The organism is Subtercola sp. RTI3 (assembly GCF_035018625.1).
Classification (GTDB): domain Bacteria; phylum Actinomycetota; class Actinomycetes; order Actinomycetales; family Microbacteriaceae; genus Subtercola; species Subtercola vilae.
On sequence record NZ_JASJXO010000025.1, the window covers coordinates 1 to 48939 of the forward strand.

Here is a 48939-nt window from a genome sequence, read left to right on the forward strand (position 1 = left end):
CCCTTCCAGTCTTCAAGCGGAAGTCAGGCGAGAGAGATACCGCGCCAAAAACTCACAATCAAGTGCCTGCGCCCCTATCGTGTCATTTATGTCGAATCGTGGGCTGACCCCAACATCGTCGTGCCCAGCACCGTGATCATCGAAAGGATGGGGTTCGGCAGAGCCCCGGTCGGATCGTTCGCACCGCACACCGACGCGGCCTATGCCTACAGCGAACTCTGGGTACGCATCCAGTCGATGATCAAAGCCCGGCAACGGAAACACAAACACTGAATGGCCAGCCCCGTCTCACGTATCTGAATGGCATACCGAACGACTACCTCCGATCGCGCGATCGACGGTGCCCGGTTCGGTACTCACAGCGCCCGAGACCGCCGAGACCTGAGCTTCTCGGTAACCAGTCACGTCGTGTGGATAGCCAACCCCACACCGCGCGCTGTTCGCGACCGACGGAAGTAACCCTTCCACGACCCCTGGTGGATCCGGGAGATGCGGCTGCGACGAGTACGAGTCAGCGTCACAGTGGACGCACGGCCTGCTTTTCCGTCGACTCCGCGACCGCGTGGCGGACTTGGGGCTTTCGCGCAAGCGAAAAGTCCGCCAAGCTGAGCAGGTCGCAGTCACCTGAGCTGCGAGCCGTCTTGGCGGCCAACTCTACGAGAGAGTTCCCCTCCAATGACCCGACAGATATCCGTGTCCTTCGCGCCTGCGCGCGGTGCGGCACGTGCCCTGCACACCGCCGCAAAGAAGTCCCTCCTCGCACGCGCCGCGCTCGTGGTTCCCACGACGGTGGCGCTCAGCCTTGTCGTGGGCGCGGTTCTGGCACCCGCCGCCTCGGCCGCGCCGGTGGCCACCGCTGCTGCTGCATCCGCCACCACCGTCACCGCCGCCGGCCCGACCGCAACTCTCGGCAGCGACGTGCCCACGCTAGGCGCTCCGGGCAACGGCGTGAAGCTCGAGGTGCGTGTGGCTCCGTCGACCACGGACGCCGACAAGCAGACGTATTTCTCCACGAACGTCGCGGTCTACAGCGACGGCCGGGTGAAGTTCATCAGCAATGGAAAGTGCCTTGACACCTGGGCTGCGAACGGCTTCCAGCCCCTCCGTGAGGTCGGGATCTTTCAGGACTGCATCGAAAATCCGTCGCAGGCTTACTACTTCGTGCCCGCGAGCACGCGGCCGAGCGCCGCCGCCAACATCGGGGCCGACGATCGCTGGTTCTACATCGTCTCGCAGAGCGGAAACAAGTGTTTCAGCAGCAAGAACCATGGCCTCAGCCCGATCGATGACTTCGGTGCACGCCTCGCGCCGTGCGAGGCCGGCAATACCTCCCAACAGTTCCGTATCATCAACGACGCCCCCGATGCTCTCGGAATCAATCGGCAGTGGGAGAACATCCTCGGTCTCGCGCTGCAGTATGCAACCAATCATTGCGCCTCGTACACCGGTCCCGACGAGACCTCTCCCTGCGCCGTGAGCACCGGCACCAGCATCGACACGGCGACGTGGTCTGCCGCCGGCAGCCAGGCGGCGAGGGCCCTCGGCGTCCTCACCACACGCAGCGCCGGCTGCGGCACCATCGACCAGACCTCGTTGCCCACCATGCACAACGCCACCAGCAACCCCATCCCGGTCGCCCTCACCACCTCGGGCTCCTATTCGCACCAGACAACGGTCGGCGACACAGAGACGACGGGTGCGAGTTTCAGTTACCAGCAAGGCCTCAAGGACGTCTGGTCGGCATCCGGCAGCCTCTCCTTTTCGTGGGCGCACCAGGAAGTGACGGTCAACACCTCAACGCAGAACAACTCAACGACGGTCAACCCGACGGTTCAGCCGGGGGACTGGCTAATGGGAACCTGGGAGAGCCAGGTCCTGCAGTTCACCGGCTTTTGGAAGCTCGGAGTAGACGCGCCGTCGACATCGCCCGGCAGCCTCACGTGGTACATCCCGGCGACGAGCATCCTGCCCGCCGCACTCACCAGCACCAAGTCGAACCCCCTCACCTTCACGCCCGTCACCTCGCACTCTCAGAAGGACTGCGACGCCGGCCCGCCCTCGATCAACACCGCGCCGCCGACGCTCGGGAGCACTCCCGACTGCAGCGCACCGGCCGTAGCTCGCGTGCGCACCACGGTCTACGCCTGCCCCGGCACCTGGGCCACCCCGGGCATCAACCCCGAGCTGCGCTACGCGTACCAGTGGTACACGATCCCGCAGGGCAGCAATACGCCCAGCATGATCCCGGGCGCCACCGCGAGTTCGTACACCGTGAGCGAGCAAGTGCTACCCGCATCGCCCGCTGTGGGCTACCTCGGCGCGATCGTGACCGAGCTCGGCCCGATCAACCGCCGGGAATCGGCACCGGCCACCACCCTCGCTACGGTGCAGCTGCAGCCGGCCGCAGTCGGAGCGTCTTCAGCGGCAACGAACTTCGTCGGCCGTGTGCCAGACGCCACTGCCGGCGAGGCCTACAGTACCGCCCTGGTAACCGATGCGGGCAGCGCCATGAAGCTCTCGAGCGACGCCGCCGATCTCAAGGGCCTGAGCATCACGGCCGACGGAGCGGTCTCGGGAACTCCGCCGGAGGCCGGCGACTACCCGTTCAGCATCACCGACACGCCTGGCGACGGGGGTCCGGTGCAGGTGGTGAACTACGTGCTGCACGTCGCGGCTCTGCCCACCGCCTTCGCGAGCTCGACTGACATTTCCGCTACGGTCGGACAGGCTGTTGCGTCAGACCTGGTGAGCTCGGACACTGCCGGACAACCGGTGAACGTCGTGGGCACCCTGCCGCCCGGCCTGAGCTTCGACGGCGAGACCGGCGAGCTCACGGGCATCCCGGTGGCTGCGGGTGTTACGCAGTTCACGGTGGAGTCGAGCTGGGCGTCAGCCGTGTTCACAGTCACCGTCGCCGATGTGGCGACGGTGCTGAGCCCGGATGCCCTTCCTGGCGGAACAGTGGGCGCCGCCTACTCGGCCGAGACGGTGTCGAGCCTCGGCAGCAACGTACAGATCGGACTGCTCGGCACCGGGCCGGCCAACGAGACGGACCCAGCAGCTCCGGCCGGACAGCTGGCCGCGCCAGACCTGAGCGCCTCCGGTCTGTCGCTGAACTCGGAAACCGGGCGGATCAGCGGCACCCCGACCGCCGCCGGCACGATCACCCTTTCGGTCGCCAACCTGAGTGAGCCTTCGACGGCGCCACAGACGAAGACCATCGTCATCGCGGCGGCCGGTGGCGGCTCAAACCCCGCGCCGAACGGGGACGGTAAGACGTCCCTCGCCGCGACCGGCTCTAGGACGGTCGAGCTCGGTCCGATCGCCCTGCTGTTGGCCGCGTTCGGTGCGGTCGCAATGATCGCTCGACGGCGACGCCGCCGGCTCGACTGAACGCAAGCTCGGCGCGTGGGAGTTTGAGGACTACCAACCCGATCGCCGCATGACCCACCTAAAACGGGGGTCGCAGACTGGTGCTTTGGCATCTGCGCTGTAAGGCAATGTTTACGTCGGCGTCACCTGCTCTCAGATCGAGTCAGCGATTCACCTTTCGACGAGGAGCCAACCGCAAAATAGTGAGACGACGCACAGCCCGCCCGGTCTTCCGGGCGGGCTGTTGTTTCCCTTGGGTTAATGCTCGTTCAGGCAGTTAATACAACGATCTGAATGTCGTCGGCGTCGCCTTTCCAAAAGAGGTCGAGAATCGCGGTGCGGATCTTTTCTGCGTCGACCCCGCCCGTACGGTCAGGAAACGACACCGTGACGGTGTGTACGGGTGCGGCGCTGTCGGTGTCTCTGCCGGTCTGGTCTTCTTCGGCGTATTGATACGTCCAGGCGATCGCGACGGCTCCGTCGGGTCCGTCGCCGTCCCTGCCGTACGCGGCGCGGTGTTCGTCCTGTCCGGGGTGCGGTGCGCGAGTGCAACGCCATTTCGTCCCGTCATAGTCGATGGTTTCGGCTCCGCACTCGGACCCGTCGAGGCTTTGGGCGGCAGTAGTGCCCCTTAAGGTGGATGCTCCTATTGTTGTCAAGCGGTGTTCGGGGTCGCGATTTGGTCCAGCGCTGCGGTGACGAGTTGTTCTAGTTGTGGGTCGGCTCGGGTGCCGATCTCGAGTCGTCGGAGGCGTTGGTAGGGGACGCCGAGTGATGCGGCGAGGATCGTGATCGGAGTGCCGGTCTGTTGGCGTCTGGTGCGCAGCTCCTGGCCGATGGATGTTTCGGGGCTGGGGCTTGTGAGTACGGCGAAGATCTCGTTCGCGATGTGTCGTTTCAGGCAGCGTCTGATGTCCCGATCAGTGAGTCCCTGGGCGCGACGTCGTTCGAAGTACGCCATTGTGCGTGGTTCACGGTGGCGCATGCGGAGTAAGACGATTCGATGAAGGGCGCTGTTGGCGTTCCGGTTCCCGCCACGCGAAAGCCGGTGCCGTACTCGCTGACCGGACGAGGCCGGTATAGGAGCGACGCCGGCCATGGCCGCGAATGCTGCTTTAGTCGTCAAGCGTTCCGGATTGTCGCCTGCCGCGATGAGGAGCGTCGCTGCTGTGACGACCCCGACGCCGCCGACGCTGAGGAGAGTTGGATTGACGTCCCGGACCAGAGCGTCGAGCTGCTGGTCGATGATGGCAATTTCTGCTGCGAGTGCGACGTGGCGAGCTGCGAGCCTTTTGAGTGTCTGACGGGCGATGTTCTCGGGGTCGATGCCGCTTCGAGGGCGGGTGCGGGCGAGTATAGGGACGAGTTTGAGGCTCGTGAGGGTGCGATAATCGCTGCGAACCGCCTCGGGCGCCGTGATGAGTAGCGAATGGATCTGGTTCATCGTCTGGGAACGGGCTTTGCCAGCTGAGTGTCGTTCGCTCATCAGGATCCGTAGCGATTCCACTTCCCCGTCGCCGCTCTTCGGGATAGCAGCATCAGTACCGGCTAGAACACTCACGGCCGCCTGGTGGGCGTCGAGCGGGTCTGATTTCCCTTTCAAACGTCGGGCCTGCCGGTTTTGCCGTGCCACCTCGACGACGGTGAAGCTACCGACGCTGAGGACTCGGGCGATGCCGGCACCGTAGGATCCGGTGCCCTCGATACCGACACGTTCGATCGCGCCGTGCGAGTTCAGGAATTCCATTATCTGCTGATAGCCGCGGCTCGTCGTCGGGAACTCGCGATCCTGAACGGATCGCCCGACGTGATCGATGATCGCGACGTGATGGGTATTCTTGTGCGTGTCGATGCCGGCAAAAAGCGCACCCGGCGGTGCGGGTGGATTGGCTCTTGCTGCGGTGGCTGGCATGCTTGTCATAGACGGATTCCCTTCCTCAGTTATGTCGTGAAACGTCACTGCGGGTCGGGTGGGCAGACAGCACAAAGGTGAGACGACTTCCCGGTCAGGCTCCTATCAAGTCATGTTCTGCCCGACCCGCAACAACTCCGGTGTCGGTGGACAGATCCACTTAAAGACAACCCTCACGGGTGTCGGTGTAACAGCGAGTCACACCGGCACAGGAGCCATATCCATCATCTCTGTGTAGCCGTGTTTCCTTCGATGTGATGGGTTAGGCGCTGAGTTCGAGGGCGGGTTGGTCGGTCACCTCGTCTCCGGTGCCAGCGATGAGGGTGAGGCGGGATTTGGCGAGGATGTCGAGGCCGAGGTAGCGGCGCCCTTCAGCCCATTCGTCGGTTTGTTCGGCAAGGACCGCGCCGACGAGGCGGATGATCGCGTCCCGGTTGGGGAAGATTCCCACGGAGTCGGTGCGGCGGCGGATCTCCCGGTTCAGGCGCTCGTTCGGGTTGTTCGACCAGATCTGCTGCCAGAGCCCGTCCGGGAACGTCGTGAACGCGAGGATGTCCGCTCTGGCGGCGTCGAGGTGTTCGTGGGCGTCGGGGAGTTTGCCCTCGACGTAGTCCAACACTCGGTCGAATTGGGCGTGGACCGAGGCTTCGTCGGGTTGGTCGTAAACCGAGTGGAGCATCGCTTTGACGGCCGGCCACATGGTCTTCGGTGTCACTCCCATCAGGTTCGCCGAATAGTGGGTGCGGCAGCGCTGCCAGCTGGCGCCGGGCAGGTTCGCGGCGATCGCTTCGACCAAGCCCCGGTGGGCGTCGGAGGTGACCAGACGAACCCCGGAGAGGCCTCGCGCGACGAGGTCGGCGAAGAACGTGTTCCACGCCGCCCCGGTCTCGCTCGTGGCGACCTTCAGCCCGAGCACTTCCCGGCGCCCGTCGGCGTTGACTCCTGTTGCCACCAGAACAACAGCGTTGATGACGCGGCCGCCCTCACGGACCTTCATCGTGAGTGCATCAGCGGCGACGAATGTGAACGGGCCGGCGTCTCCCAGGGGGCGGTGTCGGAACTGATCAACGTGCCCGTCAAGGTCGGATGCCATCCGGGAGACCTGCGACTTGGACAGCGAATGGATCCCGAGCTGCTTCACCAGTTTGTCCATCCGGCGCGTCGAGACACCAGCGAGGTAGCAGTCCGCGACGACCGTGATCAGGGCAGTCTCGGCGCGCTTTCGCCGTTCAAGGAGCCACTCCGGGAAATACGTTCCCGAGCGCAGCTTCGGAACGGCAACATCGATCGTTCCGACCCGGGTATCGAGCTCGCGGTGGCGGTAACCGTTGCGCTGAGTCACACGGTCGGGGCTGGGTTTGCCCCACTCCGCACCGGCTATAGCGTCCGCGTCGGCGGAGAGGAGGGCGTTGATCATGGTCTGAAGCAAGCTGCGCATCAGATCGGGCGACGCGTCGGTCAGGGCCTCACCAAGGAGGCCAGCAGGGTCGACAATATGGGGTGCGGTCATCGTGATGACTCCGTTTCGAGGATTCGGTAGAAGGTTGACTCGAAGGATCACACGGTGGCCGCGCTCACGTCGTGAGCGACGCGGCACCCACCGGGCTACACCACGCTACGGGGCATGACCTCCCGCTCGGCATCAGTGCTGGTGCAAAGCCAAATCCATGCACCTGGAACATCCGGAAACGCACCCACAGAAGTAACTCTTGTGATCCCGCGCCCTTCCATGCGCATGAGTAATCCGCGCTCCGCCTTCGCAAGCATTGCCCAGCGCTCATCCGGTATGCGTCTCACTGAATTGACAATACTTCCCTGCATGCGTGTGCTGATGCGGAACGGCAACCGCGACAGATCTGCCTCCCCACAGCCGACCATCGAGTGGGCAACCCTTTGTCGCCGGGGAGCCAAGACAGCCTTGTTCGTATACATGCATTCTGCGCGAGGAACACTCTCTGCGCGGCGATGTTGTCCTCCGGTGTCTGTCCTTCGAATCCGGCGAGTTCTGACCGGATCGTGAAGATGTAGCGCGTCGTTGCTTGCAGAGCAGCCGTACCGCAGCCCATACCTCGGAATCGCCCGTCGAGCCTGCCTGCATCCTCGCCACAGGGCCTCAAAGCCGGCGCAACCCGCGCCTCTGGCCGATGAAATCCGCGAGTATCGCGGTGATCTCTCACGGAATAAGTTTGCGCAGGCTCGCCTCAAGTGCTGCGATCCCATCTGCGTGACTGGTGACCGGCTCATAGGCAAGGTCAGCGCGCGCCTTGGAGATGTCGAGCGTGAGGGTTTGACCGAAGAACCAACGGGCTGGGGCCGGGACGGTTGTATCAGCCTCGGCTCCGGTCACGGTGGAGACGGATCCTGTGTACCCGTAAACAGAGAGCTGTTCCTCCATGAACTCACGGAAGGACACCGGGCCGCCGTCCGCGACGAAATAGGGTTCGCCTCCCACGCCGTGCTGCCAGCCGAGAATGAGGCCCTCAACCGCGTTATCGACGTGGGTCACGGTGGCCTCGAACGCACCGCCGTCGATCCAGACGAAGGCTCCACTCGCGGCAGCAGAGGGCAGTCCTCCGATGAAGCTGCCTGGGCCCCAAACGAGCTTTGGTCGTATTGCGACAGTCGTCATCGTTTCTGAATTCGCTGCCAGCACGATCTGCTCGGCGCGCGCTTTGGTCGCGGCGTAGGCGGCCGGGGAATTCGGACGAAGCGGGGCGGTCTCATCGACGTTAAGCAGGGGGGCGCCGTCTAAGAGCACAGCCTCTGAGCTGCAATGAACGAAACGACTAACACCAGCCGTTGCCGCAGCTGCAAGCGCAGCGATTGTCCCGTAAACAGTGACCCGGTCCTGCTGCGCGCGCGGCGCCGTGACATCGGTCTCGGCAGCGAGGTGGAACAGTACGTCACTGCCGCGCACGGCATCCTGCCAGGTTGCCGGGTCAGTGAGCTCGCCATAGACCGGCTCAGCGCCGAGGGCCGCGACAACGTCCGCGGATTGTTTGCTGCGCACCAGCGCTTTCACGCTGTGACCTTCGCTGACCAGCCGCTTGGTGAGCGGGCGGCCTATGAAGCCTGACGCGCCGGTAATGAAGATGTTCGACATGGGTGATTCCTATTCTGTGGACGTGGCGGGCTTCCAGGTGGGGAAGCCATGGGTGGATTTGAGGACGGTGATGGTGGCCACTGCCATGACCGCGACCGCCGACCACAGCAGGCCTTCGGTGCCGACAATTGCGAGAAGAATGCCGCCCGCGGCCCCGCCGATGGCGATGCTGACGTTGAATACGGTGACCACCGCTGATTGGACGTCGTCGGTTCCTGCTGCTCTTGTGGCAGCGGTGATGAACAATGTCGCGCATCCACCAAACCCGAATCCCCAGGCGGCCACTCCGACATAGAGGAGCGCGGGAAGGGAACCGAAAAGACATAGGACAAGCAGGCCGCCTCCGATGGCGACGGCACTGACGATGGTGAGTGTTCGATGATAAGGCTGCAGCAAACGTCCGGTCGCCCAGACGCTCAGCAATGCCGCGACGCCGAATGTCGCCAGGACCCACTGAATCTGATCAGCCATACCCGCATCCACAATCAACGATCCGATGTAGGTGTAGACGAGGTTGTGCGCGACAAGGAATCCCGCGACCACCCACAGAACTGTGGAGACGCCCGGCTGGCGCACCATCTGTCGGAACGGTATGTGCGCGCTTTCGACCACTGGAAGGGAGGGCAAACTTACCAACGTCCAGACCGCAACAAGAACGCTGAGGACCGCCGTGAGCGCGAAGGTTGACTGCCAACCGGTGGCGGCGCCGAGAAACGTTCCGAGCGGCAACCCGATCGCGAGGGCGATTGGCGTCCCCGCCAGGGCAAGTGCCACTGCGCGACCTCGCAGCGCTGGGGGTGACACTCGAGCTGCGTATCCACCGATATTCGACCAGATAAGGCCCGCTCCGACGCCGCCGATAATCCGAGCGGCGAGAATCAGCACGTAATTCGTGGATACCACTGGGACAAGGTTGCAGATCGCAAACGCTACGAGGGAGCCGACCAGTAGGGCCCTTCGCGAATAGCGTCGAAGAAGCGCGTTGAGTGGGATCGCGGTCAGCGCTGTGGCGATCGCATAGACAGTAATGATCTGTCCCGCCGCGGACTCGGATACCCGGAGACTGCGAGCAATCTCGGGAAGGAGCCCGGCGGGCACGGTCTCATTCAAGATCCCCAAGAAGCCGGCTGCAAAGAGAGGCAGCACTGTTGCCACGGGCAACCGATCGATGGTGCTAGTCAGCTTTGGCTCATGAGACATTGCTTCCCTCATCCCTCTTGATCGGCTGAACCGTAATTGGCTCACCGGGTGCAGCAATCGGGTACAGGGAAGCATTCCCCTCACGGGATCGATAGTTTCGTGACCACCCGACCAAGAAATCGATGGATGCCTACCGCCTGCTCGGCAGGTGGCCCGCACCGGCTTGCCGCGTCTCCGACCCGTCGGTCCACGCGACGAAGCCCACGCATGTCGCTCGGCTCTTCGCCGAACAGCCCGTTTGGGCAGCGTGCCGGCCGACGTCATATTCCGCGTCGCCGTGGAACTTTACGGCGACGTCAAGATCGTCTCGGGTCCTGAATCGGCTCGGTGCGCAAGTCCTCTAAGAAACGCTGCGCTAAAGCATCGCCGTCGATGGGAGTGAGAACAACGAGATCCCGGACCCATGGCGGGTCCAGCGAGCGCACGGCGCCCGTGTTGCCGGAATTTAGGGCGCTGAGCGGCACAATGGCAACTCCGAGACCAGCGGCAGCTAGTTGTGCCGCCGCACTAGTGACGGCGGTGCGCGTCACAACGAGCGGCTGCACCCCGTGTTCTGACAGCGCACCATCGACTACAACGCTTAGACCATTCGAGGAGTCAAAATCCACGAATGGTTTTGCGTCAAGATCGTCGAATGTCACCGCGGTCCGATCCACCAACCATGAGTCGGCTGCCGCAACGACAACAAACTCCTCCTGCATCGCAACGACAGATGCGAATCGGTCGGGACTCGGCCCAGGCATGAATACCATGTCGACGTCATCGTCGTCGAGGAACTTGTGCAGCTCAGCGACCGCGATCGACTCGCGAAGGATGACCGATACATCGGGCCACCGCACGTGCCAACGTTGGATGACAGGCGCCAGGACCGAGACGAGGCTTTGCGCGCAGCCGATGCGCAGAACCCCGCCGAAGGAGTGAGCGGCGAGGTTCGCCGCAGCGACCACGCTCTCAGCACTTTGAAGAGCGTTCCGCGCGAATGGCACTGCGGCCCGCCCCGCGGCGGTCAACCGCACACCACGGGCCGTTCGGATCAGCAGCGTCGCACCAACCTCTCGCTCGAGTTGTGCGAGCTGGTGCGAAACAGCGGATTGGGAAGCGTACAACTGTCGCGCGGCGTCGGAGATCGACCCTGTGTCGACAATCGCGACGAAGCACTGGAGAGCTCGCATGGTGACCACATCCGCAGCCTAAGGCGTTCCACCATGCCCTGTTGGGGTGGTCTCGCATAGGTGACCGTTAAGTTTCACCGCCTCCGTCACGCCACCGGCCCTTGGTTGCCGAGGCGAGGTAATCGCATTAGTCACTTCGAGTACATACTGAGCAGATGTCAGACGTTGTTATTCGTTCCGCCACGATCGACGATGACCGCGCTCTCGCCGAACTGGATGCCACAGCGTGGCCGATCGAATTGCAGGTCACGCCGCCCCGACCAGCGACGGAGCCCTTCTTTGAGGGGCGCCGCGACGTGGGTGACGTCATCGTTGCGGAAGCGCCGGCTGGCATCGTCGGCTACGCCCATATCGTTCGACACATGGGAATCGAAGCCAACGCTCACGTGCTGCACTTGAACTCGCTCGCCGTGTCGCCGACAGCGCGCGGGTTGGGGTTGGGCGACCAGCTGGTGGAGGCAACCATTGCTGAAGCGCGCCGTCGGGGAGCACGCAAATTGGGTCTTCGTGCACTCTAACAACCCGCGAGCCATCCACATTTACGAAAAACACGGGTTTGAACTCGAGGGACGCATCCGCGAGGAGATACTGCTTCCGGACGGAAGCTACGCTGACGACGTCTGGTACGCCCTTTTTCTTTGACTCAAGTGGCGAGCCCCAGAACCTGCGGCCGTTCGACGTTCGAAAGCTACAGGGCGTTACGCAGAACGCAACTGCCGCTCGATTGGCACAGTTCCTTCCACCACTACGTCGCCGGTGTGTGCAGTGGTCACCGATTCGATGAGAATGATTCCGACCTCCTCTGCCGCGACCGGGTTGTGACGGACACCCCTCGGAACGACAAAGAACTCGCCTGCCTGAATACGAACTTCGCGGTCCCCCTCGAGTTGGATACGAAGATCTCCATAAACGATCAGGAACATCTCATCTTCGTTTTCGTGGGCATGCCACACCAACTCGCCCAGTAGCTTGGCGACTTTGACGTATTGATCATTCACTCGACCGACTACTCGAGGTGTCCAGTGCTCAGACACGGCGGCAAGTTCTTCACGGACACGATTGGGCTCGAGCAGGTCCATTTCAACATTTCTCAAAGGTAAAGGGCTCGTGTGGCGCGGTGATTTCACGAAATCTAGTCGCGCAGAGGAGAGCTTTCGGATTTGAAATGTTATCTGCCTTGCCTGATTCGCCGGGCGAGACAGCAGCATGTGATGCCCAATGCACGCCGGTGTCCACATAGGATCGATCTTTCTTATGTCGACTAGTCACGGCGGCCTTCACCCGCCGTCAATCCGAATAATGGGTTGTTTTCCGAGACATCAGGAAAGAGACCGGTGGGGGAAAACCAGGCGTCTGTCACCTGTTAGCGAGAAGCGCGTTGTCGTTTGAGTGAAAGTACGCCGGTAGGAGGTCGGCGTGGTGTTGAGCGTGCGTTGGAAGTGCAGCCGCAGATTGGCCGCCGTGCCAAGCCCGGAGTCCCGTGCGACCTGGTCTATCGGAAGTTCGGTGGTCTCCAACAGTTCCCTGGCCCGGCTGACGCGGGCGCTGGCCAGCCATTTCAGAGGGGTAGTACCGGTCTCGGCGGTGAACCGGCGCATGAACGAGCGCTGTGACATTCCGGCGTGACTGGTGAGATCGGCGAGCGAAAGCGGTTGATCAACACGCTCCAGCGCCCAAGCCCGCGTGACGGCGAGAGACATTTCGTCGACGACCGGCACGAGAGCAGGTACGTACTGGGCTTGCCCCCCATCGCGATGCGCCGGGGCCACGAGACGACGTGCGATCTGGTTGGCCGCGGCTGCACCCACATCGCTACGGACAATGTGCAGACACAGGTCAATGCCACAGACCACCCCGCCCCCGGTGAGCACATCTCCCTCATCGACATAGAGCACATTCCGCTTCACGTGAACTGCCGGAAACTCTCGTTCGAGCTCATCGATGTTCTCCCAGTGCGTGGTCGCATGGAGCCCGTCCAGCACACCGGCCGCGGCTAAGGCGAACGCGCCATTACAGATTGACACGACTCGTTTGCCCCGATCGCGCGCTTCGGCCAAAGTGTCGAGCACGGCATGGGGGAGCGGCCGTCCCCCCATATCCAGACCAGGCACAATCACCGTGTCTGCAGCAAGAACCTGCTCGAGACCGCCGTCGACGGCCACGGCGAGACCGCCCGCCGTGGCCACCCGGCTAGTCACTCCGCACACCGACATCTCGTATGGGGTCTCCGGCCGGAGGCTGAAAATTTGCGCCGGGATGGCCAGCGCCATTGGAGTGACGCCGTCGAGCGCGAGCACAGCTACCTGATGAGAAGTCATGGCAACATCGTAACGGAAAGAGGCATTATTGCCACTCGTACGAAAAGTCCAGCGCGCGCACGCTGGAGGCATGTCTAAATTTGTGTCCCAGCAGAGCACCGAGCCCGCCTCCGCAGACCCCGGGAGCGACGCAACTGTTATTCAAGGCGTCCATCGTTGTGGACTCGTCCGGACGGCGCTCCCGGCGTCGATGGTTATGTCCTTCCTCGCAGCCTCGAGCGTGCCGACGCCCCTTTACGCCACATACGCGCGCGCGTTTCACTTTTCGCCCATCACCACCACCGTCGTGTTCGCTGCATATGCGATCGCCGTCTTAGTTGCCCTGCTCATCCTCGGTCGGGTATCCGACCACCTTGGCCATCGGCCCGTGCTGTTGGTCGCACTCGCAGTGCAGATAGGTGCTGCGGTCGTCCTGGCGACCGCAGGCGGAGTGGACGCCCTGCTCGTCGGCCGTGCGCTCCAAGGCATTGCTACCGGTGCTGCTCTCGGCGCGCTGGGCGCGGCGATACTTGACGCGGACCCCGTGCGAGGCGCCCTGGCGAACTCTGCCGTGCCCGGAATAGGCACCGGTCTCGGTTCGCTGGTGTCGGGAATGCTGGTCCAGTACGTCCCGGCACCCACACAGGTCGTGTACCTGGTACTCGTCGTGGTGTTCATCGCGCAGGGCATCGGTGTGGCCGTGTCGGCAGAAACAGGTAGTCGCAAGCCTGGTCTGCGCGCAGCCCTTGTTCCGAAGCTTGCCGTGCCGCGCGGGATCCGCGGGCCGGTTCTAGCGGCCGCACCCATCTTATTCGCAGTGTGGGCGCTCTCTGGGCTATATGGCTCCCTCGGCCCTGCGCTGGCCAGACAGCTGACTGGGTCGGCGTCTGCTCTCCTCGGTGGACTGCCCTTCTCCGTGCTGGCGATCATCTCGTCGCTCACCGCGATCGCGCTCAGCCGAGTCTCACCCCGGGCAGTGATGCTGTGCGGAATCACAGGCACCGTTGTCGCTGCAGCAAGCGCATTGGCCGCTGTCGAATTGTCCTCGCCGGCCGGATTCTTCGCCAGCATCGTCCTAGCAGGTATCGGATTCGGCGCCGGACTCCAAGGTGCCTTTCGCACCGTGATGCCCCAAACAGCACCCCAAGACCGAGCCGGCGTACTATCCATTCTTTACATCGTCTCCTATTGCGGCATGGGGATCCCCGCGATCATCGCCGGAGTCCTTGTTGTCAACGGCGGTGGGCTAATCAGCTCCGCTCGCGACTACGCCCTGTGCCTTATCTCCCTCGCCGTCGTGGCGCTGGTGGGACTACTTCTGACGACCCGTTCCCACTACCAGCGCAAGGACACTCCTCCGGTCGCCTGACGGAAAGCCGCCCTATGCGGGCCAAGAAATCCCGCCGCAAATGCATTCGACGTGTTCACGGCGATTGCACTTCTGGGCATAAGCCCTCAACCAACCGAATGGAGCAAGCATGAATTACATCGATCTCAGTGGCCTTAGGGTGCGCATCGACCAAGGTGTGGCCTACGTCACGATCGACAATCCACCGCTGAATCTGCTCGATGGCATTCTCTTGCCGTCGTTGCGACGATTCGTTTGGGCTGTCCGTGAAGACATAGACGTCCGCGTGATTGTCTTCGAAAGTGCCGACCCCGAGTTCTTCATAGCGCATGGGGACATGCGCTTCATTACCGAGCCGGCATCAGTGATGGCCGCAACCGATGCCGTGCTGGCCGCTGCGCCCGATGTTCCGGTGCCTGCAACCCTCAACATGATGGCGGCCGTGCATGAGGAAATCCGAGCCCTTCCGCAACTGACTATCGGCAAGATCGCCGGATTCGCGCGCGGAGGCGGCAACGAACTCTTGATGGCTCTCGACATGAGATTTGCGGCGATCGGAAAATCCGGTCAAGCACAGCCGGAGGCGCTGATGGGAATCATTCCCGGCGGCGGCGGTACCCAGTACATGACTGCTCTCATAGGCCGCGCCCGCGCTCTGGAACTCATTCTCGGTGCCGAGTTGGTCGATGCTGAGTTGGCAGAGAAGTATGGTCTCGTCAATCGTGCTTTGCCCGCTTCTGACCTGGATTCCTTCGTCGGCGAACTCGCGTTACGAATCGCGAGTCTCCGGCCGGGGATCATTGCGGCCGCCAAAACGGCAGTTGGTGCCTCACGCACACCGATCAGCGTCGAAGGGTTAAGCATCGAGAACAAGGCCTCGATGAGCCTCTTCACCTCCGATTCAGCCAACCTCGCCCAGCAACAGCTTCGTGCCGGGGTTCAAACACGGGAGGGAGAACGCGACCTCGAAGGACTCCTCCTCGGCATGAAGCGCTCCTGAAGTCGATCGAAAGACGGCTCGCTCTCTTACTGCGCTGACGCTAGCCGCGAAGTGATTCCAGGCCAATTGCAAGAACGCTGAGCAGTGCTACAAACGACTCGTCCAGGGGCTGCTCGGGTGCTGATTCCCATCTCACGCCAAAAGCTCGATTGATGAGTTCCGGTCGAAGGCTGACCAAGGTTGGGTACAGTTCGGCGTCGGCGTCGGTGATGGCGAGCCGAGTGGCCGTTTTCCAGCTGGCGAGGTCGTCGGTGGAAGGCCCTGCAACTTCCATGCCGATGAAGCCCAGCACTGCACCAACATATGCGTTGTATGCCAAAGCAGCGCTGGATGGCCGAAATCCGGCCCGTATAAGAGCTGCGAGCACGGGCTCGACCAGATGGAATTCTCCGCTGTTGCTTGAAAGTATCTCGCCCGTGATGAGAGGCGCGGCATGGGGATGTGCGTGCATCACGCCACGGATCCGTTCAGCGAATGCCCGCAGCCAGGCCTGCCATTGCAGCGTCGAGTCGGGTGTCCTAACTTGGGACAAGACGTGGTTGCTTACCTCAGCGAGCAAAGTTTCGCGGCTGTCGATATGCCAGTAGAGCGCGTTCGTCGCGACTCCGAGGCGCCGACCGAGGTTTCGCATGCTGAATGCAGCGAGCCCTTCTTCATCGATATAGACCAGCGCTGCTTCAACTAACGCTTGCCGGGTAAGCGAACCGCGAGCGGCTCTTGGACCAAGTTCAGATTGCACGATATTCCTTCGCGAATTTTATCTTGAGGCGAACAAGCCTCTTGTACGGTGTCCATCAACATACTGTACATCGCTGACCGAACAAGTGGGCATTGATCACCATCATGTTGCCGCGAGCAACCCAAAGCCGCATAAGCGAGGTAACGGCGGCTTCGGCGCACATCTCGGATCAGCGGTTGCGACCGGAATTGATCTGTGCAAGACTTCCTGTACGGCGTTCAGGAACAATCACTCGGGCGTATGACCTGATCGCGACATTTCTTAGCATTCCACGATGGCATGCACCAAGGCAGCCTCCATCCGATACCTGAGGACCTTCACCCTGAGCCAACTCCGGCACCGTGGAAAAGAATGCCGCTCGTGTGCACACCAGCCCTCTACGAAAGGAACCGCCATGTTTGGAACAACAATGAATCGTCACGTCGCACGAAACACCACCTTGGTCGCGATCGCTGCAACCATGCTCACTGCGGGCCTCGCCGGCTGTGCATCCTCCGGCACCGCAGCTGCTGCGGTCGCCGCACATCCGGCCGTGTCTACCACGATCAGTGTTGGGTCCGCGTCCGTCAACGTGGTGTGCGAGGGAACTCAGTCGTCGAAGCCCACGATCATCCTCTTCGCCGGAGAACCCGACCCGCTGACCCGGTTCGCCTCTCTGCAGAAGGCCCTCAGTAAGACCACCAGAGTCTGCTCCTACGACCGCCTCGGCGAAGGCAATTCCAGCAAGCCCACCGGTGCCCAAACACTCGCAGACTCCGCAGTTGTTCTCAACGGCGTGCTCCACGCCGAAAAGATCAAGGGAAAGGTCGTCGTAGTCGGGCACTCCCTCGGAGGCCTGGTTGCCGCCACGTTCGCGCACCGGTACCCCCAGCGCGTCGCGGGCGTCGTCCTGCTGGATGCCACCGCGCCTTCCGTCGTTGGATCAATCGACGCCCTGATCCCGGCGACAGCCACAGGGATTGCGGCCGGCGTCCGCCAGGAAGTTGGCGCGTTTTCCGTAGCGTCCACCAACCCCGAAATGCTCGTCTCCCACGGAGAGCCCGTCGGAACACTTGGCAACATCCCGCTGACTGTCGTTCAGCACGGCAAGCCGATCTACGCGGGAGTCCCGCTCTACGGTGCACAGCTGCAGACCATCTGGACCGCCGCACAGCACCAGCTCGCCGCTCTCTCCACCAACAGTAAGTTCGTCACCGCAACGAAGAGCGGGCACTACATCTACGAAGACCAGCAGTCGCTGGCGATCAGGCTCATCGAAAACGCGACCACCGTATAACGCGTCCCCGCCTCGACAACTATCTCCCACACGGAAGGATCCACATCCATGCAATACCGCACTCTAGGAAAAACCGGCGTCAAGGTCAGCACCCTCGCGCTCGGCACGATGAACTTCGGCAAGATCGGCAATACCACCCAAGATCAAGTCACGGCCATTATCGATGGCGCGCTCGAGGGCGGCATCAACCTCCTCGACACGGCCGACATGTACTCAGCCGGTCAGTCCGAGGAACTGGTCGGCAAAGCAATCGTGGACCGACGCGACGACATTGTCCTCGCTACCAAAGCGAACATGCCAATGGGCGACGAACGCAACCACCAGGGCAGCTCACGTCGCTGGCTCGTCACGGCGCTCGAAAACAGCCTGCGACGCCTCGGCGTCGACCACATCGACCTTTACCAGATCCACCGGTGGGACCCGGCAACCAGCGACGAGGAGACCCTGTCAGCACTGACTGACCTCCAGCGTGCCGGTAAAATCCGCTACTTCGGTTCCTCCACCTTCCCGGCCTACCGGATCGTCCAAGCACAATGGGCAGCGCACCAACACGGGCTCGGCCGATACGTGACAGAACAGCCCAGCTATTCAATCCTGCAGCGAGGCATCGAAACCCACGTGCTCCCGGTAACGGACGAATATGGAATGGGCGTTCTCGCGTGGAGTCCTCTCGCCTCGGGGTGGCTCTCTGGAGCCGTACGCGAGGGCCGCGAAGTCGCCACCAGCCGCTCGGCATTCATGCCACAAAGGTTCGACCTCACCATCCCCTCCAACCGTGCACGCATGGATGCCGTCGAAAAGTTAGCGTCCGTCGCCGAGAACGCTGGACTCAGCATGATCCAGCTAGCCCTCGCATTCGTGACCGCACACCCAGCGGTCACCAGCGCGATCATCGGTCCCCGAACACTCGAGCACTTGGGCTCCCAGCTCGCTGCCTCCGACACAGTGCTCGACCCCGACATTCTGGACGCTATTGACAGGATCGTGACACCGGGCACAGACCTTGCCGCCGATGAGAAGAACGATGCGCCGCCCGCACTACTCGACTCAGCTCTTCGCCGACGCGCGACGGCTCCGCACTAAAGTCCGGCCGGCGATCGGCCCGGCTTCAATGAAATTCAAGCTCTGGAGACACATGAAGAAAATCACCAATTCACACGAGCCGCGAGAGCGTGACTCACCGCGCTCTTTCGCGGGCCTCGCCCTCATCGGCATCGTGCTCTACCTGGCGATTGACATCGCCCTCGGGGTTCTTCGACCCGACTACAGCCTGGTGAAGAACTACGAAAGCGATTACGGCCGCGGACCATTCGCTGGGCTAATGGATGTCAACTTCATTCTTCGCGGCGTGTTATCTGTCCTCGCTGTGATCGCTCTGCGGCGCGCGGGTGTCGCCAGCCGGTCAACAGCAGTATTGATGTGGGTTTGGGCCGGGGCCTCTGCATTGCTGGCGTTCTTCCCAGATAATCCGGCCGGCTATCCACATGTAGCCACCGGCGCCATCCACCTGATCCTGGCGGGGATTGCATTTGTGACCATCGCGATCGCCACAGTGATGATTTCCTTTGCGAGAGGCCGACTCATTGGCGGCCTTATTCCACTGAGAGTTATTTCCGTGGTCGGGGTAATCGCACTCGTGCTGGTTGGCCATCCGTTCGGCTTCCCCGGATTAGTCGAACGGGTCTTCCTCGCGGCCCAACTCTGCTGGCTCGTGATCGTCCTCGCAGTCGTGATTCGAAGAAGCAGAATACGGGTTTTGGAAACGTGGGGCACCGACGCGACAGGCAACGGTTCACCCATGCGGCCCGACCTCACCGCCTCGTAAATCGCGAAGGAGCCGTAAACGGCAAGCCCGCAGGAGGCAACCTTCCACGAAACTCGCGCGGGCCAGTCGCGCGCTGACGGACGCTTTCGAGCATTCCAAATCTCACTGCAGCAACTGCGTCTGCTACCGCCCGAGAAACGCAAGGGCGAGCGTCGGCACACCAAGCCGTAAACGCTGCCCACTCCAAAACGCTGGTTGTCCGGGTCAAGCGCCAGCTGGTGAGTGAGAAACGTCAACATCATCCGATCGCATCGATCAATTCCTCCTTCGATGTGATCCCTCGACTTCGGAAGGACTCCACATGGATGCCCTAGAAAACAATGATCCACCCGGTGCTCGTCGGAACAGTCACGGTGACCTCGTGATCACAACCAACTTTTCCAGGTACCTACACCTCTGGCACGGGCTCATTCCCGAACTCGGCTTCACGGTTGCCACGTTGCCGATCGTTCTCACGTCGATGGCGATTCTCGTGACAGGAATCGCCGCTGGGATCGGCCTAGTCATCGTTTGGCTCGGCATACCAGTACTGGTCATCACCCTCCACACCGGTCGCTGGTTCAGCGCGCTAGAGCTTCGGCGCCTCGAAGCTGCAGGGCGCCCACCCATTTCCAGCCCGGATTGGCATCCTCGCCCCCGAAGGCCGGGAATTGCCGGCGGCCTGAGAAGCATCCTCTCCGACGGCCGCTACTGGACCCGAACCTTGCATGGCGCGGTGGTGAATCCCATGCTCGGCATTTGCACCTGGTCGATCGTCATCGTCTGGCTCGCAACCGCACTCGGGGGCCCCACCTACTGGTTGTGGGAGCGCTGGGTGCAAACAGATAATTCCCTTCCCTCAGCGACCCTTGCCCTGGCAGGGCTAATAGGCATCGCTACTCTCCCCGTCATTGTTCACGCGATCGTCCTCGTCCACAATTTAGTAGCCCGCAAGATGCTCGGTGAATAGCGCGTCTCGCACATTACGCCGCGATACCCTCCCGCCCACACAGCCCATGAGTCCGAAAGTCTCGCAAAGTACACCAGCTTGCAACCCGAGCCGGACACGACGACAAGTTCCAGCATGGGCCGTCACGAAACCTTCTGCCCCGGTGTAGGAACTCTTACCCAGCCATAGTCAGCCAGGATCGACCCACGAGACGGGTTTTCCCCTATATGCAAATCACCCTGCGAGGATGAGTCGATGACCAGGAACAGCCAGCGGCGACGATCGGACACCACGAAGACCGAGATCATCGGCGGCCCGGAAAAACTCGAGCTCGCCCTGCACCAATATGACGAGAGCTGGCAGGCCCACTACCTCGATCATCGGTCGCGGATCCGGGATGCGCTCGCTCATTCGAACGTGCAGGTGGAACACATCGGATCCACCTCGGTACCGGGACTGGCAGCGAAGCCGATCATTGACATCGTGCTGACCGTCGACGACATCACTGCCGAGGAGGACTACCTGACTCCGCTTCTCGCCTCCGGATACGAATTGCGGGTTCGAGAACCGGGGCATCGCCTCGTGCGCACGCCCGAACGGGATGTGCACGTACATGTATATGAACGAGGAGATCCCGCTGTCGACGACTACCTTCTCCTTCGCGATCATCTGCGCTCCATTGCCGCCGACCGCAGCCTCTACGAGAACACGAAGAGACATCTCCTCAAGAACCAGTGGGACGACATGAACGATTACGCCAACGCCAAGACCGACGTCATCCTGGCGATCAAGGCCCGCGCACGAGCGTCCCGCCCCCGATGACCCACGCAGCAGCAGGCGACAGTCGGGCCAACTACTACGCCATCGCGCGCCCCTATCTCACACGGCAATTCGCCGACGAACATGGCGGCCACAAGCAGGACCGTTACCGGGGGCGGATTCGAGCGGTCATTGCACCAGTCGAGTCTTGATCATCTCATCTGGGGTGGCGTATCCGTACCGTTTCCGTGGGCGACGGTTCAGCTGAGCTGCGACGGCGTCGAGGTCTTCTAGGTGTGATGGCGGAGTTCGGTGCCCTTCGGGAAGAATTGCCGGAGCAGCCCGTTCATATTCTCGTTGCTGCCGCGCTGCCATGGCGGGTGTGGCTGGCAGAAATAGATTGGTAACCCGATAGCTTCCGTCACGCCGCCGTGTTTGTGCATCTCGACGCCCTGGTCCCAGGTCAACGAAACACGCAGCTGCTCGGGCAGACCGCTGAAGAGCCGGATCAGTCCGTCACGGACGTGCTCGGCGCGGTGTTTCGCGTCAGGGATGTGCAGCAGCATCACTGTGCCGGTACTCCGCTCGACGAGAGTACCGATCGCTGACCCGTTTGCTTTACCGATGATCAGGTCCCTTCCTTACGCTGTTGATGTCGGAATTGTCGTAGTGTTCCGATGACCCTCGGGTGGCGGGTATGGCTTAGGTCTCCTTGCCGCTTGGACGGCTTACTGGGAATGGCCGCCCGCCGCTCGTGTGATGACTCGACCGCTGATTGAGAATTGCGACTCTGATCGTTTTGTAAGGACGTGCCGGCGCAGTTATCCGTAGGGACCACACGGGGTCAGCCCACGATTCGGCATAAATGACACGATAGGGGCGCAGGCGCTTGATTGTGAGTTCTTGGCGCGGTATCTCTCGCGCCTGACTTCCGCTTGAAGACTGGAAGGGAACACCTTTGGCGTTGGCGGCCATGGCGAGCCGTGGACAGCGTGACGACGTGGGTTCCAAGCAGGTTTTTGCACTATCTACGCAACCACACGCCCCGGAAACACGCGAGAATCGACTGGTTGCCGCTTCCAATCGTGTTGGATATTCCTTTTCGTGAGCTGACCCCTTATCTCGCGCGGCGAGGAGCAGCTCGCCGACCTGGCTGAAAAGAAGAACCTTGTCGTTGATCTCCCGGCCCGCGTCGTGGAACGCGTCGCGGTACCGGTTCTTGGCCTGATTGAAAACCCGGCCCAGGATCCGGTCATGCAACTCGATGACTTCATCAGTGACCGTGGCCTCCGACTCGATCGCTAACGCGGCAAGGGTCGCATGCCGGCGTTGCGGCTCGAACTTTGCCAAATCGCCTGCACTCATCTGTGCCCCCTCGCGAGCGAGCTTCAGGAGCCGGTTCTGCCGCACCGTCACCCGCAACCCGGGCGGTAGCCCGATTTCCCGCCAGGCACGGAGACGATCCAGATGCTCTTTCATATGCTTCGAATTCGGTTTCAGCGGAGACTGCCGTAACCAGGTCAGCTGTGTTCCTTGACCATCGGCCCGCGGACGCAGCAGCCCATCCAGGGCCCGCTTCTGCTCTGCCGTCAATGCGTCGGCCAATGTGGCGTAAACCATCCGGTTCGCGGCTGTCATTGCCGTCGACACAAGTTCATCTAACGTCCCCGCCGCGGGAAGGAGCACACCCCACGAGCGCAAGAGCTCGATAGCCGCGGCAGCAATGAGCGCCGCTTTATCCGTCTGGACAGCGATCGGCTCCAGCCCGGCCAGGAGCTCTGTCTCGATCTCCTCTGTGACTCGTCGCATCCCCAGAGCGCTCTGCAACTCGACCGCATGCTCCCGTCTGGTCTCGTCCCGACGACCATACTCGGCCCAAAGATCCTTTCGAATGCCGACCTGACTAGCGACCACCTGCAGCACTTGCGGCGCGGGCTCCGCCGTTCCCAGAGCAATTCCTGGCATCCGGACGTATGCCAGGAGCACAGCGAATCCCAATCGGTTCGCATCTCCGCGGCGGCGACGTATCAGCTCTAGCTCAGCTGACGTGAATGTGTATTCACGAGCCAACTCTTCCTCCGACTCGGGAACGGCCAGTAACCGCTCCCACTCCAACTCCGACAATGCAGTCCGACGCGGCACGGGAACCCTTCTCGAAAACGGAGGAAAACAAGAACCCCACCCCGATCCCGACACGGCCGCGAGATCACGGCGAAGTATCGTTCTCAGAATTCGTTCTCAGAATAGGATTCTCGCATCAACCGTCATTCACGGCTTTCAAGAACCAGAAACGGGTCCACCATGCTCATCGGCTACGCCCGCGTCAGCACCGCAGACCAGAACCTCGCCCTCCAACACCAATCGCTGAAAGCCGCGGGATGCGAGAAGATCTTCGACGACACCATCAGCGGAACCAAAGTCGACCGGCCGGGCCTTACGAAGGCGCTCGAGCAGCTCCGCGCCGGCGACACCCTCGTCGTCTGGAAACTCGACAGACTCGGCCGGACCGTGAAGAACCTCATCGACTTCACCGAACAACTCCACAACGACGGGATCGGGTTCCGGTCCCTGACCGATCAGATCGATACCACCACGCCGGCTGGTCGGTTCTTTTTCAACATCATGGCCTCGCTTGCTCAGATGGAACGAGAACTCACAGTCGAACGCACCCGCGCCGGTCTCGCCGCAGCCCGCGCCAAAGGTCGGGTACCCGGACGGAAACGCCTCATGACAGAGAGCAAGATCGCATCGGCGAAGAAGCTCCTCGACGGCGGTATAGCACCGACCGATGTCGCACGCGATCTCGGTGTTTCAGTGCCCACTCTCTACCGGTGGCTCCCCGCCACCAACCGCTAAGAACGCCCTACCGTACTCCCCGCTCCCTTTTCTCAAACGCCCCCTACTGGCGCAATTAGTGCACTCCGTAAATCGTGCATGCGCAGAGTACTATGCCTAGGGTTATCCAGCTAAGCCACAGGGGGAACACTCTCAGGAGGGCAAATTTCTCGTTTCGGCGCCGTGTTTTCGCGATCCGACCTGACGACGGCTTGGATCTCATCCAGACAGGCAGGCAGAGCTTCACTAGCCCAGCGATGATCAGTAAAACTCCGACTGCGAATATAGCCCAATGCGAGGCTGGCATTATTGCCTCTCAACAGATTCGCGGTGTGGGTCTGACCGGGTTCGGCGCCGACCAGTTGGCGCGCTAAGGGGAGGGTTGCGGCACGAATCAGTTACAACCATGACTTTCTCTTTCCCTTGTGGCCCGACCCAAGTTTGTGCCGTGCTGATGAGCGCGATACACGGTCGAGTCCACCGGCACCTCCTACGCGACAGCGAACCGCAATCCGCTCATTCCGGCTGCGGTTCCTTTCGCTCCCATAACTCTCCATTGGGCAAGTAAATCGGATTCTCGGGGTTCGAAATGGACCAGAACGATATACCGCCCAATATGAAGAAAGGAACTGGGTAGAAAAGAGGCATTACCGAAACTGAAAGCGCGAGGAGAACTATCCCGCCGGCCAACGAGCCACACGCCAGAACGAAACACACTCTGGCGACGACCCGCAATCGGCGACGCGATCTAAAGTGTCTCTCGACATGACGACAAACATCATCAGATTCCATCCCAACCTCCGATGCCGCCGCCGGCCCAGCCAGCCGATGCGCCGTCTATGAAGCCATTCCCAAAATTCCCGCCTGTCACTGCGGCGGCTGCGCCGGACCCAAGTCCGTTTCCCAGAGCACCACTTATAACCAATGTTCCTGCCGCTAATGCTGGCACACAACCGATCAATGCCGTGCCGACGCATATCGCCGCTGCGGCTGCGGTCAACGTCGCACCGATAATGACGGTGAACACGATGGAGCCGGCTACCGCAAGGGTCTGACGCTCGACATCGTTCCAGTCTGTCGGAGAAGCGACGAAGGTCGGGGAGCTAACCGAGATACTCGAGGACTGACCTCCTGAGAAACCTGCGTGGAACGAGTAAATTTTTGCTATCTGGGTCGCGACCGAACCGACTGTCCCCATGGTGTTGAGGCTGCTTCCGCCGCCGGTTTGGGCGTTGTGGAAGTCGCTGTAGTAGGGGTCAGCCCACGGTTCGGCATAAATGACACGGTAGGGGCGCAGGCACTTGATTGTGAGTTTTTGGCGCGGTATCTCTCTCGCCTGACTTCCGCTTGAAGACTGGAAGGGAACGCCTTTGGCGTTGGCGGCCATGGCGAGCCGTGGACAGGGCGACGACGTGGGCTCCAAGCAGGTTTTTGCACTATCCACGCAACCACACGCCCGGGAAACACGCGAGAATCGACTGGTTGCCGCTTCCAATCGTGTTGGATATTCCTTTTCGTGAGCTGACCCCTTAGTCGTTGTCGAAGTCGATGTCGGCGCCGCGTAGGGCGGCGATTGCTTGGATCGCCAGTCGTGTTCCCGTGTAACCGATCACGGCGGCGAGAATGAGTGCGATGACGGGGTCCAGCCAGTAGAGGCCGCCGGTGGCCCAGATGATGGTGCCGGCGGCGAGCACTCCGCCGGCGGCGCCGGCGTCTGCGAGGGTGTCGAGGAGTACGGATTTCATGTGGATGTCTTCGCGATGCGCGGATAGGCCAAGTGTGAAAGCTCCGGTGATCATGACGGCGAGGGTGATCAGGGCGACCACCGCCATCGGGAGGCCGAGCACGGTAGGAGATCCGTCCAGCAGTCTCAGGATCGCCTCGATCGCGACCCCGACAGTGACGGCGATCAGGATCGTAGCGTTGATGAGGGCTACGATCACGATGGGCTGGTTGGCTCCGTGGCGAACTGGGTCGCGGTCGCGTAAGGCCACCGCGACCAGGCCAAGTGCCAGCGCGACCGAGTCGGCCAAGGTGTCCCCGGCCGCGGCAAGGGCTCCGACCGAGCCGGCCTTGATGCCGGCCGTGACGAGTCCGCCGATCAGGGCAAGGTTCAGGGCGAGGACAATACCGAGTCTGCGCCGCTGGCTCAAACGAGGCGTGCCGGGGTTGGAGCTCATTTGTGGGTATGAGGTTTGAAGATTTCCACAGCCTCGCGGACGGCGTAGTACACGATGACAAGCCCGGCCAGAGGGTCGGCCCACCACCAGCCGAACAGCGTGTTCAAGGTCACGCCCAGCAGCACAGTGACGGCGAGGAGACCATCGATGAAGGTGACGTGGCCCTCGGTTTCCAGAACGGGGTTGCCGAGGGCGCGTCCGGTGCGCGTTTTTAGCGAAGCGAGGGTGAACATGGTCACGGCGGTGAATGCTGTCCAGACGATTCCGCCGATGCTGCCGGCCGGGTGATGCTGGGTGATCAACGCTACTGCCGACTGAACAAGCAGATAGACGGCTAGGGCGATGAACGCGGCACCGATGAGGCGCAGCGCGCGCCGCTGTCGTTGTTCACCGGTGCCGGAGAGTTCCCAGAGCACGACGGTGCTGGCACCGATCTCGATCAAACTATCCAGACCGAACCCTGCCAGCGCGGTCGACGACGCCGTGATTGCCAGGAAAGCGAGGATGATCACGCCGACCACGTTCCAGACCAGAGTGATCCACTCCAACAAGAACCCGCGCCGCCGCAGACGACCGACGCGATCGACCGAACTCGGAGAAGTCACCTGAACATCCTTTCAGAGCCTAGATTGGGCCGGATCACATCAGGGTGGTTTGCGAATCGACCATCCCTGACACGATAGCCGTGCCGATGGATCGCGGATCGGTGTCGGGTTACGATCGTTCATGAGACACCCCCAGCGACAGATCGCCCTCCGCGTCATTGCACGGGTCGCGGTGTAACGGTTGCCGTGCACACGCCTATGTCGGGCATTCCCCTGTTTCTGAGACGACCGGCAACTGTCATTCAGGCGCGCCGCAGACAACGCCAACGTCGGATATTGTACGAATTCACAAGCTGCCCCTATCCACGATCGCGGACCGATTCGGCATCTTCGTTTACGGACTTACACGGCCTGACGGGTCCCGAATAGTCAGCTCGGCCAGCGACATTGACATCGGCGAAGTGCTCGGGTTCAGGACCTGGTTCCCTGCGTGCCGAACCGTGCCAGATCCAGACCCGGACGCCTGTTAGATGGGTAGATGATGAACAGCCAATCTGATGCCTGGGCGGCTCGGATAGGGGCAGTGGCAGTCGACCAGCTCCGACGACGCAGACGCCAGCTTCTTGCCGGAATCGGATTCCTTATCGGGGCACTGGTCGGCGCCGCTCTCGGCTGGGTCGCATTCGTCGTGTTCGCCCCAGCCGACCCGCCGCGTTTGCTTGTCGCCGCAATTGGTTTTGCAGTAGTGCTGTCTGGGTGTTTCGGTGCGTCGAGCCTGCTTGCAGCGGCATCTATCAGACGCGCCGCGGTGACAAACGCATTCCTCGTCGTCCGTCGCGGCCGCCTCGGTGTGAGCGCAAGCGCGGTTAGCGAAGCGCTCCGCTCGATTGAGTTATTTGATGCCTGGCATTCGCAGTTGACCGCGCGTAGACCTAGGGACGAAGACCTCGCCACTCAACGCTGGACACCAAACATTCGCCGGCCGATCCTGCCCGGCCCGACTGCGCGAACGCTGCGGCTGCGCGTGCTTATTCCACTTGCACCAGGGCTTGGCATTTTCATTAGCGCCGCCCTACTCGGTGCCACCGGCACCGAGCCCACACCAGCCATATGGTTTGCCTTCTGGGCGGCAGCGGCACTCCTTTTCGCCGCGGCCAGCACAGTGGCATTTATTGCTGCGAGAAAGGGTCGCGCGGAGTTTCGAAGCGGCTACACGACCACCCTCGCTACCCGGCCACCATTTGATAACCAAATAGCCCTAGACCTCGTCGATAGCAAAACCGGTTACCTGCTTCGCTATGCGGGATCAGCGCACCTGGTGACAGCGACACTCCAAGAACGTCGACACCAGATCCGGGCGGCACACCAAAACGCCGTCCCCGACTTCCTCGCAACATGATCACAGAAAAATCCGCAATGTGAACAGTGGGCGGCCTAGGGATTTCGGACGGTGGGCCCTCTTAAACTGAGGGCGCTACTGAAAGAGAGATCTGCAGGATGACTGCATCACGACGGCGATTCAGCCTTTGCTCTGGGCGCGGTAGCGGGATGGAGTTACTCCGTGAATGCTCTTGAATTGGCGGGCGAAGTAGAACGAGTCTGCGTAGCCGGCGGCTGCTGCGACGCGCGAGATGGCCATGTTGGTTGTGTCCAGCAGTTCACGTGCTCGCGCCATGCGCAATTGAGTCTGGTATTGCAGTACCGGGTAGCCGAATTGTTTCTTGAACAGGGCCGCGAAATGCGATGGGCTCAGCTGGGCCAGGGCTGCGAGCTGAGCGACGTCGATTCTTTCATCGATGTGGTCACGAAGAAACTGGGCTGCCTGGTCGATGGAGTCGCTGCGCTCATTGCCTGGGGCTCGGTCGGATGCGAGCAGAGCCAGCAGGTGCCATGCGGCGCCGGCTGCCACGAGCAGGCTCGCAGTTGTGGTGTCGCGTTCCATCCAGTGCAGGACTTCGCCGATCAGGGCGACGATGCGGTACACGTCTGAAAGGGTGCGAACCGGAGCATTTTCGGTCATTCCTGCCGCCGCGAGAAACTCGGGCAGGTCGCGGCCGGCGACATGGAGCCACCAGAGGGTCCATGGGTCGTCGGCGTTGGCGCCGTAGGAATGCGCTTGCCCGGGAGGAAGGATGATCACGTGCCCGGCCGCGACTGCAAAACGCCCTGCGTCGGTTGAGCACCAGCCGCTGCCCTTCACGCAGACGATGATCACGGCTTGCTGGATCGGGATGCTGCGGGTTCGGCCGTGCGATTGCGCTTGGGGAAAGTACCCGCAATCGGTGACCACCAGATGGGAGGTGCCCGGCTGCTGCAGGGCCTCGCGTACTCTCGGGCGGGGAAGCACCAGCATCCGTTGCCCTGGGAAACCGTCAGCAATACTCATGTCTCCCAAGTCTGCGCACCAATCATCGTTTTGTTTAGAATCATCGTGGCTTTCTTCTTTTTGCCGTGATTGGCGGGACCTATCGTAAGACCATGCTCAATGCCGAGAAAGAACCCGCGACGCAACACATCGCCGATCTGCAGGCCGCCACGGCAACCTCGACTCTTCAACTTCCGCCGGTTCCGGCCGAGTTCGCCGCTGACGCGGTTGCTTCGTGGTCTGAACCGCTGATCATCGATTCGTACCTGCCCGTTCAGCCAGATAACTACCCGGCGTTCCTCGAAACGCGGGTGTACCAAGGCTCGTCGGGTCGGGTATTCCCGCTGCCGTTTCATGAGCGCATCGAGCAGGAGAAGCGTCCGCACGAGTGGGAAGCGATCCACCTCGAGAACGAATTTGTGCGACTGGTGATCCTTCCTGAGCTCGGCGGCCGCATTCACGTCGGCTACGACAAGACCATTGGCTACGACTTCTTCTACCGCAATAACGTGATCAAGCCCGCGCTGGTGGGGCTCGCTGGCCCGTGGATTGCTGGTGGTGTGGAGTTCAACTGGCCGCAGCACCACCGCCCGGGTACTTTCTTGCCGACTGACTGGAGCATCGAGCGCGAGCCGGATGGTTCGGTTACCGTGTGGTGCAGCGATCACGACCCCCTCACTCGCATGAAGGGGATGCACGGCATCCGCTTGAGCCCGCATTCCAGCGTGATCGAGGTGCGTGTTCGGCTCTACAACCGAACCGAGCAGACCCAGTCGTTCCTCTGGTGGGCAAACGTCGCCGCCGCAGTCAACGACGAGTACCAGTCGTTCTTTCCCACCGATGTTGACTTTGTTGCCGATCACGCGAAGCGCGCCGTCGCCACCTTCCCCCGTGTTCAGGGTCGCTATTACGGCGTCGACTACCCGTCGCAGGTCACCGATGTACGACCAGACGGCGACCGACTCGACTGGTACCGCAACATCCCCGTGCCGACCTCTTACATGGTTCTGAACACCGACGACGATTTCTTCGGTGGGTACGACCATGGAGTCGATGCCGGGTTCGTCTATTGGGCCGACCGCCGTTTCGCGCCAGGAAAAAAGCAGTGGACGTGGGGGAATGCGCCGTTCGGTTGGGCGTGGGATGCGAACCTCACCGACACCGACGGGCCGTACGTCGAGTTGATGGCTGGCGCGTACACCGACAACCAGCCCGACTTCTCGTGGATTGCTCCCGGCGAGACCAAGACCTTCAGCCAGTATTGGTATCCGATTCAGGGGATCGGGCCAGCCCATCGAGCGACACTGGAAGCCGCCGTTCATCTTGACGTAATGCCTCGGGGTGGAACGCGAATCGGAGTCGTAACCACCAGAAACTTCGACGAGATTTCCGTCGTCTGCGGGGGAGAGACCCAGAATGCAGCTGTTGGGCCCGGCCGGCCATTCATTGCGGAGTTCGCCTCGGGTACGTCTGTTGTCGTTCTCGACGGTGACACGGTGCTTGTCGAGTACAGCGTCGAGGTGCCCGCTGAACGAGCTGCGCCAGCCATTGCTGTTGAACCTCCTGAACCCGGCGCCATCATTTCCAGTGACGAGCTGTTTCTCACCGGTCAGTACCTCGATCAGTATCGCCACGCCACTCGGAGTCCGGTACCGTACTGGAGGGAGGCGCTTCGCCGGGATCCGGGTGACGCGCGGTGCAATGTCGCGCTGGCAACCCGCCTCGATCGAGCTGGCTTGTTCGTAGAGGCGGAGGCTCACCTGGGCGCGGCGATTGCTCGCCTGCTGACTTATGTGCCGAACCCAGCAGATGGCGAGGCGCACTATCGGCTCGGTATCACGCTTGTGCACCAAGGACGCGACTGTGAAGCTGCAGAAGCGCTGGCGAAGGCGCTATGGAACTCGGCCTGGCGTGTGCCTGCCGGATATGCGCTGGCCCGATTGCACGCCCGGGCGGGCAATCGTGAAGCAGCCCTTGAGGAGGCACGCGCAGTGCTCGCCCGTGACGCCCAGCACGCGCAGGCCATCGATCTGCTCGCAGCCCTCGGCGACACCCAGCGCCTCGCTGAGCACCTCCGCGCGGATCCGCTTGACCAGTGGGCTCGAGACATCGCAGGTCTGCCGATCTCCAATGACGCCCCCACCCTTCTTGACGTGGCCATCGAGTATGCCGGAATCGGAATGAATGCCGACGCTCTGCGCATTCTCGATCTCGCCGCGGCAGCGTCGGAGTCGACAGCGCCGGGCCAAGTGCAGGTTGCGCCGCTCATCCAGTACCACCGCGCGTTGCTGCTGTCAGAACCGGGAGACAAAGCCCGTGCCCGAGCGCGCGCGGCAACCGTCGATGCGCGCTTCTGCTTGCCATCGCGGCTTGAAGATGTCAGAGCCCTCGAAGAGGCCGGGCCAGCGGATGCTCGAGCTTCGTTGCTTCTCGGTAGTTGGTACTACGACCAGCGCAGATACCACGATGCGATCGCTGCGTGGACTCGCGCCGTGAGCTCGCAGCCTGACGCAGAGACGGCGACGATCGCACTGCGCAATCTCGGTATCGCAAATTACAACGTGCTGCACGACAGGTCGGCCGCGCAGCGGCACTTCGAGGCAGCTCGCGAACTGAGTCCTAACGACGCGAAGCTGCTCTACGAGTATGACCAGCTCCTCGCCCGAACGGGTACCGGATCTCCCGAACGGCTCGCGCTGTATGAGGCCCACCCCGCTCTGGTCGTACAGCGTGATGACCTTCTCGTCGAATACGCTCGGCTCCTGACCGACGAAGGGCGCGCCGCCGACGCACGCGACGTCATTTGCAGACACCGGTTCCAACCGTGGGAGGGTGGAGAGGGGCGGGTGCTCGCGGCGTGGGAGACGGCGATGAAAGCACTAGCTGTCATCGACCCAGACAACGCGGTGGATCACCTGCTGGATGCAATTTCTCCGCCGCAGACCATTGGTGAGGCCCGTCACTACTTGGCCAACGCCGCAGACCTCTACTGTCTGCTTGGTGATGCGTACGAGGCTCGAGCCGACCGCATCAGAGCGGCTCAGGCGTGGGAAGTCGCCGCCCGTTTCAGAGGTGACTTCCTTAACATGAGCGAATACCCGTACAGCGCACAGACCGTGTTTTCGGTGCGCGCCTTGCGCGCCTTGGGCCGCCATGCGCAGGCCGGGGAGTTGATTACGGGGTTCGCCGCATACGTCGATGAACTCAGCGTAACTCCGGCTAAAATCGACTATTTCGCCACCTCGCTGCCGACAATGCTGCTCTTTCACGATGATCTGCAGGAGGTACGCGACACTCTCGTCGCCGAACTCCGCACCCAGCTCACCGGGCTGATTCTGAGCCCGCGAGAACCGGTCGCGCTCCTCAGCGAGACCTTTGGCCAACACGCAGCGACGCTGTTGGCGACACCAAAAGAAGACCAGAAAAGGAACACACAGTGAATAAGAGAAGTGGACTGCGGCGTCGGGTCGGCGTCGTGGCGATTGTTGCCATGGCCGGCTTGCTGAGCCTGAGTGCTTGTACCTCCGGACAAGAGACCGCAACAGGGGTCGGTACTGCTGCTGCGACCAGCGGCAAGCCTTTGACTATCGCGTTCTTGCAGAAGCAGGGTGATCAGCAGTACTTCGTCGATGAGGCCACCGGCGCCAAGGCCGCGGCCGGGACGCTCGGGGACGTCAACATCAAGGTTGTCAACCTCGGCACCGACGCGAACAAGGCGATCAGCGAACTCGACTCGGTTATCGCCCAGGGCGTCGACGGTATCGTCATTGTCGTTCCCGACCAGCAGATCGGCCCGCAGGTCATCGCGGCTGCAAACGCCGCAGGTATTCCGATCATGGCTGCCGATGACGTCATTAAAGACGCCAGCGGAAAAGAGGCAGCCTTCACCGGCTTCGATGGCACCGCGATGGGCAAGCTGATCGGTGCTGAAGCTGCCAAGCTCTACACCGCAGCCGGTTGGACCGCAGCAGACACCCGCATCCTCTCGGCATACAAGGAAGACCTCACCGCCTGCGGTGACCGTGTCGCCGGCGCGGCTGCAGCCTTCACCGACGCTGTCGGTGCCGCTTCGCCGGCGGTCGTTAACATCGGTACCGACAACTCGGCAACCGACGCACAAGATAAGGCTGGAGCTGTCATCACGGCAAACGCCGGCGTGAAGCACTGGGTTGTCTGGGGGTGCAACGACGAGAGCGAGACCGGCGTGGTCACCGCGCTGCAGAACTCGGGCGTTGCGCCAGCAGACATCGCCGGTGTGGGCCTGGGTGCGTACCTGACATGCAAAGACTGGGCCGCTGGCCAGGTCACCGGAAACAAGTCGGCCCTGTTCATCTCGGGTGTCGAGGTCGGCAAGGCCGCGATCACCTCGATGGTCAACCAGCTCCGCAACGGAACCCCGATGCCGCCTAAGACGATTGCCAAGACGAAGATCGTCAACGCAGACAATTGGAAAGCCGAAGGCGTGGTCTGCACCTAGGTAGTACTTGGCTGGTTCGGGATGCGGCGATGCGCTGCGTCCCGAACCAGCCTTCGCACCCACCCCCGCAGTAGAGGTCTAACTATGGAGAAGCTCATGAGTGCAAAAGTGATGCTCGCGGCACGAGGCATCAGCAAGAATTTCGGGGCAGTGCGGGCGCTGCACGATGTCGACCTCGAACTTCGAGCCGGTGAGGTGACCGCCATCATGGGCGAGAACGGCGCCGGCAAGTCGACGCTGCTGAAAATCCTGACCGGCGACTATCAGCCCGATACCGGATCTCTGGAGCTTCATGGCTCGCCGGTACATTTCACCGATCCCCGCCATTCCCGACTTGCCGGCCTCCGAGTAATCGCTCAGGAGCCGGAAGTCATTCAGTGGGTCTCCGTCGCCGAGAACATCTACGTCGGCGCCCTTTCTGGTCGGGGCGTGCTCTACGACCGCAAAAGTCTCGTGGCCCAGGCGTGGCTAGACCTCAAAAAGTTCGGGTTCCACCAGCTCATCCGTCCCGAAGCCCTCGGAAGCTCGCTCTCGCCGGCGCAACGTCAGATCGTCGAGATCATGCGTGCGTTGGTCGACAAACCCACCGTGATCTGCTTCGATGAGCCCACCTCGTCTCTGGGCGAAGACGAATCAGCCATTCTCTTCACGCTGATCAAGCGTCTTCGCGAAGAAGGGGTGGCAATCGGCTACGTCTCTCACCGCATGCAGGAAATTTTCACGCTCGCCGACCGTATCACGGTGCTTCGTGACGGCGGATTGGTCGGAACCAAGTTGACAGCCGACACCGACCACAACGAGCTGGTGCGCATGATGGTCGGCCGTGACCTCTCCCAGTTCTTTCATCGAGAGACCGTCGAGCCCGGCGAGACAATCATCGAGCTGCGTGGCGTCACCAACTCAGAAGTCACCGACATCGACCTCACCGTTCGCGCAGGCGAAGTCGTCGGAATCGCCGGTCTTGTCGGCGCCGGCCGAAGCGAGTTGATGAAGACGATCGTCGGGGACCTTCAGGTCGACTCCGGCCAGATCTTCATTGCCGGTCATGCGGTGACATTCAACAGCCCCGCCGACTCTGTGGCGGCAGGCATCGGCTTCGCTCCCGAAGAACGCAAGGCCGAGGCGCTAATCCTGCAGCGCACCGTGCGCGACAATATCTCTCTGGCACGGCTCAAGCAATTGTCGCGCTGGATCTTTGTCAAAGCGCGGGAGGATCGCGAACTCGCCGATTCGTACATCACTCGGTTGCGCATCCGTACGCCGTCATCAGAGCAGCTCGTGGGCAAGCTATCGGGCGGCAACCAGCAGAAGGTCGTGCTTGCGCGGTGGCTCGCCACAAGCCCACGTCTGCTCGTGCTCGACGAGCCGACACGAGGCGTGGACGTCGGTGCGAAAGCCGAGATCTACGCGATCATCGACGAACTTGCTCACTCCGGCGTTGCGGTTCTCGTCGTATCGAGCGAACTCCCGGAGGTGCTCGGCCTCGCCGATCGCATCCTCGTGATGGCAGGCGGTCGAATTGTCGGCCAGATGAGCCGCCACGAAGCAACAGAAGAATCGATCCTCGCGTTGGCGATGGAAGAAACGGTAGTCGAATGACCTCGCAACGCGAAAGGAGCACCACGGTGCTCACAGACCAGCCCACCCCGGCAACAGAAGTTGCACCCGAAAACTGGTACCGCCGCATTGTGCGCGCCATCGGGGTGCAGAACATCTCGCTGCTCATGGCGATCGTGTTCCTGCTGCTGGTGATCGGATTGCAGAACCCGCTGTTCTTTACCGTCGGCAACCTGAGAGTCATCGGTACTGCGATCGCGATCTCAGGGCTGCTTGCCGTGGTGCAGACCATCGTCATCATCATGGGCGCCCTTGACATCTCGGTCGGCTCCATCGCGGGACTGACATCGGTCGCCTCTGCAATGATCTTCACCGTGGCCGGCCCGGCACTCGGCGTTGCCGGCGCGCTGGCGATCGGTATCGCCTGCGGGTTACTGAACGGCTGCATCATCGTGTTCGGCCGGGTCAACCCGGTGATCGCCACCCTCGCAACCCTCGCTGCTTACAAAGGGCTGGCGCAGTTAATTTCCGACGGCCGCGCTCAGGGGTACACCGGTGCCGACGGCTTCTTCGCGTTCCTGGCCCGCGGAACGGTGATCGGCGTGCCCGTGCTGATCTGGGTGCTTGTCATCGTCGCCGCGCTCGCGCACATCCTGCTCCGCTTCACCAGTATCGGCCGCAACATCTACGCGGTCGGCGGCAACGATATCGCCTCTCGCCTCGCCGGCATCAACATCAACCGCTACATCCTCGGCGTCTACATGCTTACCGGAGCCGTCGCGGCGATCGCCGGAATTCTCATCACCGCCCGAACCGGATCCGGCCAGCCTGTCTCTGGGTCTGAGGGCCTGGAGCTTGAGTCCATTACCGCAGCTGCCCTCGGTGGCGCCGCACTCAAGGGCGGCAAGGGAACGATAGCCGGCACCATCCTCGCGGTGATTCTATTGGGCATTCTCATCAACGGCATGACACTGCTTGGTGTCAACAGCTTCTGGCAGAACGTCGCGCAGGGTGCACTGCTTGTGCTCGCTGTCGTGATCCAGCAGCTCCGCTCGGGAGAGCGCCGCATCGGGCTCCCCGGCTAGTGCACAACGACGGACCATGGTTGACGTAGCGGGTGGAGGCATCCAGCTCGTGATCGACGTGCGGGATGGCGCACGAATCACGAGCCTGATCGCACACGACCGCGAATGGCTCGCACCAAGCAGGCCCAGAGAGGATGGCGAGTCATTCGTTGCCGCCGGCACCGGGGGGTGGGATGAGATCGCGCCAACCGTCGGCGCCTGCGTCCTCGCAGACGGTACAGAAATGCGCGATCACGGCGACGCCTGGCGCCAACCGTGGCACGTCGAAGGCAACACGATGAGCGTGTACCTTCCCACAGTCGGCGTGACACTGCACCGCACGATCTCCGCGACTCCGGTCGGACTACGATTTGACTACAAAGCGACCACCGAATCTGAATCGCCCGTGCCGTTCCTCTGGGCTCTGCACCCACTCTTCGATGCCACAGCTGGACTGCGAGTCGTCGCAACTGGCGCGCTTATTAACGACGAAGGTTCCCGCGTGAACTGGCCCTCGACCACAGAGAGAGGAACCGCGATCAAAGCCTTCGCGAGCGGTCTCGCTGTTGCCTCAGTCGTCACGCCAGATGGCCGCGCCCTCCATATGTCATGGAGCTTGCCCCATGTCGGCTTCTACTGGGACGACGGGGTCTACAGCGACGGACCGGTCATCGCAATCGAGCCCACCACTGGGCGCTCCGATTTCGCCAGTCAAGTGTGGGACCACTTGCCAACAGTCCGAGCCGGGCGGCCCCTCACCTGGTGGGTTGAAATCACCCCGTAGGACAACGCGGCGTGTGAGGAGGAACGACCCGAAAAGTCACACAGAGCATTTTGGGTTGTCAGAGCCAATGCGTCCGGGGCTGAAGCCGGCCCTCTCTGTCAGGCTGGTGTGAGACACCCCGCGGTTGTGGGGTAACCATTTGAGAGGGCGGGGAACGGATCATCGTGGAAGAATCATCAGTCCCGAGTGCCGGGGAGCTGGTGTCCGATCCCGGAGCGTTGCCGATGCGTCGGACGTATCCGGCGGAGTATCGGGCCAGGGTCCTCGCGGAGTACGAGGCCGCGCCTCATGGCCAGAAATCTGCTGTTCTGCGGCGTGAGGGGCTGTATCAGACGTTGGTCGCGGAGTGGGCGAAAGCCCGTGATGCTGAAGCGGCAGGGCTGACGTATCGGCGGGTTCGTAAGTCACGGTCCCTGGAGCAGTCCGGGGCTGGGCAGGCGGTGAAGTTGGAGGTCGAGAATGCCCGGTTGCGTAAGCAGCTCGAGCAGACCCAGGCCGCGTAATCCGTGGCGGGAAGCCCCGGTGGTACTGAGCCACACCACCACCGGGGCTCTTCCGCACAATCGGTGGGGCACAACCCCACGATCGGGTGGGGCTCAGACGCTCGAATACTCAGGCCACCACTCGGCGGGGCGATCCGCCACCGTGGCTACTACGGAGCCGGCTACTTGTCTCGAGATCGACGTCGAAGCTGATCGATGTACACCGCGATGACGAGCACAACGCCAACCGCGACCTGTTGCCAGAATGGAGGCACTCCGGAGATGACGAACCCGTTCTGCAGAATCGTGGGAATGAACACTCCGATTACGGTGCCGGCGATCGTCGCCCAACCTCCGAAGAGGCTAGTTCCGCCAAGAACTACCGCACTTATCGCTTGAAGGTTGTCAGTACTGTGACCGGCAATGCTCGTTGTGGCAAACCTCGCCAAGTTCAAAAATCCGGCCAGGCCAGCCAACGTGCCAGCAAGCACATAGATCTTTATGAGCTGGCGATCGACCTGGATGCCCGCCCGTCGGGCGCCTTCTTTGTTTGACCCAATCGCGAGCGTGTATTGACCGAATCGCGTCGAGCGCAGGCTTATCGCTGCCCATACCGTGACCACCGCGGCGATAACGACGATCCACGGGATCGTCGAAAAAAGCTGCCCCAGTCCTATTCCGCTTGTCAACGTTTCGGGCACGCCACTGAGGTCCGCTCCATTAGTAACAACCTGTGCGAGGCCTAGGGAGACGCCCAGGGTACCGAGGGTCGCGATCAAAGGAGGAATGTGAGCTTTTGCGACCAGAAGCCCGCTGATCGAGCCAAATATCGCTCCACAAGCCAATGATGTCGCTAGTCCGACAACGACGGCGCCCCACCCCTTACCTCCCATGGCAGACATAACTTCGGTAGAAATCACGCCGGAAAACACAAGCACACCACCAACGGAGAGGTCGATACCGCTGGTAGCTATAACGAATGTCGCCCCGACGGCGACGATGAGCAGGAGCGCCGCTTCAGTGAAAACTTCTCGCAGGTTGTAGGCCCCCAGGAAGGCTCCTGGATTCATCGCGCCGAAGACAATGATCAGGATTGCCAAAGCCGCCAGGAGATAGAGCATCGACGCTTGGCGGACGCCTCGAAGTCGCGCTCTCCAACCGGCAGGTGCGTTTTCGAGTGCAGAAATATTCGCGGCTTCTTGAGTTTTCATTGAATCGGTCATCGTTCCGTTTCCTCTTGCGCCAATGCGCCCGTCATGGCTGCCACAAGGTCGTCAACCGTCACTTCAGCGGCAGAGAATCGTGCGGTTCGACGCCCGAGTCTGAGCACTTCGATCCGGTCTGCAACTTCGATCACTTGCGGCATATTGTGACTCACAAGCACTACTGCCACGCCGCTATCTCTGACTTTTCGGATCAGATCGAGCACCCGAGCGGTCTGAACCACCCCCAGCGCCGCTGTGGGTTCATCCATGAACACCACTCGGCGCGCCCACATCACAGCTCGACAGATCGCCACGCTTTGCCTCTGACCCCCGGAAAGATTCGCCACGGGCGCGTTGACGTCGCGGAGATCAACACCTAAATCGGAGAGTGTTCGGACTGCCAAATCGCGCATGCCGCGCTTGTCAAGGAAACCCAGCTTGCCTAGAATCCCGGGTCGGGATAGTTCTCGACCGAGAAATAGGTTCGATGCGGGGCCCAGGTCTGGAGCGAGCGCAAGATCCTGATACACGACTTCGATGCCTTGGCGCTGCGCGTCGGCGGGCTCAGCGAACGTTACTTCGACACCGTCGACAAGTAATGAACCTCGATCTGGCTGGATCGCTCCTGACAGTAGCTTCACGAGAGTGCTCTTACCCGCCCCGTTGTCACCGATGAGTGCGACAACTTCACCTGGAAGTACTTGAAAGTTAGCTCCGCTTAGGGCCTCCACGTGCCCGAAAGTCTTCCCCAATGAACGAGCTTCAAGCAATGGCACAACTTGGCCTGGCGACGACTCAGTTTTTGCGAAGAGACTGGTATCCAATCTGTCCTCCTCTTTTATCGTGGGGGTGGGGCGCAGCCAACTTGACGACAGCGCGCCCCACACCAGTGGCTTTGATTTTTTTCTCAGCAGGAGGTCTTGTAGATGAACTGGTTGATGGACGGATCGCTCATGTTGTCCTTTGTCAAGTAAACGAATGGTGTGTTGACCACCGGTGTCGTCGAGTCTCCAGTCAGCGATTTCACCATTTGCTGCATCGCAATTTTGCCCATCGACAGCGGCTCTTGGACGACCAGGCCAGTCACCAGCCCACTCTGAACGTCGGCCAAAATCGGGTCAGAGGTGTCGAACCCGATGATCCCCAGTTTTCCGGAAAGGCCAGCGGTTTTCACCGCGACAGCGACCCCTTCGACTTCCTGAGTGCTCACCGCAAACACTGCATTCAGTTCAGGATGCGCTGCAATGACCGCACTCAGTTTTGCTGTCGCGGTTGCAGGTGTGCTCTCGCTGAACTGTGTGGGAAGGAGAGTAATGCCAGCAGACTTGGCGATCTCCGCCTCGAATCCCTTTTGACGGGCGTCCGTGGTTGAGATCCCGGGCGTTGCACCCATGACCATCACTGTGCCCTTCCCCCCGAGTTCTGCGACCACTTTTTGAGCCGCCAAAGCACCGCCGGCTGTGTTGTCCGAGCTCACGAAAGACTCTGCGAGAGACGAGTCGGCGGCTGTCGAATCTACGAACACCACCTTGATGCTGGCCTGCTTAGCTTGGGTGAGGGGCGGCACCATCGCCACGCCGGCCATCGGGGAAATAATGATGCCGTCCGGATGCTTTGCGATAACTGCATTGAGGATGGGGGTTTGTGCTTGCGGGCTGTAGTCAGCGCCCCCCTGGAAGGAGAAGGTGACCCCCTCTGCCTTCGCCTCTGCTTGAGCTCCGCAAGTCACGGAGGTGAAGAATGCGTTGCCGCTTACACCCTGAACGTAGACCACCGACTTCGCGGTCTCCGCTGATGTCGCTGACGGCGACGAGGTCGCTGCGCAACCCGTAAGCGCTAGGGCCACGAGAGCAACCCCAGTCACCGATACAGCGAATGGACGGTAAAAGTTACTTTTTACTGGATTGAACATGGCAGAACCTCTCCGTTGAGTGTGATTATGCAAATAGTAGCACGACATAACATTCAGTGGCATCGCCGAAGGTGATCAATTCGTTGGCGTTGTCGTGCCGTCGCGTCAGCAGATCTCGGGGATGCGCTCTCGGTACGTGTCGAGTCGCGGGTCGGCAGGGTTGAGTTCGGTCACCAGAACATCGATGCTTGAGAGCGGCAGCGACCGGAATCGAGCTCGGGTAGCGAACTTGCTGGAATCGACCGCCAATATGACCTTCTGTGCCGCTTCGACCATCGCGTGCTTGACTCCAACCTGCTCGAGGGTGAGCTCGCTGGTTCCGAAGACGGGGTCGATATTCATGGTCGAGAGAAAACACGCGTCGAGGGTGAACTGTTGAATGGACTGGATTGCCAGTGAACCTACGAGGCTGAGGTTGGTCTCTTCATGTTCCCCCCCGGTGAGGTAGGCCTTGATACCCGGCCTTTTGTATAGGGTCTGGAACGTGCTCAAGCCGTTAGAGATAGCCGAGATTCCGGTCGTTGTCAGTGCCTGGGCGAAGGCATAAACAGTGGTTGACGAGTCGAGGGCGATTGCCATGTTCGGTTCGACGAAAGCCAGCAACTTGGTGGAGATCGTCTGTTTCGCGGATGCATTCTGGTGCTGACGTTGCGAGAAGTCATCCTGTCCAACCGTGACGACGCCACCACGCACTCGGCGGCCAATTCCGGCAAGCACAAAGGCATCGAAGTCACGTCGGATGGTCATGGGGTGGACGTTCCACTGGGCGGCAACGTCGATCAAGTGGAGGGAGCCGCGCCGTTGCAGTTCCTGGACGATCGCCTCACGACGCGCTTCAGCATCGAGGGAACTGGCCACTGCCATCGAGATCCCCTCTCTGCCGACCCGGATTGACAAACGTTGTACTGCGTCTGTGCCTCATGCTACCTTCAATATTTAGTGGATTTAAATGTTACATTTAACAAGTAACAACATCGAAGATAAGAATCTGACCCTGAGGACGTGAACCGTACGTGACTACCGTTGTTGACCACCTCATCGCCCGCTCGAATCGCCTCGGTGCCGCCCTGCGCAACGCCATGTACGCGCGGGGAAATACGGCAGCGAGGGCCATCGAGACCGACACGCGCACAGATGCATCCAGCTTCCGTTGCCGATTTCCCGTAGTTCCCGTAGTTCCCGTAGTTCCCGTAGTTCCCGTAGTTCATCATCGGGCACTTAGCCAGCCCGCTGACAGTCAGATTTATTTTTTGGATTTTTCAGGAAAGTCGTCACGAAGGAGTCCCCATTGGCTGTGTATCTGATGCCCACTTTCGATGTGCCAACGACGGTGCCGCCACGCACGGCGTATCTAGTAGCGAGTGGCGACTTGCGCCATGCCGCCGATATCGCCGGCTGGGCGACCCAAGTTGAGACGGAGCGGGCGATCTCCGATGCGCTCGGTGAACTGGGATGGTCGGTGGTCAGGGGTCACGAGTTCGACCCGAAGGTCGGGCACGGTTTCATTTTCAGCCAGCGAATGGGGTTGGAAGTCTTCAAGCACATTCCTGCCGACGCTCCGCTGATTGTCGCCGAAACGATTTGGCAGTACAGCCACCACGTGCTGGCGGGCCTACGAACCCATCGTGGCCCGATCCTCACCGCCGCCAACTTCGCGGGTGATCGCCCTGGACTGGTGGGTATGCTCAATCTCAATGCGTGCCTCACCAAGATGGGGAAGCGTTACTCGAGCGTCTGGAGCGTCGACTTCACAGACCAGTGGGCACGCGATTCGATCGCCAGCTGGATCGCCACTGGTGAAATCCAACAGGACTCCTCGCACGTCCGAGATCTGAAACTCACCCAGGATTCGGCGGAACGATCTCTGGGTGAAGCCATTGCGCGCCAACTCCAAACCGACAAAGCGATTATTGGCGTGTTTGACGAGGGTTGTATGGGTATGTACAACGCCATCATCGAGGATGAGTTGCTGAATTCGCTCGGCATCTACAAGGAAAGGCTCTCCCAGAGCGCCCTGTACGCCGAAATGAGAAACATCAAGGACGAAGAAGCGGACGCGGTGCATAAATGGCTCCTCGAGCGAGGGATGACTTTCAAGCTGGGCGCTGATGAACGCACAGAGTTGACAGAATCGCAGTTGCGCGAGCAGTACAAGATGTACGTCGCAGCGTTGCGGATCAGCGATGACTTCGGTCTCGATGCCGTTGGAATCCAGTACCAACAGGGGCTCAGAGACTTAGTGCCCGCCTCTGATCTGGCAGAGGGGCTGCTGAACAACGTCGACCGCCCTCCGGTGACCAGCCGCGACGGAACGCGGGTGCTGCGCCCCGGTCAGGCGCTGCCTCATTTCAATGAGGTGGACGAAGGGGTCGCCGTTGATGCGCTGATTACCAACCGCGTGTGGACGGCAATGCATCTCGACCCGGCGACCACGCTGCATGACATCCGATGGGGGCGGCAATACGGAGATGACTTCGTCTGGGTGTTCGAGATTTCTGGATCAGTCCCGCCATCTCACTTCGCCAACGGGTACGCAGACACTGAAAGCTGGCGACAAGGCCCGGAGTACTTTCCCGCTGGCGGGGGAACCATCCGAGGCGTCTCGAAAGCGGGAGAGATTGTGTGGTCTCGGCTATTCATCGAAGCCGGTCAGCTCCACTTCGACATCGGCCGCGGACGCGCAATCGACCTGCCGACGCAGGAAACGGAACTTCGTTGGGCCGCCACCAATCCGGAATGGCCAATCATGCATGCCGTGTTGGATGGAGTCACTCGTGATCAGCTCATGGGCCGGCACAAAGCAAATCACGTGCAGGTTGTCTATGCGCCTGACGCCCACATGGCCGACAAAGCACTCCTTGCTAAAGCAGCGGCATTCGCTGCATTAGGCGTGAGTGTGCACTTGTGTGGCGACGTGGGGGAAGTTTTCTAATGGCGGAAGACCGCCTCGGCTATGGGAACCACCTCACAGCGCTGGTGCAGCTATCCAGAGAGGTGGGGCGCCCGGAGCGCGATCTCGTGATCCTGGCAGAGGGCAACACCTCGTTGAAGAGCGCTCCGGATCGTATGCTTGTCAAAGCCACGGGCGCTTCCCTCGCCGACGCGCAACCCAGCGACTTCGTCGAAGTAGACCTCACACAGTACCGAGCGCTCCTTGATGGAAACGAAATGGACGACGCCCCTCTCGCGGACGCCCTTCTTGCCGCGGTGACCCGAGGCAAGAAGCGTCCTTCCGTTGAGTCGCTACTCCACGCAGTGTGCCTTGAAGTCGATGACGTCACTGCCGTCGTTCACTCTCATCCGACCTCGGTCAACTCATTGTTGTGCTCAACGACACCCGAACTGTTAACGAGGGGAAGTGTGTTCCCAGACCAAGTCGTCGTGATCGGTCGCCACCCGATGTTGATCCCCTACATTGACCCGGGCCTTCCCCTTGCGCAATACGTTCGTACCGAGCTCGCTCGACACATTCATCAACACGGCGAGGCACCGCGAACAATCTTCCTGTCAAATCACGGAATGTTCGCGCTCGGAGCGACGCCGCTTGATGCTCTCCAGATTACGGAAATGGCAGTCAAATCGGCTCGCATCATATTAGGATCTGTCGCGGTCGGCGGACCGCGATTCCTTGAGGAAGAACAAGCGGAGCGCATTGACACTCGACCCGACGAATTGCTTCGGCGTCGCGTCCTCCTAGGCAACAATCACTAACGCCCTGTCCAGTTTTTGTCCGTCCAGCCTCAACATCAGAAGGAACCATGAGCACGGCATCCGACCTCGTTTCGCGCAGCAACCGCCTGGGCGCTGATCCGAAGAACACCAACTATGCGGGCGGCAACACCTCCGCCAAGGGCACCGAGACGGACCCGGTCACGGGTGAGGCGGTCGAGTTGCTCTGGGTCAAGGGATCCGGCGGCGACCTCGGCACCCTCACCGAGTCCGGCCTCGCGGTGCTGCGCCTCGACCGGATGCGCGCGCTCGTCGACGTCTACCCGGGCGTCGAGCGCGAGGACGAGATGGTCGCGGCCTTCGACTTCTGCCTGTTCGGCAAGGGTGGCGCTGCCCCGTCGATCGACACCGCCATGCACGGACTGGTCGACGCGAAGCACGTCGACCACCTGCACCCGGACTCGGGTATCGCCTTCGCCACCGCGAAAGACGGCGAGAAGCTCACGAAGAAGGCTTTCGGCGAGAAGGTCGTGTGGGTGCCCTGGCGTCGTCCGGGCTTCCAGCTCGGGCTCGACATCGCGGCGATCAAGGAGGTCAACCCGCAGGCGATCGGCTGCATCCTCGGCGGTCACGGGATCACCGCGTGGGGGAAGACGTCGAAGGAGTCGGAGGCGAACAGTCTCTGGATCATCGAGACGGCCGAGGCCTACCTCGACGCGCAAGGCAAGAAGGTGCCGTTCGGCCGGGAGGTCGCGAAGAACCGCGCGCTGCCCGCCGAGGAGCGTCGCGCCAAGGCTGCCGCGCTGGCACCGACCATCCGCGGGCTCGCCTCGCACGACAAGCCGATAGTCGGCCACTTCACCGACTCGGATGTGGTGCTCGACTTCCTGGCATCGGCCAACGCCCCGAAGCTCGCGGCGCTGGGCACGAGCTGCCCCGACCACTTCCTGCGCACCAAGGTGAAGCCGATGCTGCTGGATCTGCCGGCCGGGGCCTCGGTCGAGGCCTCGCTCGCGCGCCTGAAGGAGCTGCACGAGGAGTACCGCTCCGACTACACCTCCTACTACGAGCGCTACGCCACGGCCGACAGCCCCGCGATGCGGGGAGCGGACCCGCTGATCGTGCTCGTGCCGGGCGTCGGCATGTTCAGCTTCGGCGCGAACAAGCAAACCGCGCGCGTCGCCGGCGAGTTCTACGTGAACGCCATCAATGTGATGCGCGGCGCCGAGTCGATCTCGACGTACGCGCCGATCGACGAGCGCGAGAAGTTCCGGATCGAGTACTGGGCTCTCGAAGAAGCCAAACTGCAGCGGATGCCGAAGCCGAAGTCCCACGCGACGCGCGTCGCCCTCGTGACCGGGGCCGCATCCGGCATCGGCAAGGCGATCGCCAGCCGGCTCGCCGCCGACGGCGCGTGCGTGATCATCGCCGACCTCGACCTCGCCAAGGCGCAGGAGGCCGCCGCCGAAATCGGCAACAGCGACGTCGCGATCGGCGTGGCCGTGGACGTGACGGACGCCGAGGCCATCGCCCGCGGCGTGCAGGATGCCGTACTCGCGTTCGGCGGCATCGACATCGTCGTGAACAACGCCGGCGTGAGCTTGAGCAAGTCGCTGCTCGAGACCACCGAGCGCGACTGGGACTTCCAGCACGACATCATGGCCAAGGGCTCGTTCCTGGTCAGTAAGGCCACTGCGCCCGTTCTCATCGAGCAGGGCATGGGCGGCGACATGATCTACATCGCGTCGAAGAACTCGGTGTTCGCAGGCCCGAACAACATCGCCTACTCGGCGACGAAAGCCGACCAAGCCCACCAGGTTCGCCTGCTGGCCGTCGAGCTCGGCGAGCACGGCATCAAGGTCAACGGGATCAACCCTGACGGTGTGGTGCGCGGCTCAGGCATCTTCGCCAGCGGCTGGGGCACAAACCGGGCAAAGACCTATGGCATCGAGGAGGTCGACCTTGGCAAGTTCTATGCCCAGCGCACCATCCTCAAGCGCGAGGTACTTCCCGAGAACGTCGCGAATGCGGTGTCGGTGCTCACCGGACCGGACCTGTCGCACACCACCGGCCTGCACATCCCGGTCGACGCGGGTGTCGCCGCCGCGTTCCTGCGATGACCGCCGTCATCGCCGTGGATCTAGGCGCGACTAGTGGCCGCGTCATCCTCGGGTACGTCGATGGCAAGGGTCTGCGTTTAGAACATGTCGCTCGTTTTCCCAATATTCCCGTAGCAACTGCCGATGGCTTGCATTGGAACACCCTTGAACTGTTCAGTTCGGTGCAGAAAGGCCTGGCTGCGGCGACGACTATCGAGCCGGAAGCAATCAGCGTAGGAGTCGACAGTTGGGGCGTGGACTACGGGCTTTTGCGCGGGGGCAGGCTACTCGGAATCCCCTATCACTACCGAGACGACAGAACCATACGCGCAGTGAACCGCGTGCACGCAAAGGTCACGGAGGAGGCACTGTATCGCCGCAACGGAATCCAGAACCTTCCTATCAACACGATCTTTCAACTCCAGGCTGACGCCGACCACGGGTGGTTAGAGCTGGCAGATTCGTTTCTGATGACCCCGGATCTTTTCAACTATTGGCTGTCCGGGAGTCAAGTCGGCGAGAGGACGATTGCCTCAACGACTGGCCTTCTCGACCCGTTTCGCGGCGAGTGGGATTTTCCGCTGATCAAGTCAATGGGGTTTTCCGAGCGTCTATTCCCCGAGTTGGTGCCGGTCGGAACAGCTCTTGGCCCTGTTCTGCCGACGCCGGGAAGCAAATACGGTCCCGTCGTAACCACCATTGGGTCACACGACACAGCATCGGCCGTCGTCGCGATTCCATCGACTTCCGATGATTTTGTCTACATCTCCTGCGGCACTTGGGCGTTGGTCGGAGTTGAGACCCGGTCCCCCATCGTGACGCCCGCTGGCCAGATTGCAGGATTCACAAATGAAGGTGGGGTCGATGTTCGCAATCGCTTCCAGCACAACATGGTCGGCCTCTGGCTCCTCAGCGAATCGCTTCGAAAGTGGAAGGCGGAAGGATCCTCCGCCGAGTTGTCCGAGCTCCTCGGCGCCGCGAGTGGGATTCCTGGCCGGGTCGGTGTCTTCGACGTCCGTGACCCCCGCTTTCTTGCACCGGGCGATATGCCCAGCCGTATTGCCGATTGGTGCGAAGAACACGGCGAGCCGGTTCCTAGGACCGCTGCCGAGTTTGTCCGGAGCATCATCGAAAGCCTTGCGGCGGCGTTCGCAGTCGTCTCCCGCGAAGCCGCCGAGCTTTCCGGCGTAACCTGCACCGCTATCCACATCGTCGGTGGGGGCTCCCAGAACAAGCTGCTCTGCCAAAGGACCGCCGACCTCAGCGGACTACCCGTCATTGCGGGGCCGGTTGAAGCCACCGCGATCGGCAACATCCTAATCCAAGCGCGCGCGCACGGCGTGGTCAGCGGCACGCTTGAGGGATTGCGGTCCATCGTCTCCGCAGCAGTTCGGCCCGGAATGTATCGACCCGTTAGAGCGGCTGTAAGGTGACGGGTCCAAGTCGGGGGCGAACATCGAGGACCGTCTGGAAGCAGGGTCTGCGTGTGCCACAGGCGGGGCCGAGAGACCAACCATTGCCGTGTATCGAGGCGGGGTTCAGTTCTTAAGCCCAATCGAAATCGCCAAATCGACGAGGTATCAGCATGTCTTCTTCTGACGCCCTCGACGCGCACCGAGCCCTCCTCGAGCGTGGCCTCGTGGATGCGCCATTCGCACAGGAGGACATCGCCTTCCACCGCGAACTCGTCGCCAGGCAGTCGAGTCCGAGACTGGCCAGGATGCACGCGCTCCTGATGGGCGAGATCGAGCTGTGCATCGGGCAGGTGCAGGCGTACCACCTGCTCGCGGCGCGGGACGTGGCGGGTCAGCACCAGGGCATCCTCGATGCCATCAGTGCCGGAGACACCGCCCTCGCCGCACGGCTCACCCGCGAGCACATCGCCGGCACCGAGGAGTGGTTGCTCGCCCACTACGACTCGACCCACTCGGGGTCAGCTCACGATTCGGCATAAATGACACGGCGGGTTCGAGCAGTGATTGCACCACTTACCCTGTGGATGGTGTTGATCGATATGTCTGGACGGTTCTCTGAGCGGATGCTCCCTGACGTTGTTACGAAGCTCTGGGACCTCCGGGAGGCGGGGCGCACGGGCGAAGAAATCGCGGTCCTGTTGGGCTGGAAGAAGACTGCTGTGTTAGCCCACCTCGATGAGCACGGCGGGATCCGGCCGCGTTGGGGACGGAACCTGTCCGGCCGGTCGTTGTCGTTCGAGGAGCGGCAAGAGATCATGATCTGGAATGCACAACACCTCAGCATCCGGGAGATGGGGCGCCGGCTTGGCCGTTCGCATTCGACTGTTTCGAGGGAGCTCCGCCGAAACGTGGTGCCCAGAAACAGGTATCGGGCAACGACCGCGCACCGGATCGCGTTCGACGCTGCACGCCGACCCCGTCCCGGAAAGCTTGAGGCCGCTGGGCTGCTGCGTGATCAGGTGAAAGCCGGACTGAAGGGCAAGCTCTCGCCGGAGCAGATCTCTGGCCGTCTGCGAGTGGATTACCCGGACGATCTGTTGATGCGTGTGTCGCACGAAACCATCTACCGGGCACTGTATTCGCGGTCCCGGAATACCCTGACGCGTGGTGCTGTGAGTGCGGTCAGGACAGGCCGACGGGCTCGGAAGGCGCGCAGGAAGGCGACCGGTCGGGTAGGTCGGATCCAAAATATGACTCTGATCACTGATCGTCCCGCGATCGTGGAAGACCGGACAGTTCCTGGGGCGTGGGAGGGGGACCTGATCATCGGTAAAGCGAACAAGTCAGCGATCGGTACTCTCGTCGAGCGGAGTACCGGCACAGTGATGCTGCTGCACATCCCTGACGCGAAACACCGCG

Annotated in this window: 41 protein-coding genes and 1 pseudogene; 23 read left to right on the forward strand and 19 right to left on the reverse strand. The window is 61.6% G+C overall.

Going from position 1 to position 48939, the window contains the following annotated elements; genetic code table 11:
* Together QN358_RS10765 and QN358_RS10770 are read left to right on the forward strand one after the other, a co-directional pair.
* Window positions 1–273, forward strand: a 273-nt coding sequence (locus tag QN358_RS10765; RefSeq protein WP_323512339.1) for a hypothetical protein, incomplete at its 5' end; no start/stop codon positions are given.
* Window positions 274–675: 402 nt separating this feature from the next.
* A complete protein-coding gene (locus QN358_RS10770) occupies window positions 676–3393 on the forward strand; it encodes a putative Ig domain-containing protein (protein ID WP_323512340.1) in 2718 nt (905 codons plus the stop codon).
* A gap of 248 nt (window positions 3394–3641) precedes the next feature.
* Here QN358_RS10770 and QN358_RS10775 read toward each other — a convergent pair whose 3' ends face one another.
* From QN358_RS10775 to QN358_RS10800, 6 genes are all read right to left on the reverse strand, one after another.
* Window positions 3642–4031, reverse strand: coding sequence for a hypothetical protein (locus tag QN358_RS10775; RefSeq protein ID WP_323512341.1), 390 nt, complete (start codon window positions 4029–4031; stop codon window positions 3642–3644).
* Window positions 4028–5293 carry an IS110 family transposase gene (locus QN358_RS10780; RefSeq protein WP_323512342.1) on the reverse strand — a complete coding sequence of 422 codons (1266 nt, stop codon included), beginning with the start codon at window positions 5291–5293 and terminating at the stop codon, window positions 4028–4030. The genes QN358_RS10775 and QN358_RS10780 overlap by 4 nt, the downstream gene beginning before the upstream one ends.
* Before the next feature lie 253 nt (window positions 5294–5546).
* Complete coding sequence (locus QN358_RS10785) at window positions 5547–6794, reverse strand: IS256 family transposase (protein WP_323512343.1); 1248 nt, start codon at window positions 6792–6794, stop codon at window positions 5547–5549.
* Window positions 6795–7457: 663 nt separating this feature from the next.
* Complete coding sequence (locus tag QN358_RS10790; protein ID WP_323512344.1) at window positions 7458–8387, reverse strand: NAD-dependent epimerase/dehydratase family protein; 930 nt, start codon at window positions 8385–8387, stop codon at window positions 7458–7460.
* Window positions 8388–8396: 9 nt separating this feature from the next.
* Window positions 8397–9542, reverse strand: coding sequence for an MFS transporter (locus QN358_RS10795; RefSeq protein WP_323512345.1), 1146 nt, complete (start codon window positions 9540–9542; stop codon window positions 8397–8399).
* A 341-nt stretch (window positions 9543–9883) separates the two neighbouring features.
* Window positions 9884–10759, reverse strand: coding sequence for a LysR family transcriptional regulator (locus QN358_RS10800; RefSeq protein WP_323512378.1), 876 nt, complete (start codon window positions 10757–10759; stop codon window positions 9884–9886).
* A 155-nt stretch (window positions 10760–10914) separates the two neighbouring features.
* Between QN358_RS10800 and QN358_RS10805 the strand changes: the two genes are divergently transcribed.
* Window positions 10915–11277 (forward strand): GNAT family N-acetyltransferase, encoded by a 363-nt coding sequence (locus QN358_RS10805; RefSeq protein ID WP_323512346.1) that lies wholly within the window; start codon window positions 10915–10917, stop codon window positions 11275–11277.
* A 180-nt stretch (window positions 11278–11457) separates the two neighbouring features.
* Here the strand turns inward: QN358_RS10805 and QN358_RS10810 are convergent, their stop codons facing one another.
* Both QN358_RS10810 and QN358_RS10815 read right to left on the reverse strand, forming a co-directional pair.
* The gene (locus tag QN358_RS10810; RefSeq protein ID WP_323512347.1) at window positions 11458–11838 is read right to left on the reverse strand and encodes a cupin domain-containing protein; all 381 of its coding nucleotides are present in this window, start codon (window positions 11836–11838) and stop codon (window positions 11458–11460) included.
* A 240-nt stretch (window positions 11839–12078) separates the two neighbouring features.
* On the reverse strand, window positions 12079–13077 hold the full coding sequence (locus tag QN358_RS10815) for a GlxA family transcriptional regulator (RefSeq protein ID WP_323512348.1): 999 nt from the start codon (window positions 13075–13077) through the stop codon (window positions 12079–12081).
* A 196-nt stretch (window positions 13078–13273) separates the two neighbouring features.
* Between QN358_RS10815 and QN358_RS10820 the strand changes: the two genes are divergently transcribed.
* Entirely contained in the window at window positions 13274–14425 is a 1152-nt protein-coding gene (locus QN358_RS10820) for an MFS transporter (protein WP_323512349.1), read from the forward strand.
* A 109-nt stretch (window positions 14426–14534) separates the two neighbouring features.
* Window positions 14535–15404: an enoyl-CoA hydratase/isomerase family protein gene (locus QN358_RS10825; RefSeq protein WP_323512350.1), complete on the forward strand. Its 870-nt coding sequence runs from the start codon at window positions 14535–14537 to the stop codon at window positions 15402–15404.
* Window positions 15405–15444: 40 nt separating this feature from the next.
* Here QN358_RS10825 and QN358_RS10830 read toward each other — a convergent pair whose 3' ends face one another.
* Window positions 15445–16143, reverse strand: coding sequence for a TetR/AcrR family transcriptional regulator (locus QN358_RS10830; RefSeq protein ID WP_323512351.1), 699 nt, complete (start codon window positions 16141–16143; stop codon window positions 15445–15447).
* Window positions 16144–16537: 394 nt separating this feature from the next.
* Between QN358_RS10830 and QN358_RS10835 the strand changes: the two genes are divergently transcribed.
* From QN358_RS10835 to QN358_RS10855, 5 genes are all read left to right on the forward strand, one after another.
* Complete coding sequence (locus QN358_RS10835) at window positions 16538–17419, forward strand: alpha/beta fold hydrolase (protein ID WP_323512352.1); 882 nt, start codon at window positions 16538–16540, stop codon at window positions 17417–17419.
* Window positions 17420–17467: 48 nt separating this feature from the next.
* Entirely contained in the window at window positions 17468–18502 is a 1035-nt protein-coding gene (locus QN358_RS10840; RefSeq protein ID WP_323512353.1) for an aldo/keto reductase, read from the forward strand.
* A gap of 52 nt (window positions 18503–18554) precedes the next feature.
* Window positions 18555–19244, forward strand: a complete 690-nt coding sequence (locus tag QN358_RS10845) for a DUF998 domain-containing protein (RefSeq protein WP_323512354.1) — start codon at window positions 18555–18557, stop codon at window positions 19242–19244.
* A gap of 361 nt (window positions 19245–19605) precedes the next feature.
* Complete coding sequence (locus QN358_RS10850; protein ID WP_323512355.1) at window positions 19606–20193, forward strand: sensor domain-containing protein; 588 nt, start codon at window positions 19606–19608, stop codon at window positions 20191–20193.
* Window positions 20194–20427: 234 nt separating this feature from the next.
* On the forward strand, window positions 20428–20994 hold the full coding sequence (locus tag QN358_RS10855) for a GrpB family protein (RefSeq protein WP_323512356.1): 567 nt from the start codon (window positions 20428–20430) through the stop codon (window positions 20992–20994).
* A 126-nt stretch (window positions 20995–21120) separates the two neighbouring features.
* Here the strand turns inward: QN358_RS10855 and QN358_RS10860 are convergent.
* Window positions 21121–21566, reverse strand: a pseudogene (locus QN358_RS10860) (IS30 family transposase); the annotation flags it as partial.
* A gap of 67 nt (window positions 21567–21633) precedes the next feature.
* Window positions 21634–23127, reverse strand: a complete 1494-nt coding sequence (locus tag QN358_RS10865; protein WP_323512357.1) for a DUF4158 domain-containing protein — start codon at window positions 23125–23127, stop codon at window positions 21634–21636.
* 105 nt (window positions 23128–23232) lie between these two features.
* Between QN358_RS10865 and QN358_RS10870 the strand changes: the two genes are divergently transcribed.
* Window positions 23233–23787, forward strand: coding sequence for a recombinase family protein (locus QN358_RS10870; protein WP_323512358.1), 555 nt, complete (start codon window positions 23233–23235; stop codon window positions 23785–23787).
* A gap of 760 nt (window positions 23788–24547) precedes the next feature.
* Here the strand turns inward: QN358_RS10870 and QN358_RS10875 are convergent.
* The 3 genes from QN358_RS10875 to QN358_RS10885 form a co-directional block, all read right to left on the reverse strand.
* Window positions 24548–25153, reverse strand: coding sequence for a hypothetical protein (locus tag QN358_RS10875; protein WP_323512359.1), 606 nt, complete (start codon window positions 25151–25153; stop codon window positions 24548–24550).
* A 142-nt stretch (window positions 25154–25295) separates the two neighbouring features.
* A complete protein-coding gene (locus QN358_RS10880; RefSeq protein ID WP_323512360.1) occupies window positions 25296–25946 on the reverse strand; it encodes a cation diffusion facilitator family transporter in 651 nt (216 codons plus the stop codon).
* Window positions 25943–26551, reverse strand: a complete 609-nt coding sequence (locus QN358_RS10885) for a cation transporter (protein WP_323512361.1) — start codon at window positions 26549–26551, stop codon at window positions 25943–25945. Before QN358_RS10885 ends, QN358_RS10880 begins: the two co-directional genes overlap by 4 nt.
* Before the next feature lie 523 nt (window positions 26552–27074).
* Here QN358_RS10885 and QN358_RS10890 point away from each other — a divergent pair.
* A complete protein-coding gene (locus QN358_RS10890; protein ID WP_323512362.1) occupies window positions 27075–27890 on the forward strand; it encodes a hypothetical protein in 816 nt (271 codons plus the stop codon).
* 120 nt (window positions 27891–28010) lie between these two features.
* Here QN358_RS10890 and QN358_RS10895 read toward each other — a convergent pair whose 3' ends face one another.
* Window positions 28011–28877: an AraC family transcriptional regulator gene (locus QN358_RS10895; protein WP_323512363.1), complete on the reverse strand. Its 867-nt coding sequence runs from the start codon at window positions 28875–28877 to the stop codon at window positions 28011–28013.
* 92 nt (window positions 28878–28969) lie between these two features.
* On the opposite strand from QN358_RS10895, the gene QN358_RS10900 reads away from it, so the two are divergent.
* From QN358_RS10900 to QN358_RS10920, 5 genes are all read left to right on the forward strand, one after another.
* Entirely contained in the window at window positions 28970–32296 is a 3327-nt protein-coding gene (locus QN358_RS10900; RefSeq protein ID WP_323512364.1) for a DUF5107 domain-containing protein, read from the forward strand.
* Window positions 32293–33333 (forward strand): substrate-binding domain-containing protein, encoded by a 1041-nt coding sequence (locus tag QN358_RS10905; RefSeq protein ID WP_323512365.1) that lies wholly within the window; start codon window positions 32293–32295, stop codon window positions 33331–33333. Before QN358_RS10900 ends, QN358_RS10905 begins: the two co-directional genes overlap by 4 nt.
* Before the next feature lie 84 nt (window positions 33334–33417).
* On the forward strand, window positions 33418–34932 hold the full coding sequence (locus QN358_RS10910) for a sugar ABC transporter ATP-binding protein (protein WP_323512366.1): 1515 nt from the start codon (window positions 33418–33420) through the stop codon (window positions 34930–34932).
* Window positions 34929–35975 (forward strand): ABC transporter permease, encoded by a 1047-nt coding sequence (locus QN358_RS10915; RefSeq protein ID WP_323512367.1) that lies wholly within the window; start codon window positions 34929–34931, stop codon window positions 35973–35975. Before QN358_RS10910 ends, QN358_RS10915 begins: the two co-directional genes overlap by 4 nt.
* 16 nt (window positions 35976–35991) lie before the next feature.
* Window positions 35992–36738 (forward strand): hypothetical protein, encoded by a 747-nt coding sequence (locus tag QN358_RS10920; RefSeq protein WP_323512368.1) that lies wholly within the window; start codon window positions 35992–35994, stop codon window positions 36736–36738.
* A 664-nt stretch (window positions 36739–37402) separates the two neighbouring features.
* On the opposite strand, the gene QN358_RS10925 is transcribed toward QN358_RS10920, so the two are convergent.
* The 4 genes from QN358_RS10925 to QN358_RS10940 all read right to left on the reverse strand — a co-directional run bounded on the left by QN358_RS10925 (window position 37403) and on the right by QN358_RS10940 (window position 41201).
* Window positions 37403–38443 carry an ABC transporter permease gene (locus QN358_RS10925; protein ID WP_323512369.1) on the reverse strand — a complete coding sequence of 347 codons (1041 nt, stop codon included), beginning with the start codon at window positions 38441–38443 and terminating at the stop codon, window positions 37403–37405.
* Entirely contained in the window at window positions 38440–39201 is a 762-nt protein-coding gene (locus QN358_RS10930; protein ID WP_416351980.1) for an ATP-binding cassette domain-containing protein, read from the reverse strand. The genes QN358_RS10925 and QN358_RS10930 overlap by 4 nt, the downstream gene beginning before the upstream one ends.
* 131 nt (window positions 39202–39332) lie before the next feature.
* Window positions 39333–40337 (reverse strand): ABC transporter substrate-binding protein, encoded by a 1005-nt coding sequence (locus QN358_RS10935; protein WP_323512370.1) that lies wholly within the window; start codon window positions 40335–40337, stop codon window positions 39333–39335.
* Between the two features lie 105 nt (window positions 40338–40442).
* Complete coding sequence (locus tag QN358_RS10940; protein WP_323512371.1) at window positions 40443–41201, reverse strand: DeoR/GlpR family DNA-binding transcription regulator; 759 nt, start codon at window positions 41199–41201, stop codon at window positions 40443–40445.
* Between the two features lie 439 nt (window positions 41202–41640).
* Between QN358_RS10940 and QN358_RS10945 the strand changes: the two genes are divergently transcribed.
* The 6 genes from QN358_RS10945 to QN358_RS10970 form a co-directional block, all read left to right on the forward strand.
* Window positions 41641–43269, forward strand: a complete 1629-nt coding sequence (locus QN358_RS10945; RefSeq protein ID WP_323512372.1) for a fucose isomerase — start codon at window positions 41641–41643, stop codon at window positions 43267–43269.
* Complete coding sequence (locus QN358_RS10950) at window positions 43269–44048, forward strand: class II aldolase/adducin family protein (protein WP_323512373.1); 780 nt, start codon at window positions 43269–43271, stop codon at window positions 44046–44048. The genes QN358_RS10945 and QN358_RS10950 overlap by 1 nt, the downstream gene beginning before the upstream one ends.
* 47 nt (window positions 44049–44095) lie before the next feature.
* Window positions 44096–46126: a bifunctional aldolase/short-chain dehydrogenase gene (locus QN358_RS10955; RefSeq protein WP_323512374.1), complete on the forward strand. Its 2031-nt coding sequence runs from the start codon at window positions 44096–44098 to the stop codon at window positions 46124–46126.
* On the forward strand, window positions 46123–47538 hold the full coding sequence (locus QN358_RS10960; RefSeq protein ID WP_323512375.1) for a rhamnulokinase family protein: 1416 nt from the start codon (window positions 46123–46125) through the stop codon (window positions 47536–47538). Before QN358_RS10955 ends, QN358_RS10960 begins: the two co-directional genes overlap by 4 nt.
* A gap of 152 nt (window positions 47539–47690) precedes the next feature.
* Window positions 47691–48059 carry an FCD domain-containing protein gene (locus QN358_RS10965; protein ID WP_323512376.1) on the forward strand — a complete coding sequence of 123 codons (369 nt, stop codon included), beginning with the start codon at window positions 47691–47693 and terminating at the stop codon, window positions 48057–48059.
* 21 nt (window positions 48060–48080) lie between these two features.
* A partial coding sequence (locus QN358_RS10970; RefSeq protein ID WP_323512377.1) for an IS30 family transposase occupies window positions 48081–48939 on the forward strand: 859 nt, incomplete at its 3' end.

Excerpts from the sequence above, each read along its gene's own strand:
- QN358_RS10770 (WP_323512340.1), top strand. The coding sequence starts at position 676 with ATGACCCGACAGATATCCGTGTCCTTCGCGCCTGCGCGCGGTGCGGCA.
- QN358_RS10780 (WP_323512342.1), bottom strand. The coding sequence starts at position 5,293 with ATGACAAGCATGCCAGCCACCGCAGCAAGAGCCAATCCACCCGCACCG.
- QN358_RS10785 (WP_323512343.1), bottom strand. The coding sequence starts at position 6,794 with ATGACCGCACCCCATATTGTCGACCCTGCTGGCCTCCTTGGTGAGGCC.
- QN358_RS10790 (WP_323512344.1), bottom strand. The coding sequence starts at position 8,387 with ATGTCGAACATCTTCATTACCGGCGCGTCAGGCTTCATAGGCCGCCCG.
- QN358_RS10800 (WP_323512378.1), bottom strand. The coding sequence starts at position 10,759 with ATGCGAGCTCTCCAGTGCTTCGTCGCGATTGTCGACACAGGGTCGATC.
- QN358_RS10805 (WP_323512346.1), top strand. The coding sequence starts at position 10,915 with ATGTCAGACGTTGTTATTCGTTCCGCCACGATCGACGATGACCGCGCT.
- QN358_RS10810 (WP_323512347.1), bottom strand. The coding sequence starts at position 11,838 with ATGGACCTGCTCGAGCCCAATCGTGTCCGTGAAGAACTTGCCGCCGTG.
- QN358_RS10815 (WP_323512348.1), bottom strand. The coding sequence starts at position 13,077 with ATGACTTCTCATCAGGTAGCTGTGCTCGCGCTCGACGGCGTCACTCCA.
- QN358_RS10820 (WP_323512349.1), top strand. The coding sequence starts at position 13,274 with ATGTCCTTCCTCGCAGCCTCGAGCGTGCCGACGCCCCTTTACGCCACA.
- QN358_RS10825 (WP_323512350.1), top strand. The coding sequence starts at position 14,535 with ATGAATTACATCGATCTCAGTGGCCTTAGGGTGCGCATCGACCAAGGT.
- QN358_RS10835 (WP_323512352.1), top strand. The coding sequence starts at position 16,538 with ATGTTTGGAACAACAATGAATCGTCACGTCGCACGAAACACCACCTTG.
- QN358_RS10840 (WP_323512353.1), top strand. The coding sequence starts at position 17,468 with ATGCAATACCGCACTCTAGGAAAAACCGGCGTCAAGGTCAGCACCCTC.
- QN358_RS10845 (WP_323512354.1), top strand. The coding sequence starts at position 18,555 with ATGAAGAAAATCACCAATTCACACGAGCCGCGAGAGCGTGACTCACCG.
- QN358_RS10855 (WP_323512356.1), top strand. The coding sequence starts at position 20,428 with ATGACCAGGAACAGCCAGCGGCGACGATCGGACACCACGAAGACCGAG.
- QN358_RS10870 (WP_323512358.1), top strand. The coding sequence starts at position 23,233 with ATGCTCATCGGCTACGCCCGCGTCAGCACCGCAGACCAGAACCTCGCC.
- QN358_RS10875 (WP_323512359.1), bottom strand. The coding sequence starts at position 25,153 with ATGGCCGCCAACGCCAAAGGCGTTCCCTTCCAGTCTTCAAGCGGAAGT.
- QN358_RS10880 (WP_323512360.1), bottom strand. The coding sequence starts at position 25,946 with ATGAGCTCCAACCCCGGCACGCCTCGTTTGAGCCAGCGGCGCAGACTC.
- QN358_RS10895 (WP_323512363.1), bottom strand. The coding sequence starts at position 28,877 with ATGAGTATTGCTGACGGTTTCCCAGGGCAACGGATGCTGGTGCTTCCC.
- QN358_RS10900 (WP_323512364.1), top strand. The coding sequence starts at position 28,970 with ATGCTCAATGCCGAGAAAGAACCCGCGACGCAACACATCGCCGATCTG.
- QN358_RS10910 (WP_323512366.1), top strand. The coding sequence starts at position 33,418 with ATGGAGAAGCTCATGAGTGCAAAAGTGATGCTCGCGGCACGAGGCATC.
- QN358_RS10915 (WP_323512367.1), top strand. The coding sequence starts at position 34,929 with ATGACCTCGCAACGCGAAAGGAGCACCACGGTGCTCACAGACCAGCCC.
- QN358_RS10920 (WP_323512368.1), top strand. The coding sequence starts at position 35,992 with ATGGTTGACGTAGCGGGTGGAGGCATCCAGCTCGTGATCGACGTGCGG.
- QN358_RS10925 (WP_323512369.1), bottom strand. The coding sequence starts at position 38,443 with ATGACCGATTCAATGAAAACTCAAGAAGCCGCGAATATTTCTGCACTC.
- QN358_RS10935 (WP_323512370.1), bottom strand. The coding sequence starts at position 40,337 with ATGTTCAATCCAGTAAAAAGTAACTTTTACCGTCCATTCGCTGTATCG.
- QN358_RS10940 (WP_323512371.1), bottom strand. The coding sequence starts at position 41,201 with ATGGCAGTGGCCAGTTCCCTCGATGCTGAAGCGCGTCGTGAGGCGATC.
- QN358_RS10945 (WP_323512372.1), top strand. The coding sequence starts at position 41,641 with ATGCCCACTTTCGATGTGCCAACGACGGTGCCGCCACGCACGGCGTAT.
- QN358_RS10950 (WP_323512373.1), top strand. The coding sequence starts at position 43,269 with ATGGCGGAAGACCGCCTCGGCTATGGGAACCACCTCACAGCGCTGGTG.
- QN358_RS10955 (WP_323512374.1), top strand. The coding sequence starts at position 44,096 with ATGAGCACGGCATCCGACCTCGTTTCGCGCAGCAACCGCCTGGGCGCT.
- QN358_RS10960 (WP_323512375.1), top strand. The coding sequence starts at position 46,123 with ATGACCGCCGTCATCGCCGTGGATCTAGGCGCGACTAGTGGCCGCGTC.
- QN358_RS10965 (WP_323512376.1), top strand. The coding sequence starts at position 47,691 with ATGTCTTCTTCTGACGCCCTCGACGCGCACCGAGCCCTCCTCGAGCGT.